Origin of the sequence: Streptomyces tremellae (assembly GCF_039540215.1) — a bacterium.
GTDB lineage: Bacteria > Actinomycetota > Actinomycetes > Streptomycetales > Streptomycetaceae > Streptomyces > Streptomyces tremellae.
In genome coordinates, this window is the sequence record NZ_BAABEP010000019.1 from 1 (window position 1) to 56,381 (window position 56,381).

Consider the following 56,381-nt stretch of genomic DNA (forward strand, 5'->3'; position numbering starts at 1 on the left):
TGTGACCGCGCCGCCCGTCCGCGCCGCTGCCCCGTCTGCGCCCGCCGCCCGGCGAAGTCGGGGACGCGGGGCCGGCCGGGCCGCGCGGGCCGCGGTGCGCGGGCCGGGCCCGGCGGTCGCGGGTGTGAGGTTCGACGCTCGCCATGATGGGGGTGGGCAGGTTAATTACTCGCGAGTAGCATGAGCGGCGGCGTGCCCCGGCGCGCGTCGCAGTTGTGCCACCCCGCACCCTGGAGGAGAGCCATCGTGCCTCGTACCGTCAGGGACGTCGTCTTCGTCGACGGCGTCCGCACCCCGTTCGGCAAGGCGGGCCCGAAGGGCATCTACCACGAGACCCGCGCCGACGATCTCGTCGTGAAATCCATCCGGGAGCTGCTGCGGCGCAACCCGGACCTCGACCCCGCCCGCATCGACGAGGTCGCCGTCGCCGCCACCACCCAGATCGGCGACCAGGGCCTGACCATCGGCCGCACCGCGGCCATCCTCGCGGGCCTGCCGACCTCCGTGCCGGGCTACGCCATCGACCGCATGTGCGCGGGTGCGCTCACCGCCGTCACCACCACCGCGGGCTCCATCGCCTTCGGCGCGTACGACGTCGTCGTCGCGGGCGGTGTCGAGCACATGGGCAGGCACCCGATGGGCGAGGGCGTCGACCCCAATCCGCGGTTCGTCTCCGAGAAGCTCGTCGACGAGTCCGCCCTCTTCATGGGCATGACCGCGGAGAACCTGCACGACCGCTTCCCGCACCTGACGAAGGCCCGCAGCGACGAGTACGCCGTCCGCTCCCAGGAGAAGGCGGCCAAGGCGTACGCCAACGGCAGGATCCAGCAGGACCTGGTGCCGATCTCGGTGCGCCGCACCTCGCCCGAGGGCGGCGAGACCGGCTGGGGCCTCGCCACCGCCGACGAGCCGATGCGTCCGGGCACCACCCTGGAGATGCTCGCCGGGCTCAAGACCCCCTTCCGCCCGCACGGCCGCGTCACCGCGGGCAACGCGGCCGGCCTCAACGACGGCGCCACGGCCTCCCTGATCGCCGCCGAGGACTTCGCGCGCGAGCAGGGCCTCCCGGTGAAGATGCGCCTCGTCTCCTACGCCTTCGCCGGCGTCGAACCCGAGGTCATGGGGTACGGACCGATCCCGGCGACCGAGAAGGCCCTCGCCAAGGCGGGCCTGACGATCTCCGACATCGGTCTCTTCGAGATCAACGAGGCGTTCGCGGTACAGGTCCTCGCGTTCCTCGACCACTACGGCATCGCCGACGACGACGAGCGCGTCAACCAGTACGGCGGCGCCATCGCCTTCGGCCACCCCCTCGCCTCCTCCGGCGTCCGCCTGATGACGCAGCTGGCCCGGCAGTTCGAGGAGCACCCGCACGTCCGCTACGGCCTGACGACGATGTGCGTCGGCTTCGGCATGGGCGCCACGGTCATCTGGGAGAACCCGCACTTCGACGGAGGCAGCAAGTGAGCAACATCGCCGAACTGCTGAAGGGCGCGGCCGAGGTCTTCCCCGACGAGGTCGTCACCGAGGCGCACGTACGCCACCTCGACCTGCCGGCCGGCGCCGGGCGCTTCGCGCTGATCACCCTGGACAACGGCTTCGACCACACGAAGCCCACCAGCTTCGGACCGCAGTCCCTCGCCCGTATCGACGCGGCGATCGACCAGGTCGAGAAGGAGGCGGCGGAGGGCACGATCGTCGGTGCCGGCATCACCGGCAAGCCCTTCGTGTTCGCCGTCGGCGCCGACCTCAAGGGTGTCGGGCTGCTCTCCAGCCGCGAGGAGGCCGCGGCCGTCGGCAGGGCGGGGCACGACGTGTTCGCGCGGCTCGGCTCGCTCGCCGTGCCGACGTTCGCGTACTACAACGGCGCGGCCATGGGCGGCGGCGTCGAGATCGGCCTGCACTGCCAGTACCGCACGGTCTCCGCGTCCATCGCCGCGTTCTCCTTCCCCGAGGTCTTCCTCGGCCTGGTGCCCGGCTGGGGCGGCTGCGCCCTGCTGCCGAACCTGATCGGCGCGGGCCCCGCGGTCAACGTCATCATCGAGAACGCGCTCAACCAGAACCGGCAGCTCAAGGGCGCCCAGGTGCTGGAACTCGGCATCGCCGACGCCCTGTTCGAGGCCGCGGACTTCCTGGAGCAGTCGCTCGCCTGGACCGCCGCCGTCCTCAAGGGCGAACTGGAGGTGCAGCGCCCCGAGATCGACCGCGGCGAGGCGTGGGACCAGGCCGTCGAGTGGGGCAGGGCCGTCGCGGACTCCAAGGTGCACGGCGCCGCGCCCGCCGCCTACCGGGCCCTCGACATCATCGCCCAGGCCAAGGACGGCGACCTGCGCGCCGGGTTCGAGGCCGAGACCGAGGCGCTCGCCGACCTCGTGATGGGCGGCGAACTGCGCTCCGGCATCTACGCCTTCAATCTGGTGCAGGGCCGCGCCAAGCGGCCGGCGGGCGCGCCGGACAAGAACCTCGCCCGGCCCGTCAACAAGGTCGGCGTGGTCGGCGCCGGTCTGATGGCCTCACAGCTCGCGCTGCTGTTCGTGCGCCGCCTCCAGGTGCCCGTGGTCCTCACCGACATCGACCAGGAGCGCATCGACAAGGGCGTCGGCTACGTCCACGCCGAGGTCGACAAGCTCCTCGGCAAGGGCAGGATCGACCAGGACACCGCCAACCGGCTCAAGGGCCTGGTCACCGGTGTGCTCGACAAGGCGGAGGGGTTCGCGGACGCGGACTTCGTCATCGAGGCCGTGTTCGAGGAGATGGGCGTCAAGCAGCAGGTCTTCGCCGAGGTCGAGGCCGTCGTGCCCCGGACCGCGATCCTCGCGACCAACACCTCGTCCCTGTCGGTCGGCGAGATGGCCTCGAAGCTCGCCCACCCCGAGCGGGTCGTCGGCTTCCACTTCTTCAACCCGGTCGCCGTGCTGCCGCTCCTTGAGGTCGTACGCGGCGAGGCGACCGACGACGCGTCGCTCGCGACCGCGTTCGCCGTGGCGAAGAAGCTGCGCAAGACGGCGGTACTGGTGAAGGACGCCCCGGCGTTCGTCGTCAACCGGATCCTGACCCGCTTCATGGGCGAGATCCAGAACACCATCGACGAGGGCACCCCGGTGGAGGTCGCGGAGCGCGCCGTCGAGCCGCTCGGCCTGCCGATGTCCCCGCTGGTCCTGCTCGAACTGGTCGGCCCGGCGATCGGGCTGCACGTCTCCGAGACGCTGCACTCCGCCTTCCCCGAGCGCTTCACCGTGTCGCGGAACCTGCGCGCGGTCGTCGAGGCGGGCAAGCGCGGCTTCTACACGTACGACGCGGGGAAGCCGGAACTCGACCCGGAGATCCTGGCCCTGATGACGCAGGGCGACACGGCCCTGACCGAGGAGCAGGTGCGGACGCGCGTGCTGGACGCGATCGCGCAGGAGATCGGGCTCATGCTGGACGAGGGCGTCGTCGCGGAGGCGCAGGACATCGACCTGTGCCTGATCACCGGCGCGGGCTGGCCCTTCCACCTGGGCGGCATCACGCCGTACCTGGACCGGGAGGGCGTCTCGGAGCGCGTCAACGGCCGCCGCTTCCTCGCGCCGGGCGTGGCGAGCGTCCCCGCGTAGAAAACGGGCCCGGGGCTTCCGGCCGGCCGCCGTGTGCACCGCGCACGCGGCGGCCGCCGCGTTCCCCGTGGGGTACGGAACCCGGCCGGGCTCAGGCGCGCAGCGCCGGATGGTCGGCGACCACCGTCGCGCTGCCGGGGGCGATCTCGGTGAAGCCCGCGTCCTGGACCACCGGGAGGCCACCGGCAAGCAGCGACTGCCAGGCGGCGGGGGACGCCACCCGCGCGGCCAGCGGGAAGCCCGCCTCGCGCCAGGCCTTGCGCTCCGCGTCCGGCAGGTCCCACCAGGCGAGTTGGGCGCCGTGGCCCGCCTGCGCGCACGCCTTGCCCGCCGACATCTCCAGATGCGGGTTGAGCCAGAGGACGGGGACGGACGGCGCGGGCGGTGCCGGGGGCTCGGGCTCCGCGAGCTCGGTTCCCGAGACCTGGAGCCGCGCCAGGTCCTTCGGCCAGCCGTCCAGCGGGACCGGCGGGAAGACGCGGACCTCGGCCGGGTCCGAGGGCCGTGTGCCGGTCACGGTGATCCCGGGCAGTGCCCCGGCCCTGCGCCACTCCGCGCCGCGCGCCCTGCGCACCACCTTGCGGATGCGGGCGTCCTGCCAGTCGCGCACGGCGGCGGCCCACTCGCCCTCGCCGAGCGAGCGGTCGTCGGACAGGATCGTGAGGACGGCGCGTGCCGTGGTCTCCAGGGCGTCGGTGCGCGACGGCGGGGCCGTGCGCTCGATGCGCAGCACCAGCGGCAGCACGAACTGGGGTGCCGCGTCGCGCGGATCGGTGTCCCCGCCGCGCGGCTCGGTGTTCGGGTCAGTGGTCACCCGTCGATTCTCGCAGGTGCTTTCTTGGCGGAATCAATGCCTCCGGGTGAGTATGCCTCCATGAAAAGCGACCTCTTCGCCACCGAGCACCTCGTCCAGCCGGCCACCGCGCCCGGCATGACGCTCCAGAACGCCAAATCGGTCCGGTACGTCGTCAACGGCGAGATGCACGCACGGCAGGGGGCCATGGTCGCCTTCCGCGGCAACCTCCAGTTCGAGCGGAAGGGCCAGGGCGTCGGCGGCCTGCTCAAGCGGGCCCTGACCGGTGAGGGTCTGCCGCTCATGGCGGTCAGGGGCCAGGGCGAGGCGTGGTTCGCCCACGAGGCGGCCAACTGCTTCATCGTGGAGATCGAGCAGGGCGACGCGCTGACGATGAACGGCCGCAACGTCCTCTGCTTCGACCCGACCCTCAGCTACGAGATCAAGATGGTCAAGGGCGCGGGCATGACGGGCGGCGGCCTCTTCAACAGCCTCTTCACCGGCTACGGGAAGCTCGCGGTGATCTGCGAGGGCGACCCGATCGTGATCCCGGTCTCCGCCCAGCAGCCGGTCTACGTCGACACCGACGCGGTCGTCGGCTGGAGCGCCCAGCTGGTCACGTCCCTGCACCGCTCGCAGTCCTTCGGCTCCATGATCACCGGCGGTTCCGGGGAGGCCGTGCAGCTGATGCTCCAGGGCGACGGGTTCGTGATCATCAGGCCGAGCGAGGCGACCCCCGCGCAGAGCGGCGCCCACTGAGGGGGGCCGTGTCCCGGACGTACCCTGGGCGCATGGACGAGACCAACGGCGCCGCCACGGCCTGGGCGGACTGTGTGCACTGCGGCGAGCCGACCGAGTACCCGGAGACGACGCGGGGCGCCACGCTCTGTCCGGTCTGCGAGTGGCAGGAGGGCCAGCGGCTGGCCTGCTCGGGCTGACCCCGTCCCCGCCGGCCCGCCGGGGGCCGCCTCAGCCGAGCGCGAGCAGCTGCTCCCGGGCCGCCGCCACGTCGAAGCCGGCCGGCGGATACCGCGGGTCGAGTGCCTCCAGACGCTCGCGCAGCAGCGTGGAGACCGCCCAGTCCCGGTACCACTTGCGGTCGGCCGGGACCAGATACCAGGGCGCCGCGTCGGTGCCGCAGCGGGTCAGCGCCGTCTCGTAGGCCCGGTGGAAGTCCGGCCACAGCGCGCGGTCCGCGAGGTCGCCCTCGCTGAACTTCCAGTGCTTCTCCGGGGTGTCGAGCCGGGCCAGCAGGCGCTTCCGCTGCTCCTCGCGGCTGATGTGCAGGAAGACCTTGACCACGGTCGTACCCCGGTCGGTGAGGGACCGCTCGAACCGGTTGATCTGCCCGTACCTGCGGCGGATCTCCCGGTGGCCCACCAGGTCGTGCACCCGGGCCACCAGCACGTCCTCGTAGTGGGACCTGTTGAAGATCCCGATCTCGCCCGGCTGCGGCAGGGCGCGCCTGACACGCCACAGGAAGGAGTGGCCCAGCTCCTCCCGGGTCGGCTCCTTGAAGGACCTGATCCGGCAGCCCGCCGGGTTGAAGAGACCGATCACATGCTTGACGGTGCCGTCCTTGCCGCTGGTGTCCATGCCCTGGAGCACCAGCAGCACCCGCCGGGTGTCGCCCGCCGTGCTCGCCGCGTACAGCCGCTCCTGGAGGCCGCCCAGCGGCTCCGCGAGCGCCGCGGTGGCCGCCCGGCCCGCGGCCTTGCCCCGGGGCCCGCCGGGCGTCGCGCGCGGGTCGTGCGCGGCGAGGTCGACCGCCTCGCCGGGCGTCAGCCTCAGCAGGTCCGACAGCCGCCGCGCGGGGGGACCGCCGTCCTTGCCGCCCTTGTGCTTCCCGCCCATGGAGCGTCCTTCCTCCCGGTACCCGGCCTGCGTCGAGGATGCGGCAGAGGGACCCGGTGCGCGAGCCGCGCGCCGGGTCCCTCTGCCGGTCGGGCTCAGGCGAGCGACGCGCTCAGCGTGATCGTGGTGCCGGAGAGCGCCTGGCTCACCGGGCAGTTCGCCTTGGCGTCCTCGGCGGCCTTCACGAAGTCCGCCTCGTCGAGGCCCGGGACCTCGCCCTGCACCGTGAGGTGGATGCCGGTGATGCCGGTGCCGGGCTGGAAGGTGACCTCGGCCTGCGTGGTGAGCCGGGCCGGCGGCGTGCCGGCCTTGTCGAGGCCGTTGGAGAGCGCCATGGAGAAGCAGCTGGAGTGGGCGGCCGCGATCAGCTCCTCGGGGCTGGTCCTGCCGTTCGCCGCCTCTGCGCGCGACGGCCAGGACACCGCCTGCTCGCCGATGCCGGAGGAGTCGAACGTGACGGTGCCGGCACCCTTGAGGAGGCTGCCCTCCCAGACGGTGTGTGCCTGGCGCGTGGTGGCCATGGTGGAACCCTTTCTCTGGTTGCGTACGGCTCCGGACGGTTACGTACGGCTTCAGAACCTACCCGGTGTCCGCGACCGTCAGGTGATCAGCTCCCCGGCCTCCCTGGCCAGGGCCGTGAGCCGGGAGATCGCGCGGAAGTACTTCTTGCGGTAGCCGCCGGCCAGCATCTCCTCGCCGAACAGCCGGTCGAAGGGCACACCCGACGCGACGACCGGTACCTCACGGTCGTACAGCCGGTCGGCGAGCACCACGAGCCGCAGCGCCTTCGACTGGTCGGGCACCGGGCAGACCCCGGTGAGGCAGACCGCGCCGAGCCCGTCCGTCAGCGCCCCGTAGCGGCTCGGGTGGACGGTGGCGAGGTGGTCGAGGAGGTCGGGGAAGGCGTCGAGGCTCGCCCCCTCCGTGCCCCGGGCCGCGGCCGTGACCTGCTCGGACGTCCAGGGCTCCGGAGCCTTGGGCAGGCCGCGGTGGCGGTAGTCCTCGCCGTCGATGCGCACCGGCCTGAAGTGCGCGGACAGGCCCTGGATCTCGCGCAGGAAGTCCGCGGAGGCGAACCTGCCCTCGCCCAGCTTGCCCGGGAGCGTGTTGGAGGTGGCGGCGAGCGCCACGCCCGCCTCGACGAGACGCGCCAGCAGGGTGGAGACGAGGACCGTGTCGCCGGGGTCGTCCAGCTCGAACTCGTCGATGCACAGCAGCCGGTGGCCGCTGAGCGTCCGCACGGTCTGCTGGAAGCCGAGCGCGCCCACCAGGTTGGTCAGCTCCACGAACGTGCCGAACGCCTTGCGGGCCGGCTCGGCGGGCGTCGCGTGCCACAGCGAGGCCAGCAGATGGGTCTTGCCGACGCCGTACCCGCCGTCGAGGTAGACGCCGCGCGGGCCCTCGGGTGCCGCGGCCTTCCCGCGCCCGAACCAGCGCCGCCTGCCGCCCGCCGCGGCGTCCCGGCCGAGCCCCGCGGCGAAGCCGCGCAGCACCTCCACGGCCGCTGCCTGGCTCGGCTGCCCGGGGTCGGGCACGTACGTGTCGAACCGTACGGAGTCGAAGCGCGGCGGCGGCACCAGCTCGGCGACGAGCCGGTCGGCGGGCACGTGCGGGAAGCGGGCGCACAGGGAGAGCGGGGCAGCCTCGGTTGCGGGGGCCCCGGAGGCGGCGGAGGAGGAGGTCACGTTGCTCAACTCTAGGAGTTTGACCAGACTGCTGCGCATGCGACGCCTGTTCCCTGTGACCGATCAGACATCCGAGGACCGGGGGCGGGGTCCCCGGCCGCCGGGCGGCGCCGACCGGGAGTGGACGCTCGACGAGCTGGCCGACGCCTACGCCTACCCCGTACGGGAGGCGGGCCGGCCCTGGCTGCGCGGGAACATGGTCACGACGCTGGACGGCGCGGCGCAGCACGAGGGGCGCTCGCACACCATCTCCTCCGCCGCCGACATGCGGGTCTTCGGGGTGCTGAGGGCGCTGGCGGACGCGGTGGTCGTGGGCGCTCAGACCGTACGGCAGGAGGGGTACAGGCCGGTCAGGGCGCGGGAGGCGTTCGCCGAGCGGCGCGCGGCGGACGGCCGGGGGCCCGCGGCGGCCGTCGCGGTGGTCACGGCCGGGCTCGACCTGGACTTCTCGCTGCCGCTTTTCAGCGCCCCCCTGGTGCCGACGCTGGTGCTGACGGGCGCGGCGGCCCCGGGGGAGCGGATGCGGGCCGCGGAGGCGGCGGGCGCCGAGGTGGTGGTCGCGGGCGACGGGAGCGGCGTGGACCCGGCGCGTGCCGTGCGGGAGCTGGCAGCGCGCGGCCTGACGCGGCTGCTGACCGAGGGCGGGCCCCGGCTGCTCGGCCAGTTCGTGGCGGCAGGGGTGCTCGACGAGCTGTGCCTGACGGTGGCGCCGCTGCTGGTGGCGGGCGGCGCGCAGCGCATCGCGGCAGGTCCCGGCCTTGACGTGCCCGCCAGGTTCGAGCCGGTCTCGCTGCTGTCCGACGACGGCTTCCTGTTCTGCAGATACGCGCGGGCAGGTGTCCCGTGGATCTCCCGCGATCAGGGGTAGGGGAAGCGCGGAACGGATTTTCGAGGCCGCGTGCCGGGCCAAGTAACGGAATATCACGTTCCGCTTAGCTCCGGCTGGGCAGACTAGAGGCCACCCCGCCGCGACGGCGGGGAAGGATGGTTTCAGCGGCGGGCCGCGGTCGCGGCCCGCCAGGACGGACGGAAGGGCGCCTGTCGTGTTCACGAGCGTACTGATGATCGAGAAGGCCCTGACGCCCCAGGACGTGGAGTTCGTGACGACCCTCCACGGCGACCAGAAGGTCTCCTTCGTGGTGCTCATGCAGCCCCGCGGTGACCAGGCCGACGTACTGCTGCGCGCCATCGACGACGTGGCCTACGGGGAGCTGCGCGAGGCGGCGCAGGAGGGCGGGGAGCCCGAGGGCAGCGAGGCGAGACACCCCGCGGAGGTCGCCCTCGCCCGCACGCTCACCGCCCTGCGCGAGACCGGCTCGGAGGCGACGGGCGAGGTGGTCGAGGCGCACCCGCTCGACCGGCTCAAGGCCGTCGTGGACGAGACGGCGGCCGACGAGGTGGTCGTGCTGACAGAGCCGCACTACGTCGAGGAGTTCTTCCACCGCGACTGGGCCTCCCGGGCGCGCCACCAGGTCGGCGTCCCGGTGCTGAAACTCTTCGCGCACAGCGAATAGGGTGAGGCGCGACCCACGGCCTGCCGCGACGGGCCCTCGCGCGACCCCCTACTGGAGACACGTATGGCACCCGCTCCCGGCATCCCGGCCGCCATGGAACGGCCGCACTTCATCGGCATCGGCGGCGCGGGCATGTCGGGGATCGCGAAGATCCTCGCCCAGCGCGGTGCCAAGGTGGCGGGCAGCGACGCCAGGGATTCGGCCACTGCGGAAGCCCTGCGCGCGCTCGGCGCGACCGTGCACGTCGGACACGACGCCGGGCACCTGGCGGACGACGCCACCTGCGTCGTCGTCTCCAGCGCGATCCGCGCGGACAACCCCGAGCTGGTACGGGCCGCCGAGCTCTCGGTGCCGGTCGTGCACCGGTCGGACGCGCTCGCCTCGCTGATGGCGGGCGGGCGCGCGCTGGCCGTCGCGGGGACCCACGGCAAGACCACCACCACCTCGATGCTGGCGGTCGCGCTCGGCCGGCTCGGCCTCGACCCGTCGTACGCGATCGGCGGCGACCTGGCGGGCCCCGGCACCAACGCGAGCCACGGCGAAGGCGAGATCTTCGTCGCCGAGGCGGACGAGAGCGACCGGAGCTTCCAGAAGTACGACCCCGAGGTCGCGATCGTCCTCAACGTCGAACTCGACCACCACGCGAACTACGCGTCGATGGACGAGATCTACGAGTCGTTCCAGAGGTTCGCCGCCAAGATCGTCCCCGGCGGCACCCTCGTCGTCTCCGCCGACCAGGCGGGTGCCGTGGAGCTGGCCAGGCGGGTGCGGCAGGACGGCGGCACGGACGCGCCGCGCATCGTCACCTACGGGCTCGCCGAGGACGCCGACGTCCGCGTCCTCGCCATCGAGCCCGACGGCCTGACCAGCCGCGTCACCGTCCTGCTCGACGGCGCCGAGCTGGCCTTCCGCGTCTCGGTTCCCGGCCGCCACTACGCCACCAACGCGGTCGCCGCGCTGGTCGCCGGCGCCGCGCTCGGCATCCCCGCACCGGACCTCGCCGAGGCGCTCGGCGCGTACACCGGCGTGGGCCGCCGCCTCCAGCTCAAGGGCGAGGCGGCCGGGGTGCGCGTCGTCGACTCGTACGCCCACCACCCCACGGAGATGGCCGCGGACCTGGAGGCGATGCGCGCGGCGCTGCCCGAGGGCGGCCGGCTGCTCGTCGTCTTCCAGCCGCATCTGTTCTCCCGCACGCAGGAACTCGGCAGGGAGATGGGCGGGGCCCTCGCGCTCGCCGACGCCTCGGCCGTCCTCGACATCTACCCGGCGCGCGAGGACCCGCTGCCCGGGGTCACGAGCGAGCTGGTCCTCGACGCGGCGCGGGCGGCAGGAGCGCGGGTCACCGCCGTGCACGACAAGGCGGCCGTGCCGGACCTCGTGGCGGGAATGTCGGGGGCGGGCGATCTCGTTCTCACCATGGGCGCGGGAGACGTCACGGACCTCGGCCCGCTGATCCTCGCCCGCCTCACCGATCGGAGGGAGACCGCGTGACATCCGGAATCAAGAAGGCATACGACGTCGTCAAGCCGGACGAGCAGTGGCGTGCCGAGCTCTCGGACAAGGAGTACGCGGTGCTGCGCGAGGCGGCCACCGAGCCCGCCTTCACCGGCGAGTACACCGACACCGAGACCGAGGGCGTCTACTCCTGCCGTGGCTGCGGGGCCGAGCTGTTCCGCTCCGACACGAAGTTCGCGTCGCACTGCGGCTGGCCGTCCTTCTTCGACCCGAAGGACAGCGACGCCGTCGAGCTGATCGAGGACCGCTCGTACGGCATGGTCCGCACCGAGGTGCGGTGCGCGTCCTGCGGCTCGCACCTGGGGCACGTGTTCAAGGGCGAGGGCTATCCGACCCCGACGGACCTGCGCTACTGCATCAACAGCGTCTCGCTGCGGCTCACCCCCGCGCGGAGCTGACACCACCACGGGCCGTCCCGCAGTGCGGGGCGGCCCGCCGTGCGTGTGCGGCCGGCCGTCGTGCGCGGACCCGCCGTGCGGCGCGCGCCCGCGTCGTGTCAGGACCTGCGGCCGAGTCCGCCGAGCCGGCGCCCGAAGCGGCTCAGCGCCGACTCCCGCTGCCAGGCCCTGAACTCCTCGGCGCGATGCGCGCCCGCCGCCTCAAGACGGCGCTCCACCTCCGCCAGGTCCGGCGCGGGCAGCGCCCGCACGGCAGGCCGCGCCACCTTCTCCAGCAGCGCCGTCCGCGTCTCGTCCCACGCCCGGGTCGCGCCGGGCAGCGACGTCCAGGCGGCGAAGCAGTCCGCCGTGTACGCGGGCACCGACCGCAGCCGCTCACCGACCCGCTCGCCGCGTGCCGCGGTCGCGTAGGCGGCCAGCAGCCCGGGATCGCCGCCGTGGACCAGCGCGTACAGCTCGCCGTCCGGCCGGTCCTCGGAGAGCAGGCCGTACGCGAGGGCCGAGGCGAGCCGGTCGAGCACCGGGGGCGGCACCGGGCCGTGCCGCAGCGCCGCGTCGCGCAGCGACAGCCCGCGCTCCACCCACGGCGCGGGCGCGCGGCCCGCGGCGAGCGCGCCCGCGAACTCCAGCAGGGCCAGCGCGGAGCGCGGGCCGGGGCCTATCGCGTCCGGGAAGCAGCGCAGCAGCTCGGGCGCGAGCGCGGGCGCCTCCGCGTCGTCCGCGGGCGCTTCGAGCGCGGCCCGCACCAGCATCCGCCAGGTCCCCGCGACCCGGTGCGCGTCCGAGCCGGTGCCGTCCAGCATCCGGCGGGCCTCACCGGCCCCGGGCAGCTCGTCGCCCCACACCAGGCGCACCGCCGTGCGCAGGACCAGCGGCTCTGCCAGCGGCGACACGCCCGAGGCGCGCAGCGCCGCGTGCAGCGCGCCCACCCGGCCCTCCGCGGGACCCGGCAGCCAGGGCGCGCCCGCGCACATCCGCAGGTGCGGCAGCGCCTGCACCCCGGTCAGCGCGAGCGGCACGACGGCGGTCAGCCGCGCGGCCGCCGCGGGGTCCTCGGCCGCCTTGGCGTCCAGCGAGCTCAGCAGCCCGGTCCGCAGCTCGAACTGTTCCTCAAGCACGGCCTCGACGGCCGGGCCCCAGGCGCCCTCGGGGTCGGCGACGAGCGCGCCCGCGAGCTTCGCCGCCACACCCGGCAGCAGGTCGGCGCAGTCCACGCCCAGCACCCCGGCCACCCGCAGCAGCGTCGGCGCGCCCGCCGCACCGTCGGCGCCGCCGCCCGCCACGCCCGCCCGCAGCTCGTCGGCGAGATCGTCCGCGAGCCGCTGCCTGAGCGCGGCGGGCAGCCCGGCGAGCCGCGCCACCGGCAGCTCGGGCACGGCCGAGGGCGTCCGCACGGCGAGCGTCAGCACCAGCGCGCCGAGCGGCGCCGTCGTCGCAGGGCCCGCCGTCATGCCGAGCGCGCCGAGCAGCCTGGCCAGGGCACCCGCCTCGGTGGCCGTGCGCGGGCCCTCCGCCGCGCACAGTGCCGCCACCACCCGCTCAAGCAGCGCGGGGTCGAGGGCGCGCGCGTGCAGCCTGGCCCAGGCCGCCGCCTCCGCGCGGCCGTCCGCGTCGAGTTCCACGCCACCCGCGAGGGCCGCGCAGGCCAGCGCGCCCGCCGAGAGCCTGCCGTCGGGCAGCGCGTCCGCAGCCTCGAAGACCTCGGGCGCCCCGGCCAGCCAGACCCGGGCGGCCGCCGCCGCCCAGGTGCGGAGCGTGTCGGTGGGGTCCGCGGGCCCGGCGACCGCCGGCGCGCGGTCGTCGGCGCCCGGCTGCCCGGGATCGCCGAGGACCACGTACCCGTCCGCCTCCGGCCGCCCGCGGCCCGCCGGCGCCCCCAGGTCCTCCGGCCGCACCCCGACGACCTGCTGCGGCGCGGAGCCGGGCCGCCTTGTGTACGTGGTGAACGTCAGCCGCGCCGCGTACCCGGGCGGCAGCGCGGCCGACGCCAGCGCGAGCCAGCGCGCCACGTCCGTGCTGTCCCGCTCCACCAGGAAGACCCGGGAGAGCCTGCCCGCGGCCCCGCCGCCGTGCGCGTGCCACCCCTCGCACACCTCGCGCACCGCGGCGAGGAACGGCGCGAGCCGTGCCGAGCGGGTCGTGGCGAACGCCGTCAGCGCGCTGGTGCCCAGCGGGCCGGCTGCGGAGGGCACCGCGCCGAGCGCGTCGAGCGGCGCGATCCGCCCGTCCGCCGGAGCCGTGCCCGCCCACCGCGGGTCCTCCCAGGCGGCGAACGGCAGCGCGCCGCCCGGCAGCCCGGCGCCCGGGGGGATGACCACCGCGTGGGTGTGGAAGGCGCACCAGCGCCCGCTGTGGTCCACGCCCGTGCACACCGCGCGGGCCAGCAGACGGCTGCCGTCCGACAGCACGGTGTGACTCAGCGCCCTGGGGAGCGCGGCCAGTTCGGCGGTCGACGGGTGCGGGGGAGCGTCCCGGGGCGGCTCGTACCCGAGGAGTGCCTCCGCCTCCTTGAGCAGGCCCTGCGGCACCCCGGGCGACACGGCGGTGAACCGCGCCCCGGGCGCGTCGGAGCCGCCCTCGGGAGCCGAGGTGTAGTGCAGCTGCGCCAGGCTCATACCCGGGACCCTTCGTGCTTCGTGCCCTGTCGGCCGTGCGGACCCCGCCGCCGTCGCGCCCGCGCGCGGCGGCCCGGCCGGGCGCGCGGCACGGTACCGGGCGCGGGGGAGCGGGTCCTCGCGGAAAGCTTTTCAGATCGCGGTGCGCGGAGTCGAACAGGGCCCCGCAGCACGGCAGTCCGTGGCCCTTCGGTCAGAATCACCGGTATGGACTCGACCGTGGACGGGCATGCGCACCGCTTCGACGCCCTCGTCGACAGGGCCCGCGGCCTCGCCGCCGCGGGCGGCCGCAGGCTGCTCGGCGTCACGGGGCCGCCGGGCGCGGGGAAGTCGACCCTCGCGCTGCGCCTCGTGGAGCGGCTCGTGGAGACCGAGGGGCCCGAGGCCGCCGCGCTCGTCCCCATGGACGGCTTCCACCTGGCGCAGGCCGAGCTGGGGCGGCTCGGCAGGGCGGACCGCAAGGGTGCCCCCGACACCTTCGACGCGGCCGGGTACGTGGCGCTGCTCGCCCGGCTGCGCGAGGCGAGGGCGGGCGAGGTGGTGTACGCGCCCGCGTTCGACCGGTCGCTTGAGGAGGCGGTCGCCGGCAGCGTCGCCGTCCCCGCCGCGGTGCGGCTGGTCGTCACCGAGGGCAACTACCTGCTGCACGACGACACGGCCTGGGCGCCGGTGCGCCCCCTTCTCGACGAGGTGTGGTTCCTCGCCCCCGACCCGGCGCTGCGCGTGGCCCGGCTGGTCGAGCGCCATGTGCGCCACGGCAGGGACCGCGCCGCCGCGGAGCGCTGGGTGGCCAGGTCCGACGAGGCCAACGCGCGCCTGATCGAGGCGGGCCGGGGCCGGGCGGACCTGGTGCTGGCGGGGGACGTGGGCCCGGGGGCGCCGGGCGGCGCGGATACCGATGGGGAAAAGGTTTCCGGCGGTCCCGAGGACTGGGCATAGCATCGAAGGACAGGGGTACGGCTCCGGCCGGTACGGGGCAGCCGCCCGTGACGCGACGCAGGGGCCCGCGGCACACAGGCGGAAGGGCGCGGATGCACGACACGGCGCGGCGGCGGACGACGGCATGGACGGAGGCGAGAGGGCGTGCGGCTGTTCGGACGAGGACCACGGCGTGACCCCCGCGACACCCCTCGCGACGCGGCCTTCCCGTTCTTCTCCGTGGACGAGGCCGCGTACTTCAGGGCGCAGGTCAGGGAGGCGTTCGCCGAGCACGGCCTTGAGGTGACGCTCTTCGAGTCGGCGGTCGTGGACGACGCGGGCCGGCAGTTCGGCCTCGGCAACCTCGCCGCGGTCTGCCACAACGACGACCGGGGGCAGCGGGCCTGGGGCGAGCTCGCCAGGCGGCACGCGGCCATGGTGCTGCGTACGGTCGACGGCCCGTCGGCGCTCGACACGCTGGCGCCCGCGCAGATCAGGGCGCAGCTCTACCCGCGCGTGATCAACGGCGAGGGCCTCGACCCGGAGAACTTCGGCTACGCGCGCTCGGTCGCGCCGGGGCTCTACGAGCTGCTCGCGCTCGACCTGCCCGAGTCCGTGATGATGCTGACCGACGAGGCGCTCGGCCGGCTCGGCGAGACGGAGCAGCTGCGCAGGCGCGCGCTCGACAACCTCAGGGAGCTGCCGGTCGAGGGCCGCGAGACGGTCGAGGACGACCAGGGCATGCGCTTCGAGGTCGTCGTCGGCGACTCGTTCTACACGGCGAGCCGGGTGCTGGCCCTTGAGACGCTGATCCGGCAGACGACCGGGCAGCGGCTGACCGAGGACGGGGCGCTGGTCGCGCTGCCGTTCCGGCACCAGCTCGCCTTCCACGTGATCCGGGACGCGACGGTGATCCCGTCGCTCACGGGCATGGCGATGTTCGCCGCGTCGGGGTACGAGGAGACGCCCGGCGCGATCAGCCCCTACGTCTACTGGTGGCGCGGCGGCACCATCACGCAGCTCAGCGAGCGCGACGAGGACGGCGGCGGGCTGCGGGTCGTCGTGGGCGAGGACTTCCAGGAGCTGCTGGAGCGCCTGGTCGCGAAGGGCCCGTCCGAGAGCTGACTTCGGCCGTCGTCCCACCGTGGCGGACGCCGGCCCAGCGGGACGGGGTGCGGGGCGGCGGGTCAGCGGGGGCTGTGGCCGAGGGAGGCGGAGAGCCGGTCCGCACCCCCGGCCAGTACGGTGAGCAGCTCCTCGCGGCGGCCCGTGACCCTCCCGACAGGCGCCGAGATGCTCATGGCGGCCACCACGCGGCCGTCCGCGTCGCGGACCGGGGCCGCGACACAGGCGACCTCGTCGTTGGACTCCCCGTACTCCCAGGCGTATCCCTGCGCGCGCGCCTCGGCCAGGTTCTCCCTGAGGACCGTGGGATCCGTGATGGAAGCCGGGGTGAGCTGTTCGAGCTCGACCCGGCCCACCCTGCGGTCGAGCTCCTCCGCGGGCAGGCTCGCGAGCAGCATCTTGCCGAGCGCCGTGCAGTGCGCGGGGACCCGGGAGCCGACCCGCGAGACCAGGCGGACCGGGCGCGGCGAGTCCGCCTTCACCAGATAGACGACGTGCCGGTCTTCGAGGAAGCCGAGCTGCACCGTCTCCTCGCAGGCGAGCATGACGTCGCGCGCGATGGGCTGGGCCAGGGTGACCAGGTCGAGCGAGGCGCCGTAGGCGCTGCCCAGCACCAGGGTCTGGTGGCCGAGGCCGATGAGGCCGCCCGGATGCTGCCTGACCGCGTTGTGGACGAGCAGCGTGTTGATGATCTCGTAGACCGCGCTCCGCGGGATGTCCAGCTCCCGCGCCAGGGCGGACGCCGATATCGGCTCGCCGCGCCGCGCCAGCAGGTCGAGGACGCGCATGCCGCGGTCGAGTCCGGGCACCAGCCTCATGTGATCGCCTCCGTCCCCGCCCGGTGGGCCGTGGGGTGCTCGCTCATGCCGACTGCTCCGATCTCTTCGCCGCGGACCGCGAGAGCGCCCGCCTGTCGACCTTGCCCGTGCTGGTCCTCGGGAGACGCTCGACGATCTCGACGAGCACGGGCTTCTTGTACGACGCCAGCTCGCGCCCGCACGCCGCGACGACCGACTCCGGTGTGACGGTGCGGCCGGGGCGCGGCGCGACCGCGGCGGCCACGCACTCGCCCCAGCGCTCGTGCGGCACGGCGAACACCGCGCTCTCCGCCACCTGCGGCAGCCCGTCGATGACGCGCTCCACCTCAGCCGGGTAGACGTTGAACCCGCCCGAGATGATCACCTCGCGGGTGCGCCCCGTGATGAAGAGGACCCGGCCGGGGCCGAGCCGGCCGGCGTCGCCCGTCGCGAGCCAGCCGTCCGCGCCGAGGACCTGCCCGGTGCGCGCGCGGTCGCCCCAGTAGCCGGACATCGTGCGGGGGCCCCTGACCTCGATCTCGCCGACGCCGTCCCGCGGCTCGCGCAGCCGCAGCCGCGTCCCGGGGCCCGGCACCCCGGCCGGTACCGCGGGGGCGTCGGCGCGCAGGTCCCGGTGCGCGGCCCGGGAGAGCACGGTCGTCGGGATCAGCGCCTCGCTCGCCCCGTAGAACTGCACCAGCACGTCGCCGAGCAGCTCGCGGGCGCGCACCACGGTGCGGGGCGAGACGGTGGAGCCGCCGTACGGCACGGCCCGCAGGCCGCGCGGCACCCTGGCCGCCCCCGACTCTACGGCCCTGACCAGGTCGGCGAGCATGGTGGGCACGAGGGGGAGGCAGGTCGCGCCGACGCGCTCCACGGCGTCCGCGAGGGCGGCGGGCTCGAACTTCGGCAGCGCCGCATACGCGCCGCCGCGCGTGGCGTACGCGGCGCCCACGGACCCGCTGAAGTGTGCGAAGGGCGCCGCGTGCAGGAGCACGTCGCCCTCCGCGACCGGCGGCAGGAAGGACGCGACGGCCCCGGCCATCGACGCCCACGCGGCCTGGGAGTTGACGGCGCCCTTCGGCCGCCCGGTGGTGCCCGACGTGTACATCAGCGAGGCGGCCGAGTCCGGGGTCGCGCCGGGCCAGCACCCCGGGTCCGCGGTGCCCGCGCACAGCTCGGCGAGGCCGGGTCCCGTGCTGTGCCCGCTGTCCCGGGCCACGACCGCGACCCGGCGCCGCAGGTCGGCGGGGAGGCCGTCGGCATGCCGGTCCTCGCACAGGAGCACTGAGGCGCCGCTGTCCGCCACCACGTGGGCGACCTCCAGCGGGTGCATGCGCGCGCTGACGCCGACCCGGGTGATGCCCCACAGCATGACCGCGCGCTCCGCCAGCATTGCCCGCACGTCGTTCTCCAGGGCGATCACCACCCGGGCGCCCGGCCGGAGTCCGAGCGCCCGCAGCCCGCCCACGACCGAAGCGGCCCTGCGCTCCGCCTCGGCGAAACCGACCGCCGCGCCGGGGCCGGCGACGAACGCGTCGCGCCGCGCGAAGCGGCGGTGAGCGGCGGCGAGGCAGGAGGCGTACGTGCCCCGCGCGTGGGCCGGCACGGGCCCTGCCGTGTCCCGGTGCGGTGCGGAAGTCATGAGGGAGAATATGCCTCACGTACGGACTGCTGGCAGCGGCGCAGTGCCGCAAGGGCGGCCGTGGGACCCGCCCCGGCCCGCACGGCCTCGTGCAGCACCTCGCCGCCCTCCCTCTGGAACCTCGGGTACCAGGCCGCGCGCGGGCGGACGAACGACACGTCCAGCGCGTCGAGCGTGGGCGCGAAGAAGCCGGGACAGCCGTCGTTGACCTCGGGGGACGTCCAGGCCGCCCGGTGCGCCGGCTGACCCCCGCACGCGGCGTACGGGCCCGACTGGAACGCGGCGCCCGCGACCAGTTCGAGGAACGGCACCAGGCGCTCCGGGTCCGCGAGCCGCCGGGACACGGCGAGACCGACGCCGCCGAGCATGCCGCCGCGCAGCCGCCCGTCGGGACTCGGCACCGCCGTGAACACCGCGGGCCGCGGCACCTGGTCGGCGCGCGCGTAGGTGGAGTATCCGAAGGCCACCGGCACGTAGGAGATCTCGTCGGTGCGGGTCATCCGCTCGAACACCTGGATGGGGTCCGACTCCAGGGACATCGGGTGGGCCTTCGCCAGCAGCCGCAGCAGGATCTCCAGGGCGGGCTCGCCCACCTCGGGGTCGATGCCGTCCTCGCCCCACCAGGCGGGTGCGAGGTCGGCACCCGTGCCGCCTCCCCGGGCCAGGCCGTGGCAGACGGTCGCGAGGGCGAGCAGGAGGTGGGTGCCGTTCGCGGGCAGCGCCACCAGGCCCCGGCCCGCGCCGTCGGCCAGGGCCTGGACCTCCGCCCAGGTGGCCGGCACCGCGGCGCCCGCCTCCCGCAGCAGGTCCTGCCGGTACGCGGCGACCTGGGCGGCGGCGTCGACCGGTACGGCCCAGCTGCTGCCCTCCCAGCGGTAGCTCTCCCAGCTGGGCCCGACGGAGGCGCTCCGCAGCTCGGCCGTGAACGCGTCGGGCAGCAGGGAGTCGAGCGGCAGCAGCGCGCCCTCGGCGAATGCGCTGCCCATGAAGGGGTGGTCGATGGCGATCACGTCGTAACGGGCGGCGAGTTCGGCGACCGACTGCTCCTCGAAGCCGCGCAGCGGTCTGGCGTCCCAGCGCACCTCCGTGCCGTAGCGCTCGGCGAACACCTCGGAGGCGGCGAGCAGCGGGGCGACGCCCCGCGGGTGGTCCCAGGCCATGCCCCTGAGCTCAGACATCGGCAGGACCCCCCTCGGCGTCTGCGGCCTCCGCCACCGGTACGAGGCGCACCGGGCGCGGCAGCGCGGACGCCGGGCGCGGCGAAGGGCCCGGCAGGTCCGCGCCGAACGCGTCGAGGCGGTCCAGGACGAGCCGTGCCCTGCGCACCCGTTCACGCGCCGTCTCCGTGGCCGCGGTCAGCAGATGGCGGCCCACCGGGTACAGGCCGGGGGCGTTGCGCAGCCCGAGCTTCAGGTACAGCGGGGCGCCCACGCGGATCAGTTCGGCCGCGTCGTGCAGCCGTACGAACCCGCCGACGTCGTCCGGTGCCTCCAGATAGAAGTCCATGGCCAGCGGGCTCGCGGCGCGCAGCTCCGCCACCTGGCCCACCGTCAGGTCGGAGGGCACGTTGACCGAGTCGGCCCCGAGCTGTCCGAGCAGCGCGAACGAGACGGGGTTCACCGGCGCGGAGAGCACCGACACCTTGAAGCGCAGGTCCCCGGGCAGCTCGGCGCGTTCGCGCAGCCGGTGGCACGCCCACAGCACGCCCTCGTCGGCGACCAGCAGATTGCGCACGCCCAGGGCCGCGGCGCGCTCGGCGTCCGCGAGGCAGTGGGCGAGCTGCGTGTAGCCGCGGGCCCGGGGGCCCGCGGCTCCCGAGGAGCTCCGCACACCGCCGCCGATGTCCCAGGTGCCGCGGGGGCCGAGGAAGAGGCAGAGTTCGATGTCCGACTCCGCGCACAGCGCGACCATGTCGCGGATCTCGGTGTCCGACAGCATCATCACGCCGCTGCCCTGGCTGACCCGGTGGACGGGCACCCCGAGCCGCGCGGCCTCCTCCGCGACGGCCGCCAGGGGCACGGGCCCCTCGACGGAAGGGATCTCCAGCCGCCACGCCCCGCCGTCGGGGAAGCGCCCGGCGGAGGCGGGCGGGCCCGCCGGGGCCGCTATGCCGAGCCCGCGCAGGGGGGCTGCTCCCGGCACGAGGGGCTCGGTGCCGTGCTGGCTTGTCGTCGACCGTGTCACTGCTGGGACTCCCTGTCGTGGACCGCGTTGCGGATCAGTTCGTTGTGTTCGCCGACCGCCGGGGGCGGCAGCCGGTCGATGTCGTCGACGCCGGTCATCGAGACCGGCAGACCGACGACGCGCACCGGCCGGTCCCGGCCGGTGCGGACAGTCCGCACGTAGCCGTTGGCGGCCACCTGCGGGGTCTCGACGACGTCGGCCAGCTCCCGTACGGGCGCGGCCCAGATCCCGGCCTCGTCGAGCCGGGCGAGCCAGTCGGCGGTGCCGGCCGCCGTGAGCTGCTCCCTGATCAGCGCGTCGATCTCCTCACGGCGTGCGAACCACTCGTCGTCGCCCGCGGCGACGGCGTCGGCCGGGAGGTCGAAGACGGCTGCCAAGGTGGTGCGCGGGGTCATCGCGACGGCGAGATGGCCGTCCGCCGTGGCGTAGACGCCGTACGGGGAGTCCGTCCACGGAGCGGCGATCCCGGTCGCGCTGCGCTCCCACCGCAGGTCCGTGTTCATCGCGACCAGCGCCTCCTGGCACTGGATGAGCAGCGACGTCCCGAGCAGGCTGGCCTCGACGTGCCGGGGCGTGCCGTTCTCGCGGGCGTCGAGCACAGCGGAGACCAGGGAGAGGCCGAGGACGAAGGCGGTGGAGGCGTCGAGCACGGGCGCGGCCACCGGGGTGGGCGGCCGGTCGGCGGGGCCGCTGTGCGCCGCGAGGCCGCTCGCCGCCTGCACCAGCATGTCCTGCCCCGGCCTGCGCACGTCGGGGCCCCGTGCCCCGTATCCGGACCCGGAGGCGTAGACGAGGCGCGGGTTGTGGGCGAGGAGGTCCTCGTAGCCGAGTCCGAGCCGGTCCATCACGCCCGGGCGGAAGTTCTCCACCACCGCGTCGCAGCGGCCGACGAGGTCCTTGAGGAAGGCGGTGTCCCCGGGGTCCCTGAGGTCCGCGGTGACGCTCAGCTTGTTCCTGTTCATCGCGAGGAAGTACGGCGACTCGCCGTCGAGCCGGGTGCCGCGCGGCAGGTAGCCGCGCTCCCACTCGCCGGTACCCGGGCGCTCCACCTTGATCACCAGCGCGCCGAGGTCGCCGAGCAACTGGGTGGCGAGCGGCCCCATCATCATCTGGCTGAAGTCGAGTACGGTCACGCCGCGCAGCGGGCCCTCGCCCCGGTACGCGTCGAGGAAGCCCGTCATGCCAGCGCCTCCCTGCGGTCGACCGCGAGCAGATGGCGGCAGGCCATCACCACCGCGCCGTCCTGGTTGCGCCCGGTGTACTCCTTGGTCACCAGGCCGATGGCGGGGTTCCTGGCGTGGGGCTCGACCGCGACCACCGTGGCGGTCGCGCGGACCGTGTCGCCCGCGTACACGGGACGGGGGAAGCGGAGGCGCTCGTACCCGTAGGAGATGGCCCGCAGGTTGTACTCGACGCACAACCCGGTCACCAGCGCGAAGGTCAGCACGCCGTGCACGAGCCGGCCGCCGTAGCGCTCCCGGGCGAACGTCTCGTCCGTGTGGGCCGGATGGAAGTCGAGGGTCAGCCCCGCGAAGACGTTCACATCCGCCTGGTCGATGGTCTTGGCGCGCTCGGGGTCGGTCTCGCCGACCTCGTACTCCTCGAAGAAGCGCTCGTATGTGGTCCAGCCGGGCACTGTGCCTCCCTCTCTGCGCGTATCCCTGTGCGTATGTCTCTCAGCGCGTCTTCCGCGCGGCGCGTGCGCGGTCCGGGCGCAGGCCGGGGACCGCGAGTGTCGCCGCGCCCGCGAGGGCGACGGCGGCCGACACCCCGAAGGTGAGGTTCCAGGACCCCGTGGAGTCGATCAGAAGCCCCACGAGGAGCGGTGCGAAGATGCCCGAGAGATTCGCGACGAAGTGGACGAAGCCGGTGACGGAGCCCACCCGCGAACGGGGCACCGTGTCGGTCACGATGACGAAGTACTGGCCGCCCGTCAGGTAGAGCATGAACACCACGGCGGACATCAGGGCGACCGCGGCCCACGCGCTGGAGACGAGGCTCGTCGAGCACAGCAGGGCCGCGGTGACGACCAGCCCCGCGACGATGACCACCGCGCGGGCGCGGCGCGGCTCGCCCGTGCGCTCGGCCAGCCGGTCGGCGAGCGTGCCCCCGCTCAGGTAGCCGACGACGCCGAAGATCCAGGGGACCGCGCCCGCGAGAGCGATGCTCTTGATGTCGACGCCCTGCTCGTCGGTCAGATAGACCGGGAACCAGGACAGGAAGGTGTAGAGCACCCAGGAGTAGCCGAAGAAGGCGACCGCGACCGCCAGGACCAGGGGGCGGCGGACGAGCGTGCGCACCGCGGGGGCCTCGCCCCCGTCCTCGCCGTTCCCGGCCTCGCCCTCGGCCGGCGCGATGCGCCCCGCGGCGATGTCCGCGCTGTCGCGCGCGCTCGCCAGCGGGTGGAAGTCGGGGGAGTCGCGTACGACGACCCACCAGCCGAGGGTGACGAGCCCGCCGAGGACGCCGAGGATGACGAACGGGATGCGCCAGTCCCCGGTCCAGGCGATGAGCCCGGCGACGACGGGGGTGCCGATGGCGCCGCCCAGCGGCGTGCCGGCCTGGGCCACCCCGACGGCCCGGCCCATCTCCCGCTGCGGGAACCAGTTCGACGCGAGCTTCGTGGTGACCGCGCCCTGCGGCCCCTCGCCGAAGCCGAATCCGAAGCGGACCACCAGCAGGCTGATGAACCCCGCGGCGACCCCGGTGAGCGCCACGCACACGCTCCACAGCCCGGCGGCGTACGCCATGACCCGGCGCGGGCCGTACCGGTCGGCGAAGTGCCCGCCGATGAAGCAGAACGGGGCGTACCCGACGAAGAACACGGCGGTGATGACCCCGAACTGGGAGTTGGAGATGTGCAGTTCCCGCATCATCGTCGGCCCCGCGACGCCCAGGGCCGAGCGGTCGGCGTAGTTCAGCACGAGGACGACCGATGCGGCGCCGAGCATCGCCCAACGGAGCCGGAAGCGGCGGGCGGGGGCCGAGCCCTTCCGCCGCTCGCCGTCCACCTGGGTACGCACCATCGAACCTCCTCGTCCGATATATCAGACACTGTCGTCTGACTCGGACAACATCCTGCGATCACCCTCCGCGCGATGTCAATGGCCGTGCGCCGCGCGAAACGGACCCGCACCATGAGGGGATGTCCTCCACCGCAGCCGCGCCCTTCACCGCCGACGACTACCGCGCCCGCATCGCCAGGGCCGCCGCCTCCGCGGCCGAGGCCGGGCTCGCCGGCCTGCTCGTCGCGCCGGGACCCGACCTGGCGCACCTCACCGGCTACCGGCCCACCGCCGACACCGAGCGCCTGACGCTCCTGGTCGTCCCCGCGCACGGCGCGCCTCACCTCGTGGTGCCCGCCCTCGAAGCGGGCGACGCCGCACGGGCGCCGGGCGCCGCCGCGCTCACGCTCCGCCCGTGGACCGACGCGGACGACCCCTATGCGGCGGCCACGGCGCTGCTCGACCCTGAAGGCGCCTTCGGCATCAGCGACAACGCCTGGTCGCTGCACCTGCTCGCGCTCCAGCGGGCGCTGCCGCGCACCGCCTACCGGGGCCTGTCCGACGTGCTGCCGATGCTGCGCGCCGTCAAGGACGACCGCGAGCTGGCGCGGGTGGCCGCCGCGGGCGCCGCCGCCGACGCCGCCTACGAGGAGATCCTGCGGGTCCGCTTCGCCGGGCGCAGGGAGTCGGAGATCGCCGCCGACCTCGCGGCGCTGCTGCTCGCGCACGGCCACTCGCAGGTCGACTTCACCGTCGTCGGCTCGGGGCCCAACGGCGCCGACCCGCACCACGAGGCGGGCGAGCGGGTCGTCGCCGAGGGCGACATGGTGGTCCTCGACTTCGGCGGCCTCAAGGACGGCTACGGCTCCGACACCACCCGCACCGTGCACGTCGGCGAGCCCACGCCCGAGGAGCGGCGCGTCCACGACACCGTGCGCGCCGCGCAGGAGGCCGGGTGCGCCGCCGTGCGGCCCGGCGCCGCCTGCCAGGACGTGGACCGGGCGGCGCGCGCGGTCATCGAGGACGCGGGGTACGGCCCGTACTTCATCCACCGCACCGGGCACGGCATCGGCGTCACCACCCACGAACCCCCGTACATGATCGAGGGCGAGGAGCGCCCGCTCGTGCCGGGCATGTGCTTCTCCGTCGAGCCGGGGATCTATCTGCCGGGGCGGTTCGGGGTGCGGATCGAGGACATCGTGGCGGTGACCGGGACCGGCGGCCGTCGCCTCAACAACACCCCGAGGGAGCTCGCGATCGTCGAATAGCCCCCGCCGCGCGGGGAATTCGGCCGTCCGGCCGCGCCGTGTCCGGGCCGGCGCGCGACTCGACGACCCGGTGGGCGCGCCCGCCCCGCCGGGCGGGGCAGGTCGCGCACCGCTGACAGCCCCGCCGCGGCATGTGCCCCGTGCCCGGCCCGGCGACCGGACGGCGGGGCCCCGCGTCCGGGCCACAGCTCAGCCGCGTCGTCCGGGCCCGGCGGGGCGCCGCCGGGGCACGGCCGCCCGCTCAGGCGCCGCGCAGGACCACGGCGCAGGCGGCCGGCAGGTGCAGCACGCCGTCCGCGCCCGGGGGGCCGAGGGGCGACCAGGAGGCGAGGACCGTGTGCGGCCCGCCGCCCAGCGGGACCGCGCGCGGCACGTCGGACAGGTTCACCGCCACCTCGACGTCGCCCCTGCGGAAGGCGAGCCAGCGCTCCGCCTCGTCGAAGACGACACCCACCGCGGCCAGGTCCGGGTCCGTCAGGTCGGGCTCGGCCGCGCGCAGCGCGATCAGCTCGCGGTGCCAGGCGAGCAGCCGCGCGTGCGGCTCGCGCCCCCGCTCCGCGCGGTCGAGGCAGGAGCGGTCCCTCGTCGCCGGGTCCTGCGGGTCGGGGATGTCCTCGGCCGCCCAGCCGTGCGCCGCGAACTCCCGCCGCCTGCCGGTGCGTACGGCCTCGGCGAGTTCGGGGTCCCGGTGGTCGGTGAAGAACTGCCAGGGCGTGCCCGCCCCCCACTCCTCGCCCATGAACAGCATCGGCGTGTGCGGCCCCGTCAGGACGAGCGCGGCCGCGCAGGCCAGCAGGCCGGGGGAGAGCGTCGCGGAGAGCCGGTCGCCCTGTGCGCGGTTGCCGACCTGGTCGTGCGTCTGCGCGTAGCCGAGGAAGCGGTGCGCGGGGGTGTGCGCGCGGTCCACGGGCCTGCCGTGCGTCCTGCCGCGGAACGAGGAGTACGTGCCGTCGTGGAAGAACACGCGGGTGAGCGTCTTCGCCAGCGCGGCGAGCGGCGCCCGTGCGAAGTCCGCGTAGTAGCCCTGGGACTCGCCGGTGAGCGCCGTGTGCAGCGCGTGGTGGAAGTCGTCGTTCCACTGGGCGTGCAGGCCGAGGCCGCCCGCCGCGCGCGGCGTCGTGGTGCGCGGGTCGCACAGGTCGGACTCGGCGATCAGGAACAGCGGCCGACCCGTCTCCGCGGCCAGCGAGTCCACCCGCGAGGACAGCTCCTCAAGGAACGTCAGCGCCCGCGTGTCGGCGAGCGCGTGCACCGCGTCGAGCCGCAGCCCGTCGAGCCCGAAGTCCCGCAGCCAGGCGAGGGCGCTGCCCAGCAGGAACTCCCGCACCTCGTCGGAGCCCGGCGCGTCCAGGTTCACCGCCGCGCCCCACGGCGTGTGGTGCGTCTTAGTGAAGTACGGGCCGAACGCGGGCAGGTGGTTGCCCGAGGGGCCCAGGTGGTTGTGGACCACGTCGAGCACCACCCCGAGCCCCTGCGCGTGCGCCGCGTCCACGAAGCGCGCCAGCGCCGCGGGCCCGCCGTAGGGCTCGTGCACCGCCCACAGCGACACCCCCTCGTACCCCCAGCCATGGGTGCCGGGAAAGGGGCACAGCGGCATCAACTCGACGTGTGTGACGCCGAGTTCCGTGAGCTCCGCCAGGTGTCCCGCCGCCGCGTCCAGGGTGCCCTCCCGGGTGTACGTGCCCACGTGCAGCTCGTACAGCACGGCGCCCGACAGCGGCCTGCCCGCCCACGGCACCCGCCGCTCGTACGCCGCGGGGCCGACCACCGCGCTCAGCCCGTCGGGGCCGTCCGGCTGGCGGCGCGAGCGCGGGTCGGGCAGGACGGGCCCGCCGTCCAGCGCGAACCCGTACCTGCTGCCGTCGCCCGCCGGCGCCTCGGCCGTCCACCAGCCGCCCCCGGCCGGGCCGCGCCGCATCGGCACGTCCCCGCCGTCGAGCCGCAGCACGACCTCTTCCGCCGCCTGCGGCGCCCACACCTCGAACCGCACGAATCCCCCTCGTCCTGCCGTGCTCATCACGTGCCTCCATGGTGGCAAGCCGCACCGCTGTCCGCGGGTGCAGCGCGCCGTGCGGACCCGAGGTTCCCGCGCCCGCCCCTCGACGGGCACCGTCTGGACACCCGCGGCCCGCCGGCTGGACAATCCGGTGTGTGACGTCCTCCTTCGAAAGGCCCGTATACCCGGCGCGGCCCTCCGACGCCGAGCGCGACCGCGTCCTCGCGGTGCTGCGGGAGGGCGTGGCGGCCGGACGGCTGTCCCAGGACACCTTCCTGCGCCGTATGGACCTCGTGCTCTCGGCGCGCCGCGCGGACGAGCTGAAGCTCCTGACGGCCGATCTGGAGGACGAGGGCCGTCTGTCGCGGCGGGTGTTCGGAGCGGTCGGCCGCCTGTCGGCCTTCTCGCTCAGGCTCCGCACGGCGTGGCAGGCGGAGCGGCTGCCGAAACTGCTGCTTCCACGGCCCTCCCCGTACCCGCTGCGGATCGGCCGCGACCCGGCCAACGGCCTGCGCCTCACCCATGACACGGTCTCCAGGCACCACGCGGAACTCACGGCGCGGGACGGCGTGTGGGTGCTGCGCGACCTGGGCTCGACCAACGGCACGACCGTCAACGGCCGCCGTGTCGTGGGCGCCGCGGTCGTCGGCGAGGGCGACCGGGTCTCCTTCGGCCGGATGGGCTTCCGCATCGCCACCCGCTGACCGCTCCCCGCTCACACCTCCTTGGCGAGCAGGGCGACCGGCCGGTCCGCGAACAGCCCGGCCAGCGGCACCTCTCCGCCCTCGAAGACCCGGGGCGGCGCCGCGAGTACGTCCCGCCAGGTGCCGGGCGGCAGCCGCAGCGCCGTGCCCGCCCAGCCGCCCGCCTCCGCGAGGCGCAGTGGCAGCCGGGTGACCGCGGTGACGACCTCGCCCGACCTGGCGAACGCCAGGCAGTGCTCCGCCGCGGGACCGTCCGCGTCGAGCCGCGCGTACGTCCCCGACTCGCCGAAGGCGGCGGGCCGCGCGCGGCGCAGCTGGAGCGCGGCCGTCGTCACGACCGTCTTCTCGTCCGGCGGCCCGGGCCGGAAGCGCGCCCGGTTGTCCGGGTCGACCAGCGCGTGGTAGTCGCGCTCCGTGCCCTGGTACAGGTCGGGGACGCCCGGCATCGTCAGGTGCACCAGCGCCGCGCCGAGCGCGGCTGCGCGCACGTACGGGTCGAGGGCCCGGCTGAAGTGGGCGACCGTGCGCCGCGCTGCGCCCGCCGGGCCCGCCGCGACGAAGTCCCTCACGGCCTGCTCGAACCGCGGGTCACCCTCGGTCCAGCTGGTGCGAAGACCGGCCTCGCGCACCGACTTGAGCAACGCGCCCTCCATGCGCTCCCCTTCGGGCGCGGCGGCGAGCGCCGCGTCGACGTCCGCCGTGTCGCCCGCCGGGGTGAAGCCGAGCGCCGTCTGCCACGCCTGCCAGGCGACCAGCGGGTCGGGCGCGGCCACGCCCGCCACCTGTGCCAGCAGGTCGTCCCACCAGCGCGGGCACTGCGAGAGCACCGCGATGCCCGCCCGCACGTCCGCGCTGCGCTTGGTGTCATGGGTGGTCAGCACCGTGCCGGTGGCCGGCCAGTCGCGGGCGATCCGCTCGCAGAACGCGTGGAAGGCGTCCGGGCTCACGGCAGGGGCCGCCGGCTCGCCGCCCACCTCGTTGGCCGAAAGCAGCGGCAGGAACCGGTAGAACGCCGTGTCCTCGACCGACTTGGCCCGCAGCGCCGACGAGGTCTGCGCGAACCGCGCGCAGAACGCCGCCTGGCCGGGGCCCGTTCCGAGCCCCCCGAGCGCCAGCTCCCGCACGACGTCGACCGCGGCCGCCTCCTCGGGGACCGCGAACACCGCCTTCGCCTCCCGCACCGTCTCCTGCGGGATCGCCGAGGCCGCCGCCTCGGTGCGCGGCCCCCCCGCCACCGCGTAGGGCCGGTACACCTCCATCCGCACGAGCAGCTCCCTGATCGCGGTCTCCAGCGCCCAGGGGGCGTGGTCCCGCAGGGCGGGGTCCGCGGCGCAGACCCGGCTCGCCGTGCGCACCAGGAAGGCCGTCTCCGCGGCCAGTTCGTGCAGCAGCACCCGGTAGGCGGCCCTGCGGACCGTCGGCTCCCAGTACCCGCCGCGGTCCTCGGCGGGGGCGACGACCTCGCGGAAGCGCCGCTCCAGCTGCCCTGCGCCGACCGGGTCGGTGAACAGCCCGTCCACGCGGCGCAGCGCGTCGTAGCCGGTGGTGCCCGCGACGGCCCACGCGGCGGGCAGCCGCTCCTCGTCGGAGAGGATCTTCTCCACGACCGTCCAGCAGCCGCCCGTCGCCCCGCTCAGCCGCCGCAGGTACTCCTCGGGGTCGGCGAGCCCGTCGGGGTGGTCGATCCGCAGCCCGTCCACCACGCCGTCGCGCACCAGTTCAAGGATCTTCGCGTGGCTCTCCGCGAACACCGCTGGGTCCTCCACGCGCACCCCGATGAGGTCGGAGATGGTGAAGAACCTGCGGTAGTTGAGCTCCGTGCGGGCCAGCCGCCACCAGGCGAGCCGGTAGTGCTGCGCGTCGAGCAGCCGCGGCAGCGGCAGGTCCTCGGTGCCGGGCGCCAGCGGGAAGCGCTGCTCGCCGTGGCACAGCTCGCCGTCCTCGACGCGCAGCTGCCCGAGCTCCCCGCCGAGCGGCCCCGGCAGGACCGGCAGCAGCACCTTGCCGCCGCCCGCCTCCCAGTCGATGTCGAACCAGCGGGCGTACGGGGACGCCTGCCCCTCCCGCAGCACCTCGCGCAGCACCCGGTTGTGGCGCGGCGACATCGCCATGTGGTTCGGCACGATGTCCAGCACGATGCCGAGCCCGTGCTCCCCGGCCCGCCGCGCCAGCTGCCGCAGCCCCTCCTCGCCGCCGAGTTCGGCCCGTACGGAGGCGTGGTCCGTCACGTCGTAGCCGTGGGTGGAACCGGGCACGGCTTCCAGTACGGGCGACAGGTGCAGGTGCGAGACGCCGAGCGCGGCGAGGTAGGGCACGGCCTTCTCGGCCGCGGCGAACGGGAAGTCGGGCTGGAGCTGGAGCCGGTAGGTCGCGGTGGGCGTCATGGACACGTACGTACCCCGTGCGGCGCGTTCCGTGTCATGGGCGGCGGATTCGGTCACTCGTACGTCCGGGAGGTCGCGTAGGGGCTGCGGACAGGTGCGGGGCGTGCGGGGAGCCGCCGGGCGCTCAGGCGTCCGGGGCGTACACGTACGGCGTGGTCGTGGTGAGCCGGACGAAGCCGAGCCGCTCCAGGATCGGACGGCTCCGGTCGGACGCGTCGACCTGCAGGTACGGGTAGCCGCGCCGCTCGGCGACCCGCGCGCGCCGCGCCACCAGCGCGCGGTAGACGCCCCGGCCGCGCCACTCGGGCAGCGTACCGCCGCCCCACAGGCTCGCGAACTCCTTGCCGGGCGGCAGCTCGGCGCGGGCCGCGCAGACCGGCGTGTCGCCCGCGAGCGCGACGGCCGCCCAGACCGTGTCCTGTGCCTCGGCGAGCTGCCGCTCAAGCCGGGCGGGGAAGGACGAGGGACGGCCGAACACCCGCGCGTGCACGTCCGCCATCAGCGCGACCCCCGCCGGGTCCGTGACCCGCGCGAGCCGCACCCCGTCGGGCAGTCGGACGTCCGCCGTGCGCTCGACGACCTCCGCGGTCGCGGCGACCATCAGCGCCTCCGCCGGTTCGGGCACGAGGCCCGCGGCGGCGAGCCGCTCGCCGAGGTCCCGCGGCCCGTCGTGCGCGTACAGCTTCCACTCGAAGGGCAGGCCGAGGGCCGCGAAGTGCGCCTTCTGCGCGGCGATCTCCGCGTCGGCCGTCGCCTCGTCGAGGTCCGACCAGAGCACGCCGTTCCAGTCGTCGGGTCCGCCGGCCTGGCGCACGGCGCGCGCTGTGCGGTCCACGCGCGCGCCGCCGTCCGGCCCGGCCTCCCGCCGCATCCGCCGGTCGAACAGGGCGCGCGCGGCGCGTAGCTCGGAGTCTTCCATGAACCGCACTGCACCACCGCGCGGGACCCCGGGCAACTCGTTTTGCCCCGGCGCCCGGCGTGACAGGCCGCCCGGCGCGGGGCCGTCACGCCGGGCGCATCAGGACGACCATGCTGCGGCTCGTCAGGGTGGTCCGCTCCCCGCCGTCGATCGTCGGGCCCCCTCCCGCGGGCACACCCCCGGGCCGCGCCGTGTCCACCACGACCCGCCACTGCCTGCCGTGGTTGACGGGCACGAGGAACTCCAGGTCGTCCGGGCTCGCGTTGAACATCAGCAGGAACGAGTCGTCGGAGATCCGCTCGCCGCGCGGTCCGGGCTCGGAGATCGCGTGCCCGTTGAGGAACACGGTCATGGCGCTCGCGCTCGCCGCCTGCCAGTCCTGCTGCGTCATCTCCTCGCCCTCGGGCGTGAACCACGCGATGTCGGACAGCTCGTCGTGGGTGCCCTCCACGGGCCTGCCGTGGAAGAAGCGGCGCCGCCTGAACACCGGGTGGTCGCGGCGCAGCCAGACCATCGCCCGGGTGAAGGCGAGCATCGACTCGCCCTCGGGGCCGCCGGCCGGCGACCCGTCCTCGGCCTTCGCGTCGGGGTCGGGCCAGTGCACCCACGAGACCTCGTTGTCCTGGCAGTAGGCGTTGTTGTTGCCGCCCTGCGTCCTGGCGAACTCGTCGCCGTGGCTGAGCATCGGCACGCCCTGCGACAGCAGCAGCGTCGCCGTGAAGTTGCGCATCTGGCGGCGGCGCAGCTCCAGGATCTCCGGGTCGTCGGTCGGGCCCTCGGCGCCGCAGTTCCAGGACCTGTTGTGGCTCTCGCCGTCCCGGTTGTCCTCGCCGTTGGCCTCGTTGTGCTTGCCGTTGTACGCGACGAGGTCGTGCAGCGTGAAGCCGTCGTGGCAGGTGGCGAAGTTGATCGAGGCGAGGGGCCGCCTGCCGTCGTCCTGGTAGAGGTCGGAGGACCCGGTCAGCCGGGACGCGAACTCCGCCAGGGTACGCGGCTCGCCGCGCCACAGGTCCCGCACCGTGTCGCGGTACTTGCCGTTCCACTCGGTCCACAGCGGCGGGAAGTTGCCGACCTGGTAGCCGCCCTCGCCGACGTCCCACGGCTCGGCGATCAGCTTGACCTGGCTGACGACCGGGTCCTGCTGGACCAGGTCGAAGAACGAGGACAGCCGGTCGACCTCGTGGAACTGCCGGGCCAGGGTGGCCGCGAGGTCGAAGCGGAAGCCGTCGACGTGCATCTCGGTGACCCAGTACCGCAGCGAGTCCATGATCAGCTGGAGCACGTGGGGCGAGCGCATCAGCAGCGAGTTGCCGGTGCCCGTGGTGTCCATGTAGTAGCGGGGGTCTTCCGCGAGCCGGTAGTACTGCGGGTTGTCCAGGCCGCGGAAGGAGAGCGTCGGGCCGAGGTGGTTGCCCTCGGCCGTGTGGTTGTAGACCACGTCGAGGATGACCTCGATGCCCGCCTCGTGCAGCGCCTTGACGGCCTGCTTGAACTCCAGCACCTGTTCGCCGCGGTCGCCCCAGGAGGCGTAGGCGTTGTGCGGCGCGAAGAAGCCGATGGTGTTGTAGCCCCAGTAGTTCGCGAGCCCGGCGTCCGCCAGCCGGTGGTCGTTGACGAACTGGTGTACGGGCATCAGTTCGAGCGCCGTCACCCCGAGCTCCGTCAGGTGCTCGATCACCGCCGGGTGGGCGAGCCCCGCGTAGGTGCCCCGCAGCTCGTCGGGGAGCGCGGGGTGCAGCATCGTCAGGCCCTTCACATGGGCCTCGTAGATCACCGTGCGGTGGTAGTCGGTGCGCGGCGGGCGGTCGTTGCCCCAGTCGAAGTACGGGTTGACGACGACCGACGACATCGTGTGCGGCGCCGAGTCCATGTCGTTGCGGGAGTCGGGCCTGCCGAAGTGGTAGCCGTACACCGCCTCGCCCCACTCGACGCTGCCGCTGATGGCGCGCGCGTACGGGTCGAGCAGCAGCTTCGCGGAGTTGCACCGCAGGCCCTTCTCCGGCGCGTACGGCCCGTGCACGCGGAAGCCGTAGCGCTGGCCCGGCATCACCCCCGGCAGGTACGCGTGCCGGACGAACGCGTCGGTCTCCCGCAGTTCGACCGCGGTCTCGGAACCGTCGTCGTGCAGCAGGCACAACTCGATCCGGTCCGCCGCCTCGGAGTAGACCGCGAAGTTGGTGCCTGCGCCGTCGTACGTGGCGCCCAGGGGATACCTGTGCCCCGGCCAGATCTGCATAGACGAAACTCTTCCATTTCTGATCCGGGTGGTGCCGGTCTCTTCCCGCAGATCTTCCCCGAAAGTCGGGTCAGTACCTAGCACCCCCGTTCCCAGGGGATGCCTGCGCCATGTGCCCGGGGCCCTGCCGGAGGGCGCGTGCGCCTCCCCTCGTACGGCGCGCGCCGGGGCGCACCACCCGTGCAAAAGGTGTGTTCAGTATGGAAAGGTGCATGCGGGAACCGCAGAACATCGGCCACGGAGGCGGGAGTTGGGAATCGGCCTGGCCGTTCCTGATGCGTCGCGCGCGGTCGTCGGAGTAATCTTCGTCGATCACTGGGGTTGATCACTTGGATCGCCGGAAGGTCTCCCGGCGGCGGGGAAGGGGCGGTGCGCGGGTGAGCTCGGGAGGGCTGGAGCTACCCCCCGGTGGCCCAGGTCACGAGGGTGAGGCGGGTGCCGTCCCGGCGGGCGCGGTGTCCGTCGCGCGCCCGGTGGACATCGGCGCGGAGCTGGACTGGGACGCGGACGCCTGGACCGGGGTGCGCACCCGGGCCCGCAGAGCCGGCCGCGCCTACGTCTGGCTGAATCTCGTCGAGCAGCGGATGCGCGCCGTCGTCGCCGCCGTCCTGCGGCCCGTCTACGAGCCCCACCACGGCGACGACTGGGTCATCGCCGCGGCCGGGCCGGCAGGGCAGGAGTGGGTGCAGCGCGCCGCCGCCGTGCGGGAGGTCTCCCGCCGCAAGGGCTACCTGCTCGACCCCGCGGACGACGACGTCCTCTGCTTCCTCACCCTGCCCCAGCTGCGCGAGCTGACCGTGCAGCACTGGCCCTGCTTCGAGCCGTACCTGCGCGACCGGCGCGATCTTGAACTCGTCCTCGACGAGCTGGAGGTCGCCCGCAACGCCGTCTCCCGCAACCGCGCCCTGTCCGAGACGGTCCTCGCCCAGGCCGAGCGTGCCTGCGCCCGGCTGCTCGCCCTGCTCGGCGGCGCGGGCGGCGGGCCCGCCGAGGACGCGAGGCTGCCGGTCGACGCGGTCGAGGACCTGGTCGGCGACCGGTACGCGGACGTGGTCTCCGTCCACCCCGACCGGGTCAGGCTCCAGCGCGAGTTCCCTGCCGAGGACCTCTTCGGCGGCGCCCACCGGGTCGACGCGATCGGCATCGGCCTCAACCTGCTGGCGCAGAACTTCTCCGGCAGGCGGCTGATCCGGCTCGCCGAGTCGGGCTGCCGGGTGCGGCTGCTCTTCCTCAACCCGGCGAGCAGCGCCGTCAAGCGCCGCGAGCGCGAGCTCCAGCTCCGCAAGGGCGAGCTGAGCCGCACCGTCGAGATGAACATCCTGCACATGCGCCGCGTGCGCGCCAAGCTCCGCGACCCCGGCGCCTTCGAGATACACGTCTTCGACGAGACGCCCCGCTTCACCGCCTACCTCGTCGACGGCGACGGCCCCGGCGGGCTCGCCGTCGTCCAGTCGTACCTGCGCACCGCGCGCGGCATCGAGACCCCGGTGCTGGTGCTGCGCGGCGGCGGACGCGAGGTGGTGCGCGCGGGACGGGGCACCGAGCACGGCCTCTTCGAGGTCTACCGCGAGGAGTTCGAGACGTTCTGGGCGGATTCGCGGCCGGTCTCCTGAGCGCGGGGCCCGCGCCGCTGTCAGTGCCGCGTGCGAGGGTGTGGGGAGTGAGAGTACGGGGGCACAACGGCGCGGCGGGGCCGCACGGTGAGGGGAAGTCAGGATGACGTGGCACGGGGGACCGCTGGCCGGATTCGACCTGGAGACGACGGGCACGGAACCGCTGGAGGCGAGGATCGTCTCCGCCGCGGTGGTGGAGGCCGCCGGGGGCGAGGTGGTGGAGAGCCGCACCTGGCTCGCCGACCCCGGTGTGCTGATCCCTGCTCAGGCGTCCGCCGTGCACGGCATCAGCAGTGAGCGCGCCGCGGCCGAGGGCCGGCCGGCCGGCGAGGTGGCCGCGGAGGTCGCGGACGCGCTGCGCGGCGCCTGGGCGCGCGGCGTGCCGGTGGTCGCCTACAACGCGGCCTTCGACCTGACGCTGCTCTGCGCCGAGCTCGAACGGCACGGCCTGCCGCCGCTCGGGCCGCTCGGCCCGGTCGTCGACCCGTACACCATCGACCGGGCCGTCGACCGCTACCGCAAGGGCAAGCGCACCCTGGAGGCCGTCTGCGGGGAGTACGGCGTGGTGCTCGACGCGGCCCACGAGGCCGTCGCCGACGCCCTCGCCGCGGTCCGGGTCGCGACCGCGATAGCGGGCAGGCACCCGAAGGTCGCCGCGCTCACCGCCGGCGAGCTCCACGAGCGGCAGACCGCCTGGTACGCGGCGTGGGCCGAGGACTTCGAGGGCTTCCTGCGCCGCAAGGGCGACGCGGACGCGAGCGTGGACCGCGACTGGCCGCTGCGGGCCAGGTTCGCCGTGCCGGCCGCGGACACCGGCGCCGCACACCGCGGCTGAGCGCCGGCCCCGCGGCCCCGCGGCTCAGAACGGGTACCAGCGCACCTCCGGGTCACCGGCGCGCAGCGAGGCCACCCGCCGCGCGAACTCCGCGCGCGCCGCCGGATTGGCCGGGGCGTGCTGCGCCACCCACGCGCAGCTCGCGGTCTCCCTGGCGCCCCGCAGCACGGCGCAGCCCTCCCACTCCCGCACGTCCCAGCCGTAGGCCGCCGTGAAGGCGTCGTACGCGGCGGGGTCGAGGCCGTACCGGTCGAGGGAGAGCGCGAGGACCACCAGGTCGTGCTCCCGCAGGTCGCGGGAGAAGGTCTCCAGGTCCACAAGGACGGGGCCGTCCGCGGTCACCTGCACATTGCGCGGCAGCGCGTCCCCGTGGATCGGGCCCGGCGGCAGATGCGGCGTCAGGGCGGCCGCGCGCTCCGCGAAGCCGTCCCTGCGCTCCCGCAGATAGGCCGCGTCCGCCGGATCGATCGCGTCCCCCGCGAGCCGCAGCCAGCGCTCCACCCCGCCGAGCAGCTCGCGCCGCGGCAGCGCCAGGTCCCGGGGCGCCGCCAGCGCGTGCACCCGCAGCAGCGGCTCCGCGAGGTCCACGGGCTCCGCGGGGCGCACCGCCGCGGGCAGCCGGTGCCACAGCGTCACCGGATGGCCCGCCACCCGGCGCGCGTGCGGCTCGGCCGCGCGCACCGCGGGCACCCCCGCGCCTGCCAGCCACCCGGCGAGCGCCACCTCGCGCTCCGCGCGCTCCCACAGCTCGGGCGCGCGCGCCGCGTCCCTGCCCACCTTCACCACGAGGTCCCCCGCGGCGAACACCGCGTTCTCGCCGAGCGCGATCAGCTCGGCGGACCGCGGCAGCCCCGCGGCCCTGAGGATGTCCCTGGCCTGAGCCTCGTCCATGGGGAAGATCACTCGCTCACGTGCGCCGCCGGATACGTCTGTCGGCGCACCACCCTCTCACCCCGCGCGCCGCCGCCGCCCACCGCCTCCGCGGGCCACTCGCGCCTTGCCTCCCGGGCCGTCGCGCCGCCCTGTCGTGTCCCGCATGACCACGTCGTACGCCGTCCTGCTGCGCGGGATCGACGTCAGCGGCAGCACGCAGGTCCCCATGGCCGGCCTGCGCGAGACCCTCGGCGGGCTCGGCCTCGAAGCGGTCCGCACCCGTCTGCGCAGCGGCAACGCGGTCTTCCGCACCCCCGGCGACGACCGGCCGGCCGACGACGCGCTGCGCGCCCGTATCGAGGCGGCGCTCCGCGAACGCTTCGGCTCCGGGACCGGCTGCGTCGTGCGCGACGCCGCGTACCTCGAAGCGGTCGTGGCCGGCTGCCCGTTCGACGCGCACGCGCTTAAGGGCCGGCAGCTGCACGTCACGTACTTCTCCGCGCCGGTGGATCCGGCCCGCCTCGCGGACCTCGACCCCGGCGCGTACCTCCCCGAGGAGTTCCGCCTCGGCGACCGCGCCCTCTACCTGCTGGCACCGGACGGCGTGGGCCGTTCGAAGCTCGCCGCGGCGCTCGGCAGGCCGGCGCGTTACCCGGGCGTGGTCGCCACCAGCCGCAACTGGAACACCGCCGTCCGACTGATGGAACTCACCCGTGGCTGACGCCTCGCCCGCCACGGCCGCCGTCATCGAGGCGGAGCTGTGCTTCCTCGACCCCGCGGTGCAGGGCTCGCCCGCCGGGCTCGCCGCCCCGCTCCACCCGGAGTTCCTGTCCTTCGGCTCCTCGGGCCGCTGCTGGAACCGGGAGACCTTCGTGGCGGAGCCGCGTGCCAGGGGACCTGCGGGCCCGCCCCCGACCGTCTCGCGCCTCGACTCCGTGGAACTCGCCGACGGCGTGGTGCACGTGACCTTCGACGTGGAGGCCGGCCGCCGACGCGCGCACCGCAGCTCGGTGTGGCGGCGCGCCGGCGGCGAGTGGCTGCTCTACTTCCACCAGGGCACGGCGTTCACTCCTGGGGAAGTGCCTCCTCGGGGCTGATCCGGTCCGCCCGCGCCGTCCACCTGCCGTCCGTGCGGGAGATCCGCACCGGGTGGTCGAAGCACTTGCTGACCCGGTCGGTCGTGAGCACCTCCGCGGCCGGGCCCGACCCCACGCACCGCCCCTCGCGCAGCAGCATCGCGTGCGTCGTGGACGCGGGCAGCTCCTCCAGGTGGTGCGTGACCAGCACGGTCGCCAGCTCGGGGTGGGCGAGCCGCAACGCGTCGAGGGCGCTCAGCAGCTGCTCGCGGGCGGCCAGGTCGAGCCCGGTCGCGGGCTCGTCGAGCAGCAGCAGCCGGGGGCGCGCCATCAGCGCGCGGGCGATGAGCGTACGGCCCCGCTCGCCCTGCGACAGCGTCGGCCAGCGCGCCTCCGCCTTGCCGCCCATGCCCAGCATGGCGAGCAGCCGCAGCGCGCGCTCCGGCTCCCCGGCGGGCGGGGTCCAGCGGGGCACCGGCTCCACGGAGTTCGTCAGCCCGGTCAGCGCCACGTCGAGCACCCGCAGCGGCGAGCGCAGCGGATGGCGCGGGTTGACGTGGCCGATGGACGTGCGCAGTTCCCGCAGGTCGACCCGGCCCAGGGTGCGGCCGAGCACCTCCACCCGGCCGCGCGTCGGGTGCGTCAGCGCGCCGACCATGCCGAGCAGGGTCGACTTGCCCGCTCCGTTGGAGCCGAGCAGCGCCCAGTGCTCGCCGCTCCGCACGGTCATCGAGACCGAGTCGAGCAGCAGTCTGCCCTGGCGGACCACATCGATATCGGTCACTTCCACGACGGTGGGCGGCACGGTCGCCGGGTCCTCGACGGTCATCAGGGTGGTGCTCCTCGGTCAGTTCGCGGCGGACGCGCAGGGGCGCGCCCGGGTCATCCCCGCGGTCCGGTGTCTCCGGCGCGGGCCCTGCCGCGGTCTCGTGCCCCGGCCTGGCAAGTGCGGGTAGGGCGCCGCCGCGGCGCTGTGGACGCCGCCGCGCCACGGCCGGCCCCACCGCCCCCCTGGTCGGGGGCGCCCGCGCCGGCCGTCGTGGCTCGCGGATCCTGGAGCCGATCCTTCGCACGATCGTACCGGCACCCGCGCCGGGACCCTCCGGGCGCCCGCACCCACGGAGCGCCCGGGACCTGCGGGGACGGTGGGGCGCGCGGCGCCGGCGGGGTCGCGCGGAGTGTGCCCGGGGCCCGGGTACCTGCGGGGACGGCGGGGCGCCCGACCGCCGGGCGGTGGGCGGGGCTCCGGCCGCGGGCGGTGCGGTCGTCCCCGACCAGGGGTCAGGAGCCCCGGCCCCGTGGCCGTCTTGCGACATCGCGTGGCCTGTCGGGCGTACGGGGCGGGACGCGGCGCGTGCCGGGCCGGAGGGGGTCCGTGCGGGTCCGTGTGGGGGCCCGCACAGACTGCGGGTCCCGGGATGCGGAAGGTGTCCGTGCCGCCGTGCCGCCGTGCCCCCGTGCCGCCGTGCCCCCGTGCCGTCTGCCGCGGGGCCGGGGCCGGGTGCGCGCCGTGCGCGGGGTGGCCCGTACGGGTTCGACGGCCGTCTTCCGGGGGCCGGGCCCTGCGCGTAGAGTCGGTGATCTTGATTCGGCGCCGGGCGCCCGGGGCGGCCCGGCCGTGTCGAACCCCGGAGGGCGGGACCACGATGACGTCGGAACTCCGCAGTGCCCAGTGGTATGGCGGCGACGACCGCGACGGCTACATCCACCGGGCCTGGATGCGCAGAGGCCTGCCCTCTGACGCGTTCTCCGGGCGGCCGCACATCGCGATCGCCAACACCGCGTCCGACCTCACGCCCTGCAACGCGCATCTGGACGAGGTCGCGTCCTCGGTGCGCGACGGCATCCACGAGGCGGGCGGCATCCCGCTCAACCTGCCGGTGGTCTCGCTCGGCGAGACCCTGCTGCGGCCGACCGCGATGCTCTGGCGGAACATGGCGGCGATGGCCACGGAGGAGATGCTCCGCGGCAACCCCGTCGACGGGGTCGTGCTGCTCGGCGGCTGCGACAAGACCATCCCCTCCCTGCTGATGGCCGCCGCCTCCGTCGACCTGCCCGCCGTCGTCGTGCCGGGCGGGCCGATGCTGACGGGCACGTTCCGCGGCAAGCCCCTCGGCTGCGGCACCGATGTGTGGCGCCTCAGCGAGGAGGTGCGCGGCGGCACCCTCAGCCGCGAGGACTTCATCCGCTCCGAATCCGCGATGATCCGCAGCCGGGGCCACTGCAACACCATGGGCACCGCCTCCACCATGGGCCTGCTCGCCGAGGCGCTCGGCACGGTCCTGCCCGGCGTCGCGGGCACCCCCGCGCCCGACAGCAGGCTGCTGGAGTCCGCCCACGCCACCGGAAAGCTCGCGGTGGACCTGGTGCGCGAGAGCCGCACCCCGAGCACGCTGCTGACCCGCGCCTCCTTCCACAACGCGATCGTCGCGCTCGCCGCGATCGGTGGCTCCACCAACGCCGTCGTGCACCTGCTGGCGATCGCCGGCCGGCTCGGCGTCGGCCTCACGCTCGACGACTTCGACCGCATCGGATCCCGGGTTCCGCTGCTCGTGGACCTCCAGCCCGCCGGCCGCTTCCTCATGGACGACCTGCACAGGGCCGGCGGCCTGCTCGCCGTCCTGCGCGAGGTGCGCGACCTGCTCGACCCGGCGGCGCTCACCGTCACGGGACGGCCCCTCGTGGACCACCTGGACGACGCGCGGATCTGGGACCGCGAGGTCATCAGGGCCCGCGAGGAGCCCCTGCGGGACGACGCGGGCATCGCCGTGCTGCGCGGCAACCTCGCGCCCGACGGCGCGATCGTCAAGCCCGCCGCGGCCTCCGAGCACCTGCTGCGCCACCGCGGGCGCGCCGTCGTCTTCGACAGCGTCGAGGACTTCCACGCCCGCGTCGACGACCCCGGCCTCGACGTGGACGCCGACTCGGTGCTGGTGCTGCGCGGCTGCGGGCCCCGCGGCTACCCGGGCATGCCCGAGGTGTCCAACATGCCCCTGCCGAAGAAGCTCCTCGAACAGGGCGTGCGCGACATGGTCAGGGTCTGCGACGGGCGGATGAGCGGCACCGCGTACGGGACGGTGGTGCTGCACGTCGCGCCGGAGGCCGCCGCCGGCGGCCCGCTCGCGCTCGTACGCACCGGCGACGTCATCGCACTCGACGTGCCGGGGCGGACCCTCACCCTGGACGTGCCGGACGCGGAGCTCGCCGCCCGCACCCCCGACCGGGCGACCACCGACCGGTACGCGGCGCCCGCACGCGGCTGGGAGCGCCTCTACGTCGACCATGTCACCCAGGCCGACACCGGCGCCGACCTCGACTTCCTGACCGGCGCGACCGGCCCGGCGGTGGGCCGCGAGTCGCACTGAGCCCCGCTCCCGGCCCGCGCCGCGCCCTCCGACACGCGCACCCCGGCCCTACGAGGCTCCCGCCGCCTTCCGCGCGCCCCAGGTCCGCCCTCTCCTTCACCGCCCCAGAAGCATAATCATAAAAGCTTTTGCGATGATGTACTTTTGAAGAGTGCCCCACTACAACGAGGTCCCACCGCCGGCCCCCGGCCCCGTGGTCGAATTCGCTCAGCACGTCGGACGGCTGCACACCCTGCTGGACAGGGGAGTCGTCGCGGCGGCGCGGAGCTTCGGCCTGTCCCGCAGTGAGTTCGACGTACTCGTCGCCGTCGCGGCGCGGCCCGACGGCCTGCGTCCCGGGGAGCTCGCCAAGGGCCTGCTCCTCACCACCGGCGGGCTGAGCAACATCCTGCGGAGGCTCCAGGAAGAGGGGCTCGTCGAGCGCCTCCCGGAGTCCTCCGACCGGCGGGGCCGGAAGATACGCCTCACCGGAGGCGGATGGGTCCTGGCGCGTGACACGACGGAGGCCGTCTACGCGTCCATCCAGCGCCTGCTGGGACCGGCCGACGCCTCCCGCCTCGCGGACGCCAACGCGCATCTGCACTCCGTGCTCGGCGCGCTCGGGGAGGACGCCCCGGTCCACCGCTTGCAGAACCGGCCGGACACCACGTCCTGACCGGGCACTCGCACCGCCTGGAAGGAACAGACCCATGCCGGTCCACCAAAGGCGTACGTATCACCTGGCGTCGGAGTCGGCCGTGCCCGACTACCTCGCCCGTTGGGAGGCGCACGTGGCGTCCCTGGCCGAATTCCACGTGACGACGCACGCCTTCGCCCCGGCGCCCGGGGACCCGAAGGCCGTGGTCGCCCTCGTCAGCTTCCGCGACGGAGACGATCCGGAAGCGGTCATGCGCGACTACATGCGCAGTGACGGATTCCTCACCGACATGGCGGGATTCGACATGGCGCAGATCGTGCGAGTCGACACCCTCCTGCTGGACCCCCGGCCCGCGGACGGCGAGCCGCAGGCGCAGGCCCCGTCGCAGGCCCGCCCCGAGGAGGCCGGGCGCACCGGGCGGCTCGCGGGCAAGGTCGCGCTGATCACCGGGAGCGCGCGCGGGCAGGGCGCGGCCGAGGCCCGCCGCTTCGCGCGGGAGGGCGCGCGCGTCTACGTGTGCGACGTGATCGAGACGGACGGCGAGGCCCTGGCCGCCGAGATCCGCGCGGCGGGCGGATCGGCGGCCTTCAAGCTGCTCGACGTCTCCGACGCGGACCGCTGGCGCCAGGTCGTGGATGAGATCGAGAAGGAGGCGGGACGGCTGGACATCCTCGTCAACAACGCGGGGATCAACGAGCGCCGGCCGCTCTCCGGCACCACGCCGGAGACGTGGAGCAAGATCCTCGACGTCAACCTGACCGGCCAGTTCACCGGCATCCAGGTCTGCGCGCCGCTGATGCGGAAGTCCGGGGGCGGCAGCATCGTCAACATCGGCTCGACGTCGGGAATCATGGGACACCCGGTCGCCGCCTACTCCACCTCCAAGTGGGCCGTACGGGGGATGACGAAGTCGGCGGCCACCGAACTCGCGCCGCTGGGAATCAGGGTCAACGCCATGCACCCAGGCGTGGTCGAGACGCCCATGATGAGTTCGGCGACCGAGCTCGTGGAGGAGCTGGTGGACATGACGCCGCTCGGCCGTGCCGCCGATCCCGACGAACTGGCCTCGGCCGCGCTCTTCCTCGCCAGCGACGACGCGACCTTCATCACCGGGATCGACCTGCCGGTGGACGGCGGGTTCAGCGAGATCGGCGCCTACGGCACGATCTGGAAGAAGCTCAACAGCTGACCGTCGCCGCCGCCTCCCGGGCGCACCGGCGCCGGGGAGGCGGGCACCGGCGCCCTCGCGTACGCCGCCTGCGCGGCGCTGACCTGGGCGCTCTACGGACGGCGCCGTTGAGCCTGTCCCGCCGGCTCGGGCCCAGGGGCCGTACGATCGGACGCGTGATCGAGACGGAGCGACTGGTCCTTCGGCCCCTGACCCGCGCGGACGTGGAACCGTTCGTCGCACTCCACGCGGACGAGCGGGTCAGCCGCTTCGTCGGCTCGTACACCCGGGAGCGCGCCGAGGAGCGCCTCGCGGGCATCGAACGGCAGTGGGCGGAGCGCGGCCACGGCCTCTGCGCGGTGGAGCTCAGGGAGGGCGGCGCGTTCGTCGGACGCTGCGGTCTCCAGTACTGGGAGCAGTTCGACGAGACCGAGATCGGCTGGACGTTCGCGGCCGAGGCGTGGGGGAGGGGCTACGCCACGGAGGCCGCGCGTGCCTGTCTCGCGTTCGCCTGGCGCGAGTTGTCCGTCCCGTACGTCACGGCGATGATCCGGCACGGCAACACGCCGTCCGTGCGGGTCGCCGAGCGCCTCGGCCTCGCCCCGCGCCGCGAGGACGAGCTGTACGGCCACGCGGTGACCGTCTACGCCGTGGACCGGCCCGCGGTGTGACGGGTGGGGCGGTGTGAGAGCGCACGTGAACGCGATCGCCCGGCCGGAGCGGGCCCCGACCATCGCGACCCAGCCGCCCAGCCGCCGCACCTGCCCTGAGCGGCGCGGCCCCGGGGGGCGTACGGCAGCCCCCGTACGCCCCCCGGGGCCCGGCCCGCGTCACTCCGTACGGCCGCCGAGGAAGCGGCCGAGGAACTCCCGGGTCCTGGGCTCCCTCGGCCGGTCGAGCACCTCGGCGGGAGTGCCGCTCTCCAGGACCCGGCCGGCGTCCATGAAGACGACCCGGTCGGCGACCTCCCTGGCGAACTGGATCTCGTGCGTGACCACGATCATCGTCAGGCCGTCGCGCGCCAGGTCCCGCATCGTGGCGAGCACCTCGCCGACCAACTCGGGGTCGAGCGCGCTGGTCGGCTCGTCGAACAGCATCAGCTTGGGCCGCATCGCCAGCGCGCGGGCGATCGCGACCCGCTGCTGCTGACCGCCCGACAGCTGGCGCGGGTAGGCGCCCGCCTTGTCCGCGAGGCCCACCCGTTCCAGCAGCGCGGCGGCGCGCGCCCGGGCCTCGCCCCTGGGCTCCCTGAGCACCCCGCAGGGCGCCTCGACCACGTTCTCCAGGACCGTCTGGTGCGGGAAGAGGTTGAAGTGCTGGAAGACCATGCCGATGTCGCGGCGCTGCCGGGTCACCTCGCGCGGGGTGAGGTGCCGCACGCCGGTCCTGGTGCGCCGGAAGCCGATCAGGTCGCCGCCCACGTGGACGGAGCCGCCGTCCGGCACCTCCAGGTGGTTGAGGCAGCGCAGGAACGTCGACTTGCCGGAGCCGGAGGGCCCGAGCAGCACGACCACCTCGCCCGGGTCCACGGTCAGGTCGATCCCCTTGAGGACCTCCAGGTGGCCGAAGCGCTTGCGCACGCCGCGGGCCGCGACCATCGGGGCCCCGGGCCCGGCCGCCGCGGCCGGGCGCTCGGACAGGACGCTCATTTCTCCTCCTCGGCCGCCTGGCCCGCGCCACCCGGCACCGCGCCCGCCGCGGCGGGGCGGCGGAACAGCGCGAAGTCCCAGAAGCTCTGCCGCGGCGTGCGGTGCGCGCCGCGCGCGTAGTGGTGCTCGATGTACGACTGCCCGACGTACAGCACCGACGTCATGATCAGGTACCAGACGCACGCGACGATCAGCAGCGGGATCGTCTGGAAGGTGCGGTTGTAGATCGACTGCGCGGTGTACAGCAGGTCCGCGAGGGCGATCACGCTCACCAGCGACGTGGCCTTGAGCATGTTGATGATCTGGCTGCCGGTCGGCGGCACGATGAACCGCATCGCCTGCGGCAGGATCACGCGCCGCAGCAGCCTCCCCTGTCCCATGCCGAGCGCCGCGGCCGCCTCGTGCTGCCCCGGGTCGACGCCGAGCAGCCCGCCGCGCACGATCTCCGCCATGTACGCGGCCTCGTTGAGCCCGAGCCCGAGGATCGCCGCGAGGAACGGGGTGATGAGGCCGTTGGTCTCGCCGCTCACGAACGACGGCCCGAACGGCACGCCGAGCGAGAGCCGGGGCAGCAGCGCCGACATGTTGTACCAGAACACCAGTTGCACGAGGACGGGGATGCCGCGGAAGAACCAGACGTACGCCCCGCACACGGCGCTCAGCACGCGGTTCTCCGACATGCGGCCCACGGCGACGAGCACCCCGCCGACGATGCCGATCGCCATGGCGACGACGGTGAGTTCGAGCGTGGTGGCGATGCCGTGCCCGATCACGCTCGCGTTCAGGTACGAACCGACCACCGGCCACTCGAAGTTGGGGTTGGTCACCAGGAAGTGCACGAGCTGGGCGGCGAGCACGGCGAGGACGAGGACGGCGAGCCAGCGCAGCGGATGCCGTACGGGGGTGGCCCCCGCCACGTCGACGAGCGGGGACTCGGCCCCGTCGCCGGTGTGCGGGGGAGCGGGTTTTCCGGTCAGGGCGGCCATGTCGGCTCACCTCCTGTGCTGACGGCGGACGGCGGGTCGGAGCGGATACGGCGGGTCGGGGCGGGTACGGCGGACCGGGGTGGACACGGGGTCAGGAGACGGCGAGGTTGATGCCCGCCTTCTTGATCTCGTTTCCCTTGAGCCCCCATTTCTCCATGATCTTCTGGTATGTGCCGTTGTCCATGAGCCGCTGGATGGCGTCCCTGAGGACCCCGCCCAGCGGTGAGCCCTTGCCGACCACGGCACCCTGGTAGAGCGTGCTGAACCCGTTCGCCTCGCCCACGCCCGCCAGTTGCAGCTGGTCCTTGGCCTGCGCGACGAAGTAGGTGAGCGGGGACTGCGAGGAGAAGAAGGCGTCGGCGCGGCCGGAGCGCACCGCGAGGACGGAGCTCGGCTGGTCCTTGTACGACTGCACCCTGAGCGGCCTGTCGCCCCGCGCGGCGCATTTCCTCACCTGGTCCTTGACGACCTTCTCCGCGGACCCGCCGGACATCACCGCGATCCGGTGCCCGCAGGTGTCGGCGAGCGACCGCAGGTGGTCGGGGTTGCCCTTCGGCACCGCGAACACCACGAACTCCTGCACCCAGTCCACGAAGTCGTCGGACCCCTGGCGGTCCTTGAAGTCGCCGATCGGGCCGAGCGCGAAGTCGAAGCGGCCCGCCTTGATGCCGGTGAGCTGCGTGGGCAGCCCGTCGGCGGACACGTCCTTGATCCGTACGCCCAGCACGTGCCCGAGCGCCACACCGAGGTCCGCGGTGGCGCCGGTCAGGCTGCGCCCGTCGTCGCCGACGATCTCGTACGGCGGGAACGAGCCGTTGTTGACCGACACGAGGGTGCCCGAGGCCCGGTTGCGCGCGGGCAGCCGGGCGTGCAGCGCCGGGTCGAGCGGCTGGCGCAGATCGACCCGCACGCCGCTCGCGCTGCGCTGGACGGCGTCCACGGCGCCCGGCGGGTTGGCGCCGCAGGCGGTGAGCGAGACGCCGAGCGCGAGGGCGAGGGCCGCGGCCGGCCAGGGTGTCCTGCGGCGGCTGACTGGCTTCATCGGGGCCTCCGGATCGGGCGGGGGTGCGGGGACGTGAGGGGCGTCAGGCACCCACGGCTGCGGGGCCCGCGGGCACGGCGCCCGGCGCGTGCACCCGCGGGTCGACGGCGAACCTGCGGTTGGCCCGTACGGGCAGCGAGGCGCGGGCCGCGGTGGTGAACTCCGGGTCGGCCTCGGCCCAGGCGAGACCCGGCTCCGCGCCGAGCCGGGCGCGCACGGTGCCCAGCGGGTCGACCACCAGGCTGTTGCCGATGTTGCGCGGGCCGCACTCGCCGCTCGCCGCCACCCAGCAGGTGTTCTCCAGGGCGCGGGCGGCGATCATGACCTCCCAGTGGCGCTCCTTGTGGGGGCCGCGCACCCAGGCCGCGGGCAGGGCGAGCACCTCGGCGCCGTCGTCGGCGAGCAGCCGCGCGAGCTCGGGGAACCGGACGTCGTAGCAGGTCATGAGGCCCACCCGGGTACCCGCGTGGTCGAAGGTGACGGGCGGCTCCTCGGCGGGCCGCACGTGGGCCGACTCCCGGTCGCCGAAGGCGTCGTAGAGGTGGAGCTTGCGGTAGACCGTGACGAGCGCCCCGCCGCGCAGCACCACCAGTGTGTTGAACACCCGCCCGTCGTCGGAGGGTTCGTGGATGCCCACGACGACGGCCGTGTCCGTGCCCCTGGTCGCCTCGGCGAGCCCGGTCACGAACGGCCCGTCGAGCGGCTGGGCCACCTCGCGGATGCGGTGCCGGTCCTCCGTGAAGCGGGCGAGCACCCCCTCGGGCAGGACGAGCAGGTCGGCGCCGCCCGCCGCGGCGCGCGCGGCGAGCGAGCGGCACCGGTCGAGGTTGGGCTCCCAGTCGGGGGATGCGGCGAACTGTCCGGTGGCGATGCGCATGGGAAGGCTCCGGGGGGTCGGCGTGGCGTCGGTGCGGGGTGCGGGGTGCGGGGTGCGGCTTCGGCCGGTCAGGCCGCGGGCTCGCGTGCGTCGGCCGCCCGCCGCCCTCGCGGGGGCGCGGCCGGTTCGAGCGCGGCGGGGAAGACGTCGGCGGGGTCGACCGGGCCGGGCGCGATGCCCTGCGCGGTCAGCTCGGCGCAGAAGGCCGCGGTCATCCGCGCGTTCTCCGCGGTCCCGTACGGCATCCAGTCGGCGCCGAACCTGGCGGCGCTGTCGAGCAGCTCGTCCAGCAGCCAGGGCGTCGTGTCGGCCAGCAGACGGCGCCGCGCCGTCCAGTGGCGCTTCGCGGCGTCCAGCGCGTCGAGCACGGCGCCTGGCAGCCACGGGCGCTCCCGCACGGTCTCTCGCCTCAGCGTGACGAGGTGGATGCCGGGGACGAAGCCGGTCTCCTCGAAGTAGGCCCGCTCGGCCGCCCGGTGGTCGGGCAGCAGCTGCCGGAAGCGGCTGCCCGAGGTGAACATCTCGTCCGGCAGGAACGGCGTGAACACCGCGTCGAGCCGCCCGGCCGCCAGCTCCTCCCGCAGGCTCTCGCCGTCGGCGAGCACCGACACGTTGGCAGGCAGCGGCCGCGTGCCGACCCGGTCCTTGCCGCTCTCGCCCGCCACGAGCGGGCCGACCCGCCAGTCGATCCCGGCCAGGTCCACCCCGGCGCGGCGCAGCAGGGCGCGCGTCCAGGTGTTGCCGGAGTCCGGCCAGCCGGTCAGGCCGACGCGGGCCCCCGCGAGCTGTTCGAGCGCGGTGTACGGGCTGTCGCCGCGCACCAGCACGCAGCGGTGGCGGAAGCCTCGCATCACGAACACCGGCAGCCCCACCAGCCGGTCGTCGCCCCCGGCGCGGGCCAGCGCGTACCGGCTGAAGGAGGTCTCCCCGCCGTCGAGGCCCGGCTCCTCCAGCACGTCGGGGGTGACGGCACGGGACTCGATCGCGAGGTCGAGGCCCGGCGCCCGGACGGCGCCGGTGAGCAGGGGGGTCACATGGTCCCAGTCGCGCAGGGCCAGGCGGACGGGGGGCTGCGGCACGTCACGTTCCTCTCGGTGGCGGCTCTCACCGCGAAGGCGGCGGGGGTACGGCGGGGCAGGCCCGTCCCGTACGGGGTCCGTGCGGCGGGCCGTGACGGGACCATATGTTCAGCCAGTGGCCAGAACAAGACTGTCTTTGTGCATGTACAAAGATTGCCCGGCCTGTAACGTGCGGGGGAGCGCGCCGCCCGGGCCGGGACCCGGCCGGGCGGGCGCCCAACGCCCCTGAAAGGATGACGAGATGACCCCCAAGGCCCCCGAGGACACCGCCGCGGGGAGCCCCGCGGGCCCGCCGCCGCGGCCGGCGGCGCGGCCGGTCCCGGCGGGCGGGGGCCGGGTGGCCGCGACCGAGCTGGCCGCCCGCCTGCCCGAGGCGAGCGCGCGGGGCATCACGGCCGCGATGACGGAGATGATCCGCTCGGGCGACCTCGCGCCCGGCGTCACGCTGCCCACCGTCCGCGCGCTGGCCGCCGCCCTGACCGTCAGCGCGGGGACGGTCGCCCAGGCGTGGAGCCAGCTGCGGACCTACCGGATGATCACCACCTCGGGCAGGCGCGGCTCCGTCGTCAGCGGCCCGCCGAGCGTGCCCCACCCCACCAGGTTCGAGCGGGTCGGCCACTTCGGCGACCGCCTCACCCTCGACCTGGCCGTCGCCTCCCCCGACCCGGCGCTGCTGCCGCCGCTCGGCGCGGCGCTCGCCGCCGCCACCGACGACGAGGCGCTCAACGACTACGCCAGGGTCGCCCTCACCCCGCGCCTGGCCGCCGCGGTGCAGGGCACCTGGCCGTTCGAGGCGGAGGCGTGGACCGCGGTGGGCGGCGGCTACGAGGGCGTGGAACTCCTCTGCCGCGCGCTGCTCGTGCCCGGCGACCGGGTCGCCGTCGAGGAGCCGACCGCCGCACGGCTGCTGGACATCCTGGAGGCCCACGACGTCGAGAAGGTCCCGGTGGCCTGCGACGACGACGGGCCGCTGCCCGACTCGCTGGAGGCCGCGCTGCGCACCGGGCCCACCCTCTTCCTGTACCAGCCGAAGGCCCAGTCGCCCTGCGGCTGGAGCGTCACCGAGGAGCGCGCCGACCGGCTCGCCGGCGTCCTCACCGCCGCGCCCGCCGTGGTGCTCGTGGAGGACGACGGCGCCGGACCGCTCGCGACGCGCCCGGCGGCGAGCCTCGCCGCGCGGCTGCCCGAGCGCTCGGTGCTCGTCCGCTCGTACTCCAAGTCGCACGGCCCCGACCTGCGGGTCGCGGTGCTCGGCGGGCGGCGCGACGTGGTCGACAAGGTGCGCGTCCTGCGCACCTACGGCACCGGCTGGACCAGCCGCATCCTCCAGAACGCGCTCGCCCACCTGCTGACCGACCCGGCCGCGGCCGAGCTCGTCGAGGGCGCGGCGGCGCGGTACGCCCACCGCAGGACGGCGATGGTGGAGCGGCTCGCCGAGCGCGGCGTGCCCACCAGGGGCGGGGACGGGCTGAGCCTGTGGATGCCGGTGGCCGACGAGAGCGCCGCCCTGGTCACGCTCGCCGCGCGGGGCATCACCGTCTCGCCCGGCACCCGGTTCGTCTTCACGCCCGCACAGCCCGCCCATGTCCGCGTCGCGGTCAGCCGGCTGACGGAGGATCCGGCGGCGCTCGACGAGATCGCGGACCTGCTCGCGCACGCGGCGCACGCGGGGGACGGGATGCGCTGACGGCCCCTCGGCCGGTCCTGCGCGCGGGGCGCAGGCGCTGACGGGCCCCGCGTGTCGGGCGCGCGGGCCGTGCGACACGCCGTGCGACACGCCCCTCGGCGGCCCGCGGCTGCCCGTGGCCACGGACCGGTCCGAGGTGGGGCGAAGCGCCGTATCGCGGCCGTTCCGGGACGGTTCGTCCGTCCCGAGGGGTGGCGAAGGGGGCGCGCAGAAAGTCGTGTTGATGGCGTTGACACGCAATCACCATCCACGTTTCACTCGTCACTCGTGCAGAGTGGCAACGTTGTCAGGCTATCGGTCCGCGACCGCGCCACCCTCTTCCAGGACCCCGGCGGCGCCCCCGCGCCGCCCCGGTCCACCGGCACGTCCCGTGCGTAGCACGACCGCTGCGGAGGCAATCGAATGGTCAACAGCAGCCCCTCATCGCCCACCCCCGACCGCAGATATCGCAGACGCCTGGCCGTGGTGTCCGTCCTCGGCCTCGCCGTCCTGCCGCTCCAGGCCCTGACGTCGAGCGCCTCGGCCGCCACGCCCAAGCTGGTCAAGGACCCCGCGTCGCTGGTCAACCCGATCGTCGGCACCTCGGGCGCGGTGGACGACTTCCCCGGCCCCGACATGCCGTTCGGCATGATGCAGTGGGGCCCCGACACCACCCCCGACCGGCCGTCCGGCGGCGGCTACGAGTACGACGACAAGAAGCTCTCCGGCTTCAGCCTGACCCATGTCTCGGGCCCCGGCTGCGGCGTCGCGGGCGACCTGCCGTTCCTGCCCACGACCGGCGCCCTCTCCGGCAGCCTCGGCAGCACGTCGGTCGGCTTCAGCCACGACGACGAGCAGGCCGCCGCCGGGTACTACGGCGTCACCGACGCGAACGGCGTCAAGACCGAGCTGACCGACACCACGAGGGCCGGCCTCGGGCGGTTCACCTTCCCCGCGGGGCAGCAGTCGAACCTGCTGCTCAAGCTGAGCGGCGGCGCCACCCAGGTCGACGGCACGCGCGTGCAGGTGGTGAACAAGAAGGAGATCAGCGGGTCGGTCGACAGCGGCCACTTCTGCGGCGCGAGCAACACGTACACGCTGCACTTCGACATCAAGTTCGACCACCCCTTCGCGGCCAGCGGCACCTGGGTCGGTTCCACGATCAACAAGAACGCCACCTCCCTCACCCGGGGCAGGGCCAAGCAGAGCCTCCAGCAGCACCCGGAGGCCGCGCAGCGCGAACAGCACTTCACCGTGCCCGCCGCGCCCTCGCCGACCGTGCACACCGCGCAGGGCGGGAAGGCCGGCGGCTCCTCCGCCACGCCCCGGGGCGCCAAGGCCGCGCAGCCGCCGACCACCGGCGCCAACGGGATGTACCTGACGTTCGACACGAGCAAGGACCCCTCGGTCACCGCCGCGGTCGGCATCTCGTACACCAGTGACGCCAACGCAGCGGCCAACCTCAAGGCCGAGGTCAAGGGCTGGGACTTCGACGGCATGCGCCAGGCCAACCACGACGCCTGGAACGACGTCCTCGGCAGGATCGCCGTCGGCGGCGGCAGCAAGGACCAGCAGACGCAGTTCTACACCGCGCTCTACCACTCCCTGCTGCACCCGAACGTCTTCTCCGACGACAACGGCCAGTACATGGGCATGGACGACCAGGTCCACAAGCTGGCCAAGGGGCAGAAGGCCCAGTACGCCAACTACTCGGCCTGGGACACCTACCGCTCCCAGACCCAGCTGATGGCGACCGTCGAGCCCAAGGTCACGAGCGACATCGTCACCTCGATGCTCAACGGCTACGACCAGACGGGCCTGCTGCCCAAGTGGGCGTCGAACAACGGCGAGAGCTACGTCATGGTCGGCGACCCGGCCGCGGCGATCATCGCCGACGCCTACGCCTTCGGGGCCCGCGGCTTCGACACCGCGCACGCCCTCTCCGCGATGGAGCACGAGGCGACCGTCCCCAACAACGACCGCCCCGGCGAGTCGGTGCGGGACGCCAAGGGCTATCTGCCGCTCGACGAGAACGACTACGGCTGCTGCAACTTCTACGGCCCGGTGTCCACGCAACTTGAGTACGACAGCGCCGACTACGCGCTCGCGTCCTACGCCAAGTCGCTGGGCGAGAACGCCGTCTACAAGAAGTTCGCCACCCGCGCGCAGGACTGGATGAACGTCTTCAACCCGCAGACGGGCTACATCCAGGGCCGCGACAAGGACGGCCAGTTCGCGAGTGGCTTCACCCCCGGCACCTCCAACGGCTTCGTGGAAGGCACCTCGGCGCAGTACACGCCGATGGTGCCGTTCAACCTCAAGCAGCTGATCCAGGCGCGCGGCGGCAAGGCGGCCTACTCGTCGTACCTCGACAGCCTGCTCGACAACATCACCGAGCCGGGCAGCACCGACGCCGACCTCAGCAACGAGCCGAGTGTCGAGATCCCCTGGGAGTACGACTACCTGGGGCAGCCCTGGAAGACGCAGGCCGCGGTCCGCGAGGCGCAGCAGAAGCTGTACTTCAACGCCCCGGTCGGGTCCTTCGGCAACGACGACCTCGGCGCGATGAGCTCCTGGTACGTCTGGTCCGAACTCGGCATGTACCCGGAGACCCCGGGCACCGACACGCTGGCCCTCGGCAGTCCCGCCTTCCCGGCCGCGCAGATCACCTTCGCGAACGGCAAGAAGCTCGCGATCAACGCCCCGAAGGCGGCGCCGGGGGCTCCGTACGTGCAGGCGCTCGACGTCAAGGGCAAGGAGTGGAAGCAGTCCTGGCTGACCTTCGGACAGTTGAAGAAGGCCGGCACGATGGACTGGGCGCTCGGCACCACGCCCAACACGTCCTGGGCGTCCTCGGCCGGTTCCGTGCCCCCGTCCGACACCACGGGCGGCGGCAAGGTGCTCGCGGCGACCGGACCCGCCGACGGGCTGGTCCTGGCGCCCGGCGCCTCGGGCGACAGCACGCTCAACCTGACCAACCTCGGCTCCGAGGCGGCCACCGTCGACTGGCGGGCCACCGCGCCCTCAGGCGTGACGCTGTCGGCGGACTCCGGCTCGCTCACCGTGCCGGCGTCGGGCACGGCCAAGGCGGCCCTGAAGGTCACCGCGCCCGCTGACGAGGGCGACTACTCCGTCACGTTCGCGCTCACCGACCACGCGACCGGGGCGAGTGCCGGCACGGCGGCCCTGCGGGTCGCCGTCGCCAAGCCGGGCGAGCTGTGGCCCTACTCCACGAACGAGGGCGTCTACCCGGACGGCGCGAGCTTCAACGGGGGCTTCGACGGCGGCGGCTGGGCCTACTCCCAGGAAGCGCTGGCGGCCGCGGGAGCCGGCAGCGGCGCCAAGGTCAGCGCGGACGGGATCGACTACACCTTCCCGGTCGTGAAGTCGGGGCAGCCCGACAACATCGAGATGGCCGGACAGACCATCCCGATGGTCCCGGGCTCCACGGGAGCCACGCTCGGCCTGCTGGGCTCCGCGACCAACGCGCCGACCGACGGCAGCGGCGTCACCGGCACGCTGACCGTCACCTACACCGACGGCAGCACCGCGAAGGCGCCGGTCACCTTCTCCGACTGGACGCTCGGTGCGGGCGGCTCCAAGCCGGTGCCCGGCGACACCGAGGCCGTCACGACCGCCTACCGCGACACCGGAAGCGGCGGCAAGGACACGGTGAAGGCGTACGTCTTCTCCACCACGGTCCCGCTCGACGCGTCGAAGGAGGTGGCCTCGGTCACCCTGCCGGACTCGGGCGCGCACGTCTTCGCCTTCGGCTTCGGCACGTGACACCCGTGGTCCGCTGAGGCGGGCCGCCCGGCGCGGGGCCGGTGTCCCGGGAGCGGCACGCTCCCGGGACACCGGCCCCGCCGCACTGTCACCGGGGCGCCGCGCGGGTAGTTTCGACGGACCTGTCCGGTCCTTCGTCCTGTCCGGCCTGCCGCAGAGAGGTGCCGCATGCTGCCGCTTTTCGCCACCCTGGTCCGCTGGCTCTCGGGGGCGCGCCGCCGCGGCACGCACGTGCGCGCGTCCCTGTGGGCGGCCCTCGCCACTCTGGTCGTCCTGCTCGTGGGGTCCTGGCTCGTGGTGCCGGCGGAGCGGGGCGCGCCGGACGCCAGCATCACCTCCTACCCCCGCGCCCTGTGGTGGGCGCTGGAGACGGCCACCACGGTCGGCTACGGCGACCTCTATCCGGTCACGCTCTGGGGCCGGGTCATCGCCTGCGTGGTGATGTTCGTCGGCATCTCGCTGTTCGGCGTCCTGACGGCGGCGCTCGCCACCTGGTTCGTGTCCGGTGCCACCCGCGAGCTGCGCGAGGCCGGCGCGGCGCTGCGGCAGGCGGGCCGTCGGGGCCAGGCGGACGCCGCCACCGACGCGGCGGCGCTGCACCGCCGCTTCGACCGGCTTGAGGAGCTGGTACGGGAGGGCCGGGGTCCGCGGCCGTGAGGCGACGCGCCCGGCTTTCTGCCGCCAGGATGCACTTGCGCATGATGTGCAATAGGCTGGAGGGAGCTCGCCGCACCTTCCCGTGATCGTCTTCTCGGTGCCGTGCGCGGGCCGAAGGGCGGAGGGCCCCCGCGAGGACGTGACTCGCGGGGGCCCTCCGATTCTGCCGCGGAGCGCGGGCCGGGGTCCTTCGGAGGTCAGGACACGTGCGGGCGCGTGCCGGACTCCTGGCGCGGCATGCTCTGCGTGGCCGGCGGGGCGGTGCGCCGGCAGCCAGTTGTCCATCCTGCCGCCGTTCCCCGCAGGGTGCTGCACCTCCCACGCGTGGCTGGTCGACGGGATGGCCTGCGCGGACGTGGTCTTCGTCCGCAGGTGGAAGGGGAGCATGTAGCCCTGTGCGCCGGTGGGGTCGGGCTGCTTGAACACGGGGTTCCCGCCCGGCAGCCGCAGGGCCTTCTTGTCGCTGAAGCCGCGCACGCCCGACAGCGTGCCGAAGTAGTGGTCGAAGGAGCGGTTCTCCTGCATCAGCAGCACCACGTGCTGGATGTCCGAGAGCTTCCCGCCCCGCGCGGCACCGGCGGCGACCGCCTTGCGCACATTGCCGGGCAGCGCGGCGTCGACGGCCGCGAGGGCGCCGACGGCGGCGGTGGAGCCGAGGAGTCTGCGGCGGGTCAGGCCGGTGCGGGGGGACGAGTTCTCCGCAGTGCCGTCGTTCATTCCGGAGTTCCTTTCAACTCGGCGATGAGCCAGCTTCTGGGGCCCGCAAAGAATCGCCGCGCCCGGCACAGGCCGACGCCGGACCGCATGGCGGGCACGGGAACAACCGCCGAAGAGATCCGCGCCCTGTCCGACAACTCGCCTCAGGACACCTGCTGTTGGGGCGAGGGGCGGCTTCGGGCCACCCGCGGGGCCGCTCCCGGGGGCCGCCGGGGCCGCCCGCCGCGGCCCTGGGCGCGCCCTCGCAGCCCGCGCCCCGCCCTGGCAGGATGGCCGTGTCCGGGGCCCGGCACGGCCCCCTACCTGCGCAGCGGCGGCGAACACGCGGAAGGAACCGGCATGCGGTACATCATCATCGGGGCGGGCGCGGTCGGCGGCAGCATCGGCGCACGGCTCGCGGAGGCGGGCACGGACGTCGTCCTCGTCGCCCGCGGCGCCCACTACGAGGCGTTGCGCGACCGCGGCCTGGAGTTCACCACACCCGAGGGCACCGGGGTGCACCGCGTGCCCGTGGCCGACGGCCCGGGAGACGTCGAACTGCGCCCGGACGACGTGCTGGTGCTCGCCGTGAAGACCCAGGACGCGCCGGCCGCGCTCGGCGCCTGGGCGGGCCGCCCGGTGGCCGGCGGCGGCACGGCGGGGGAGGAGCTGCCGCTGGTGTGCGCGCAGAACGGTGTCGAGGGCGAACGCCTCGCCCTGCGCAGGTTCAGGCGCGTGTACGCGATGTGCGTCTGGCTGCCCGCCACCCACGTGGAACCCGGCGCGGTGCTCGCGCCGAGCACCCCGTACACCGGGATCCTGCACCTCGGCCGCTACCCCTCGGGCACCGACGACACCGTCCGCGCGATCGCGGGCGACCTGGAGAAGGCCCGGCTGCTCGCCCCCGTCGTGGCCGACCCCATGCGGTGGAAGTACGCCAAGCTGCTCGGCAACCTCGCCAACGCCGTCGAGGCGCTGTCGGGTCTCGCGGACGACGACGCGCGCGCCGTCTACCAGCGGGCGGTCGCCGAGGGGTGGGCGGTGCTCTCCGCCGCCGGGGTGGACTGCGCGACCCAGCAGGAGCAGGACGAGGCGCGCGCCCTGTTCCGCCTCGACCCGGCCACGTCGGCGCGGCGCGGCGGCGGTTCCTCCTGGCAGTCGCTCGCCCGCGGCGCGGGCAGCATCGAGACCGACTACCTCAACGGCGAGATCGTCCTGCTCGGCCGCC

Annotated in this window: 47 protein-coding genes and 1 pseudogene (1 of these 48 running past the window's edge); 24 read left to right on the top strand and 24 right to left on the bottom strand. The window is 74.5% G+C overall.

Translation table 11 applies throughout. The features are described from left to right. The first annotated feature begins 246 nt into the window (after positions 1 to 246). The gene (locus tag ABEA77_RS15605) at positions 247 to 1,467 is read left to right on the top strand and encodes a thiolase family protein (protein ID WP_345647005.1); all 1,221 of its coding nucleotides are present in this window, start codon (positions 247 to 249) and stop codon (positions 1,465 to 1,467) included. Continuing rightward, positions 1,464 to 3,593 carry a 3-hydroxyacyl-CoA dehydrogenase NAD-binding domain-containing protein gene (locus ABEA77_RS15610; RefSeq protein WP_345647008.1) on the top strand — a complete coding sequence of 710 codons (2,130 nt, stop codon included), beginning with the start codon at positions 1,464 to 1,466 and terminating at the stop codon, positions 3,591 to 3,593. Before ABEA77_RS15605 ends, ABEA77_RS15610 begins: the two co-directional genes overlap by 4 nt. 91 nt (positions 3,594 to 3,684) lie before the next feature. On the opposite strand, the gene ABEA77_RS15615 is transcribed toward ABEA77_RS15610, so the two are convergent. Then, on the bottom strand, positions 3,685 to 4,407 hold the full coding sequence (locus tag ABEA77_RS15615) for a peptidyl-tRNA hydrolase (RefSeq protein WP_345647011.1): 723 nt from the start codon (positions 4,405 to 4,407) through the stop codon (positions 3,685 to 3,687). Positions 4,408 to 4,467: 60 nt separating this feature from the next. Between ABEA77_RS15615 and ABEA77_RS15620 the strand changes: the two genes are divergently transcribed. Together ABEA77_RS15620 and ABEA77_RS15625 are read left to right on the top strand one after the other, a co-directional pair. Continuing rightward, positions 4,468 to 5,145, top strand: a complete 678-nt coding sequence (locus ABEA77_RS15620; RefSeq protein ID WP_345647014.1) for an AIM24 family protein — start codon at positions 4,468 to 4,470, stop codon at positions 5,143 to 5,145. 32 nt (positions 5,146 to 5,177) lie between these two features. Next, a complete protein-coding gene (locus ABEA77_RS15625) occupies positions 5,178 to 5,324 on the top strand; it encodes a hypothetical protein (protein WP_345647017.1) in 147 nt (48 codons plus the stop codon). 31 nt (positions 5,325 to 5,355) lie between these two features. On the opposite strand, the gene ABEA77_RS15630 is transcribed toward ABEA77_RS15625, so the two are convergent. The 3 genes from ABEA77_RS15630 to zapE all read right to left on the bottom strand — a co-directional run bounded on the left by ABEA77_RS15630 (position 5,356) and on the right by zapE (position 7,925). Then, a complete protein-coding gene (locus ABEA77_RS15630) occupies positions 5,356 to 6,240 on the bottom strand; it encodes a PPK2 family polyphosphate kinase (protein ID WP_345647020.1) in 885 nt (294 codons plus the stop codon). A 95-nt stretch (positions 6,241 to 6,335) separates the two neighbouring features. After that, the gene (locus tag ABEA77_RS15635; protein WP_345647022.1) at positions 6,336 to 6,761 is read right to left on the bottom strand and encodes an OsmC family protein; all 426 of its coding nucleotides are present in this window, start codon (positions 6,759 to 6,761) and stop codon (positions 6,336 to 6,338) included. 78 nt (positions 6,762 to 6,839) lie between these two features. Beyond that, on the bottom strand, positions 6,840 to 7,925 hold the full coding sequence (gene zapE, locus ABEA77_RS15640; RefSeq protein WP_345647223.1) for a cell division protein ZapE: 1,086 nt from the start codon (positions 7,923 to 7,925) through the stop codon (positions 6,840 to 6,842). A 37-nt stretch (positions 7,926 to 7,962) separates the two neighbouring features. Between zapE and ABEA77_RS15645 the strand changes: the two genes are divergently transcribed. The 4 genes from ABEA77_RS15645 to msrB all read left to right on the top strand — a co-directional run bounded on the left by ABEA77_RS15645 (position 7,963) and on the right by msrB (position 11,352). Next, positions 7,963 to 8,793, top strand: a complete 831-nt coding sequence (locus tag ABEA77_RS15645) for a pyrimidine reductase family protein (protein ID WP_345647025.1) — start codon at positions 7,963 to 7,965, stop codon at positions 8,791 to 8,793. Between the two features lie 175 nt (positions 8,794 to 8,968). Beyond that, a complete protein-coding gene (locus ABEA77_RS15650) occupies positions 8,969 to 9,439 on the top strand; it encodes an indole-3-glycerol phosphate synthase (RefSeq protein ID WP_345647028.1) in 471 nt (156 codons plus the stop codon). A gap of 63 nt (positions 9,440 to 9,502) precedes the next feature. Further along, complete coding sequence (gene murC, locus ABEA77_RS15655; RefSeq protein WP_345647031.1) at positions 9,503 to 10,930, top strand: UDP-N-acetylmuramate--L-alanine ligase; 1,428 nt, start codon at positions 9,503 to 9,505, stop codon at positions 10,928 to 10,930. Next, positions 10,927 to 11,352 carry a peptide-methionine (R)-S-oxide reductase MsrB gene (msrB, locus tag ABEA77_RS15660; protein WP_345647034.1) on the top strand — a complete coding sequence of 142 codons (426 nt, stop codon included), beginning with the start codon at positions 10,927 to 10,929 and terminating at the stop codon, positions 11,350 to 11,352. The genes murC and msrB overlap by 4 nt, the downstream gene beginning before the upstream one ends. Positions 11,353 to 11,450: 98 nt before the next feature. Here msrB and ABEA77_RS15665 read toward each other — a convergent pair whose 3' ends face one another. Next, positions 11,451 to 13,967, bottom strand: a complete 2,517-nt coding sequence (locus ABEA77_RS15665; protein WP_345647037.1) for a GTPase-associated protein 1-related protein — start codon at positions 13,965 to 13,967, stop codon at positions 11,451 to 11,453. A gap of 207 nt (positions 13,968 to 14,174) precedes the next feature. On the opposite strand from ABEA77_RS15665, the gene ABEA77_RS15670 reads away from it, so the two are divergent. After that, positions 14,175 to 14,906, top strand: a complete 732-nt coding sequence (locus ABEA77_RS15670) for a nucleoside/nucleotide kinase family protein (protein WP_345647040.1) — start codon at positions 14,175 to 14,177, stop codon at positions 14,904 to 14,906. A gap of 144 nt (positions 14,907 to 15,050) precedes the next feature. Next, entirely contained in the window at positions 15,051 to 16,010 is a 960-nt protein-coding gene (locus tag ABEA77_RS15675) for a DUF1444 domain-containing protein (RefSeq protein ID WP_345647043.1), read from the top strand. A gap of 62 nt (positions 16,011 to 16,072) precedes the next feature. Here the strand turns inward: ABEA77_RS15675 and ABEA77_RS15680 are convergent, their stop codons facing one another. From ABEA77_RS15680 to ABEA77_RS15710, 7 genes are read right to left on the bottom strand one after another with little or no spacing between them, the layout of a single operon-like run. Then, positions 16,073 to 16,828, bottom strand: coding sequence for an IclR family transcriptional regulator (locus tag ABEA77_RS15680; RefSeq protein WP_345647045.1), 756 nt, complete (start codon positions 16,826 to 16,828; stop codon positions 16,073 to 16,075). A 43-nt stretch (positions 16,829 to 16,871) separates the two neighbouring features. Beyond that, positions 16,872 to 18,452, bottom strand: a complete 1,581-nt coding sequence (locus ABEA77_RS15685; RefSeq protein ID WP_345647048.1) for a class I adenylate-forming enzyme family protein — start codon at positions 18,450 to 18,452, stop codon at positions 16,872 to 16,874. Next, positions 18,449 to 19,630, bottom strand: coding sequence for an extracellular solute-binding protein (locus tag ABEA77_RS15690; protein WP_345647051.1), 1,182 nt, complete (start codon positions 19,628 to 19,630; stop codon positions 18,449 to 18,451). Before ABEA77_RS15690 ends, ABEA77_RS15685 begins: the two co-directional genes overlap by 4 nt. Further along, complete coding sequence (locus tag ABEA77_RS15695) at positions 19,623 to 20,636, bottom strand: hypothetical protein (RefSeq protein WP_425588281.1); 1,014 nt, start codon at positions 20,634 to 20,636, stop codon at positions 19,623 to 19,625. The genes ABEA77_RS15690 and ABEA77_RS15695 overlap by 8 nt, the downstream gene beginning before the upstream one ends. Further along, positions 20,633 to 21,817, bottom strand: a complete 1,185-nt coding sequence (locus ABEA77_RS15700) for a CaiB/BaiF CoA transferase family protein (protein ID WP_345647054.1) — start codon at positions 21,815 to 21,817, stop codon at positions 20,633 to 20,635. The genes ABEA77_RS15695 and ABEA77_RS15700 overlap by 4 nt, the downstream gene beginning before the upstream one ends. Continuing rightward, entirely contained in the window at positions 21,814 to 22,272 is a 459-nt protein-coding gene (locus tag ABEA77_RS15705) for a MaoC family dehydratase (RefSeq protein WP_345647056.1), read from the bottom strand. Before ABEA77_RS15705 ends, ABEA77_RS15700 begins: the two co-directional genes overlap by 4 nt. Positions 22,273 to 22,312: 40 nt before the next feature. Then, positions 22,313 to 23,662, bottom strand: a complete 1,350-nt coding sequence (locus ABEA77_RS15710) for an MFS transporter (protein WP_345647057.1) — start codon at positions 23,660 to 23,662, stop codon at positions 22,313 to 22,315. 119 nt (positions 23,663 to 23,781) lie between these two features. Between ABEA77_RS15710 and ABEA77_RS15715 the strand changes: the two genes are divergently transcribed. Beyond that, the gene (locus ABEA77_RS15715; protein WP_345647058.1) at positions 23,782 to 24,909 is read left to right on the top strand and encodes a M24 family metallopeptidase; all 1,128 of its coding nucleotides are present in this window, start codon (positions 23,782 to 23,784) and stop codon (positions 24,907 to 24,909) included. 241 nt (positions 24,910 to 25,150) lie between these two features. Here the strand turns inward: ABEA77_RS15715 and treZ are convergent, their stop codons facing one another. Beyond that, entirely contained in the window at positions 25,151 to 26,899 is a 1,749-nt protein-coding gene (treZ, locus tag ABEA77_RS15720) for a malto-oligosyltrehalose trehalohydrolase (protein ID WP_345647231.1), read from the bottom strand. Positions 26,900 to 27,060: 161 nt separating this feature from the next. On the opposite strand from treZ, the gene ABEA77_RS15725 reads away from it, so the two are divergent. After that, entirely contained in the window at positions 27,061 to 27,609 is a 549-nt protein-coding gene (locus tag ABEA77_RS15725) for an FHA domain-containing protein (protein WP_345647059.1), read from the top strand. Between the two features lie 11 nt (positions 27,610 to 27,620). Here the strand turns inward: ABEA77_RS15725 and treY are convergent, their stop codons facing one another. The 3 genes from treY to glgX form a co-directional block, all read right to left on the bottom strand. Then, complete coding sequence (gene treY / locus ABEA77_RS15730; protein WP_345647061.1) at positions 27,621 to 29,993, bottom strand: malto-oligosyltrehalose synthase; 2,373 nt, start codon at positions 29,991 to 29,993, stop codon at positions 27,621 to 27,623. Positions 29,994 to 30,117: 124 nt separating this feature from the next. Further along, on the bottom strand, positions 30,118 to 30,912 hold the full coding sequence (locus tag ABEA77_RS15735; RefSeq protein WP_345647063.1) for a GNAT family N-acetyltransferase: 795 nt from the start codon (positions 30,910 to 30,912) through the stop codon (positions 30,118 to 30,120). 85 nt (positions 30,913 to 30,997) lie between these two features. Next, positions 30,998 to 33,148: a glycogen debranching protein GlgX gene (gene glgX / locus ABEA77_RS15740; RefSeq protein ID WP_345647065.1), complete on the bottom strand. Its 2,151-nt coding sequence runs from the start codon at positions 33,146 to 33,148 to the stop codon at positions 30,998 to 31,000. A gap of 377 nt (positions 33,149 to 33,525) precedes the next feature. On the opposite strand from glgX, the gene ABEA77_RS15745 reads away from it, so the two are divergent. Together ABEA77_RS15745 and ABEA77_RS15750 are read left to right on the top strand one after the other, a co-directional pair. Continuing rightward, entirely contained in the window at positions 33,526 to 34,761 is a 1,236-nt protein-coding gene (locus tag ABEA77_RS15745; RefSeq protein WP_345647067.1) for an SAV2148 family HEPN domain-containing protein, read from the top strand. Between the two features lie 103 nt (positions 34,762 to 34,864). Then, positions 34,865 to 35,596: a 3'-5' exonuclease gene (locus ABEA77_RS15750; protein WP_345647070.1), complete on the top strand. Its 732-nt coding sequence runs from the start codon at positions 34,865 to 34,867 to the stop codon at positions 35,594 to 35,596. Between the two features lie 24 nt (positions 35,597 to 35,620). On the opposite strand, the gene ABEA77_RS15755 is transcribed toward ABEA77_RS15750, so the two are convergent. After that, positions 35,621 to 36,487, bottom strand: coding sequence for a phosphotransferase enzyme family protein (locus ABEA77_RS15755; protein WP_345647073.1), 867 nt, complete (start codon positions 36,485 to 36,487; stop codon positions 35,621 to 35,623). A gap of 145 nt (positions 36,488 to 36,632) precedes the next feature. On the opposite strand from ABEA77_RS15755, the gene ABEA77_RS15760 reads away from it, so the two are divergent. Next, positions 36,633 to 37,190 carry a DUF1697 domain-containing protein gene (locus ABEA77_RS15760; RefSeq protein ID WP_345647076.1) on the top strand — a complete coding sequence of 186 codons (558 nt, stop codon included), beginning with the start codon at positions 36,633 to 36,635 and terminating at the stop codon, positions 37,188 to 37,190. Then, the gene (locus ABEA77_RS15765; RefSeq protein ID WP_345647079.1) at positions 37,183 to 37,566 is read left to right on the top strand and encodes a nuclear transport factor 2 family protein; all 384 of its coding nucleotides are present in this window, start codon (positions 37,183 to 37,185) and stop codon (positions 37,564 to 37,566) included. Before ABEA77_RS15760 ends, ABEA77_RS15765 begins: the two co-directional genes overlap by 8 nt. On the opposite strand, the gene ABEA77_RS15770 is transcribed toward ABEA77_RS15765, so the two are convergent. Further along, on the bottom strand, positions 37,535 to 38,374 hold the full coding sequence (locus ABEA77_RS15770; protein WP_345647082.1) for an ABC transporter ATP-binding protein: 840 nt from the start codon (positions 38,372 to 38,374) through the stop codon (positions 37,535 to 37,537). The two genes, ABEA77_RS15765 and ABEA77_RS15770, sit on opposite strands and share 32 nt — an antisense overlap. Positions 38,375 to 39,191: 817 nt before the next feature. Between ABEA77_RS15770 and ABEA77_RS15775 the strand changes: the two genes are divergently transcribed. The 4 genes from ABEA77_RS15775 to ABEA77_RS15790 all read left to right on the top strand — a co-directional run bounded on the left by ABEA77_RS15775 (position 39,192) and on the right by ABEA77_RS15790 (position 43,386). Next, the gene (locus tag ABEA77_RS15775; RefSeq protein ID WP_345647085.1) at positions 39,192 to 40,910 is read left to right on the top strand and encodes an IlvD/Edd family dehydratase; all 1,719 of its coding nucleotides are present in this window, start codon (positions 39,192 to 39,194) and stop codon (positions 40,908 to 40,910) included. A 151-nt stretch (positions 40,911 to 41,061) separates the two neighbouring features. Continuing rightward, on the top strand, positions 41,062 to 41,565 hold the full coding sequence (locus ABEA77_RS15780) for a MarR family winged helix-turn-helix transcriptional regulator (protein WP_345647087.1): 504 nt from the start codon (positions 41,062 to 41,064) through the stop codon (positions 41,563 to 41,565). Between the two features lie 34 nt (positions 41,566 to 41,599). Next, entirely contained in the window at positions 41,600 to 42,736 is a 1,137-nt protein-coding gene (locus tag ABEA77_RS15785; protein WP_345647090.1) for an SDR family NAD(P)-dependent oxidoreductase, read from the top strand. Between the two features lie 155 nt (positions 42,737 to 42,891). Further along, positions 42,892 to 43,386 (top strand): GNAT family N-acetyltransferase, encoded by a 495-nt coding sequence (locus tag ABEA77_RS15790; RefSeq protein WP_345647093.1) that lies wholly within the window; start codon positions 42,892 to 42,894, stop codon positions 43,384 to 43,386. Positions 43,387 to 43,545: 159 nt separating this feature from the next. Here the strand turns inward: ABEA77_RS15790 and ABEA77_RS15795 are convergent, their stop codons facing one another. The 5 genes from ABEA77_RS15795 to ABEA77_RS15815 form a co-directional block, all read right to left on the bottom strand. Further along, positions 43,546 to 44,364 carry an amino acid ABC transporter ATP-binding protein gene (locus ABEA77_RS15795; protein WP_345647096.1) on the bottom strand — a complete coding sequence of 273 codons (819 nt, stop codon included), beginning with the start codon at positions 44,362 to 44,364 and terminating at the stop codon, positions 43,546 to 43,548. Further along, positions 44,361 to 45,350: an amino acid ABC transporter permease gene (locus ABEA77_RS15800; protein ID WP_345647099.1), complete on the bottom strand. Its 990-nt coding sequence runs from the start codon at positions 45,348 to 45,350 to the stop codon at positions 44,361 to 44,363. Before ABEA77_RS15800 ends, ABEA77_RS15795 begins: the two co-directional genes overlap by 4 nt. 91 nt (positions 45,351 to 45,441) lie before the next feature. After that, positions 45,442 to 46,392 carry an ABC transporter substrate-binding protein gene (locus ABEA77_RS15805; protein WP_345647102.1) on the bottom strand — a complete coding sequence of 317 codons (951 nt, stop codon included), beginning with the start codon at positions 46,390 to 46,392 and terminating at the stop codon, positions 45,442 to 45,444. A gap of 43 nt (positions 46,393 to 46,435) precedes the next feature. Further along, positions 46,436 to 47,269, bottom strand: a complete 834-nt coding sequence (locus tag ABEA77_RS15810) for a nitrilase-related carbon-nitrogen hydrolase (protein WP_345647105.1) — start codon at positions 47,267 to 47,269, stop codon at positions 46,436 to 46,438. Positions 47,270 to 47,337: 68 nt separating this feature from the next. Continuing rightward, the gene (locus tag ABEA77_RS15815; protein ID WP_345647108.1) at positions 47,338 to 48,348 is read right to left on the bottom strand and encodes a substrate-binding domain-containing protein; all 1,011 of its coding nucleotides are present in this window, start codon (positions 48,346 to 48,348) and stop codon (positions 47,338 to 47,340) included. 241 nt (positions 48,349 to 48,589) lie between these two features. Between ABEA77_RS15815 and ABEA77_RS15820 the strand changes: the two genes are divergently transcribed. From ABEA77_RS15820 to ABEA77_RS15830, 3 genes are all read left to right on the top strand, one after another. Next, positions 48,590 to 50,035, top strand: a complete 1,446-nt coding sequence (locus ABEA77_RS15820; RefSeq protein ID WP_345647111.1) for an aminotransferase class I/II-fold pyridoxal phosphate-dependent enzyme — start codon at positions 48,590 to 48,592, stop codon at positions 50,033 to 50,035. A gap of 402 nt (positions 50,036 to 50,437) precedes the next feature. Then, entirely contained in the window at positions 50,438 to 53,800 is a 3,363-nt protein-coding gene (locus tag ABEA77_RS15825; RefSeq protein WP_345647114.1) for a lectin, read from the top strand. 168 nt (positions 53,801 to 53,968) lie between these two features. Then, positions 53,969 to 54,457: a potassium channel family protein gene (locus ABEA77_RS15830; protein ID WP_345647117.1), complete on the top strand. Its 489-nt coding sequence runs from the start codon at positions 53,969 to 53,971 to the stop codon at positions 54,455 to 54,457. A 252-nt stretch (positions 54,458 to 54,709) separates the two neighbouring features. On the opposite strand, the pseudogene ABEA77_RS15835 reads toward ABEA77_RS15830, so the two are convergent. Continuing rightward, positions 54,710 to 55,174, bottom strand: a pseudogene (locus ABEA77_RS15835) (alkaline phosphatase family protein); the annotation flags it as partial. A 339-nt stretch (positions 55,175 to 55,513) separates the two neighbouring features. Here ABEA77_RS15835 and ABEA77_RS15840 point away from each other — a divergent pair. Continuing rightward, a protein-coding gene (locus ABEA77_RS15840) for a ketopantoate reductase family protein (RefSeq protein ID WP_345647120.1) crosses the window boundary here: on the top strand, positions 55,514 to 56,381 show its 5' portion. The gene runs 149 nt beyond the window's last position; 868 of the gene's 1,017 nt are visible here — the first part of the coding sequence; its start codon is at positions 55,514 to 55,516; the stop codon falls past the right edge of the window.

Excerpts from the sequence above, each read along its gene's own strand:
- ABEA77_RS15685 (WP_345647048.1), bottom strand. The coding sequence starts at position 18,452 with ATGACTTCCGCACCGCACCGGGACACGGCAGGGCCCGTGCCGGCCCAC.
- ABEA77_RS15710 (WP_345647057.1), bottom strand. The coding sequence starts at position 23,662 with ATGGTGCGTACCCAGGTGGACGGCGAGCGGCGGAAGGGCTCGGCCCCC.
- treY (WP_345647061.1), bottom strand. The coding sequence starts at position 29,993 with ATGACGCCCACCGCGACCTACCGGCTCCAGCTCCAGCCCGACTTCCCG.
- ABEA77_RS15645 (WP_345647025.1), top strand. The coding sequence starts at position 7,963 with ATGCGACGCCTGTTCCCTGTGACCGATCAGACATCCGAGGACCGGGGG.
- ABEA77_RS15690 (WP_345647051.1), bottom strand. The coding sequence starts at position 19,630 with ATGTCTGAGCTCAGGGGCATGGCCTGGGACCACCCGCGGGGCGTCGCC.
- ABEA77_RS15810 (WP_345647105.1), bottom strand. The coding sequence starts at position 47,269 with ATGCGCATCGCCACCGGACAGTTCGCCGCATCCCCCGACTGGGAGCCC.
- murC (WP_345647031.1), top strand. The coding sequence starts at position 9,503 with ATGGCACCCGCTCCCGGCATCCCGGCCGCCATGGAACGGCCGCACTTC.
- ABEA77_RS15760 (WP_345647076.1), top strand. The coding sequence starts at position 36,633 with ATGACCACGTCGTACGCCGTCCTGCTGCGCGGGATCGACGTCAGCGGC.
- ABEA77_RS15680 (WP_345647045.1), bottom strand. The coding sequence starts at position 16,828 with ATGAGGCTGGTGCCCGGACTCGACCGCGGCATGCGCGTCCTCGACCTG.
- ABEA77_RS15830 (WP_345647117.1), top strand. The coding sequence starts at position 53,969 with ATGCTGCCGCTTTTCGCCACCCTGGTCCGCTGGCTCTCGGGGGCGCGC.
- ABEA77_RS15735 (WP_345647063.1), bottom strand. The coding sequence starts at position 30,912 with ATGGAAGACTCCGAGCTACGCGCCGCGCGCGCCCTGTTCGACCGGCGG.
- ABEA77_RS15625 (WP_345647017.1), top strand. The coding sequence starts at position 5,178 with ATGGACGAGACCAACGGCGCCGCCACGGCCTGGGCGGACTGTGTGCAC.
- ABEA77_RS15715 (WP_345647058.1), top strand. The coding sequence starts at position 23,782 with ATGTCCTCCACCGCAGCCGCGCCCTTCACCGCCGACGACTACCGCGCC.
- ABEA77_RS15630 (WP_345647020.1), bottom strand. The coding sequence starts at position 6,240 with ATGGGCGGGAAGCACAAGGGCGGCAAGGACGGCGGTCCCCCCGCGCGG.
- ABEA77_RS15620 (WP_345647014.1), top strand. The coding sequence starts at position 4,468 with ATGAAAAGCGACCTCTTCGCCACCGAGCACCTCGTCCAGCCGGCCACC.
- ABEA77_RS15800 (WP_345647099.1), bottom strand. The coding sequence starts at position 45,350 with ATGGCCGCCCTGACCGGAAAACCCGCTCCCCCGCACACCGGCGACGGG.
- ABEA77_RS15820 (WP_345647111.1), top strand. The coding sequence starts at position 48,590 with ATGACCCCCAAGGCCCCCGAGGACACCGCCGCGGGGAGCCCCGCGGGC.
- ABEA77_RS15665 (WP_345647037.1), bottom strand. The coding sequence starts at position 13,967 with ATGAGCCTGGCGCAGCTGCACTACACCTCGGCTCCCGAGGGCGGCTCC.
- ABEA77_RS15635 (WP_345647022.1), bottom strand. The coding sequence starts at position 6,761 with ATGGCCACCACGCGCCAGGCACACACCGTCTGGGAGGGCAGCCTCCTC.
- ABEA77_RS15785 (WP_345647090.1), top strand. The coding sequence starts at position 41,600 with ATGCCGGTCCACCAAAGGCGTACGTATCACCTGGCGTCGGAGTCGGCC.
- ABEA77_RS15700 (WP_345647054.1), bottom strand. The coding sequence starts at position 21,817 with ATGACGGGCTTCCTCGACGCGTACCGGGGCGAGGGCCCGCTGCGCGGC.
- ABEA77_RS15750 (WP_345647070.1), top strand. The coding sequence starts at position 34,865 with ATGACGTGGCACGGGGGACCGCTGGCCGGATTCGACCTGGAGACGACG.
- ABEA77_RS15805 (WP_345647102.1), bottom strand. The coding sequence starts at position 46,392 with ATGAAGCCAGTCAGCCGCCGCAGGACACCCTGGCCGGCCGCGGCCCTC.
- glgX (WP_345647065.1), bottom strand. The coding sequence starts at position 33,148 with ATGCAGATCTGGCCGGGGCACAGGTATCCCCTGGGCGCCACGTACGAC.
- ABEA77_RS15770 (WP_345647082.1), bottom strand. The coding sequence starts at position 38,374 with ATGACCGTCGAGGACCCGGCGACCGTGCCGCCCACCGTCGTGGAAGTG.
- ABEA77_RS15775 (WP_345647085.1), top strand. The coding sequence starts at position 39,192 with ATGACGTCGGAACTCCGCAGTGCCCAGTGGTATGGCGGCGACGACCGC.
- ABEA77_RS15825 (WP_345647114.1), top strand. The coding sequence starts at position 50,438 with ATGGTCAACAGCAGCCCCTCATCGCCCACCCCCGACCGCAGATATCGC.
- ABEA77_RS15795 (WP_345647096.1), bottom strand. The coding sequence starts at position 44,364 with ATGAGCGTCCTGTCCGAGCGCCCGGCCGCGGCGGCCGGGCCCGGGGCC.
- ABEA77_RS15670 (WP_345647040.1), top strand. The coding sequence starts at position 14,175 with ATGGACTCGACCGTGGACGGGCATGCGCACCGCTTCGACGCCCTCGTC.
- ABEA77_RS15755 (WP_345647073.1), bottom strand. The coding sequence starts at position 36,487 with ATGGACGAGGCTCAGGCCAGGGACATCCTCAGGGCCGCGGGGCTGCCG.